Source organism: Brenneria sp. g21c3 (assembly GCF_040240345.1).
Taxonomy (GTDB): Bacteria; Pseudomonadota; Gammaproteobacteria; order Enterobacterales; family Enterobacteriaceae; genus Brenneria.
Genome location: NZ_JBEIAB010000015.1, coordinates 56974 through 107385 on the forward strand (window position 1 = coordinate 56974; position 50412 = coordinate 107385).

45 protein-coding genes, 1 tRNA gene and 2 rRNA genes (1 of these 48 only partly in view) are annotated in these 50412 nt (G+C 54.9%); 23 read left to right on the forward strand and 25 right to left on the reverse strand.

The window, feature by feature from the left end; all coding sequences use genetic code 11:
• From ABRZ28_RS18695 to pepD, 3 genes are all read left to right on the forward strand, one after another.
• Positions 1-484, forward strand: partial view of an ABC transporter permease gene (locus ABRZ28_RS18695; protein ID WP_009111678.1) — the 3' portion only. The gene continues 350 nt to the left of window position 1, outside the view; 484 of the gene's 834 nt are visible here — the last part of the coding sequence; its start codon lies beyond the left edge, outside the window; its stop codon occupies positions 482-484.
• A complete protein-coding gene (locus ABRZ28_RS18700) occupies positions 481-2097 on the forward strand; it encodes an ABC transporter ATP-binding protein (RefSeq protein ID WP_330521118.1) in 1617 nt (538 codons plus the stop codon). The genes ABRZ28_RS18695 and ABRZ28_RS18700 overlap by 4 nt, the downstream gene beginning before the upstream one ends.
• A 152-nt stretch (positions 2098-2249) precedes the next feature.
• Positions 2250-3710, forward strand: a complete 1461-nt coding sequence (gene pepD / locus ABRZ28_RS18705; protein WP_330521119.1) for a beta-Ala-His dipeptidase — start codon at positions 2250-2252, stop codon at positions 3708-3710.
• A gap of 524 nt (positions 3711-4234) precedes the next feature.
• Here the strand turns inward: pepD and dinB are convergent.
• Entirely contained in the window at positions 4235-5293 is a 1059-nt protein-coding gene (gene dinB / locus ABRZ28_RS18710) for a DNA polymerase IV (RefSeq protein WP_319605511.1), read from the reverse strand.
• A 201-nt stretch (positions 5294-5494) separates the two neighbouring features.
• On the opposite strand from dinB, the gene ABRZ28_RS18715 reads away from it, so the two are divergent.
• Positions 5495-6265 (forward strand): class I SAM-dependent methyltransferase, encoded by a 771-nt coding sequence (locus tag ABRZ28_RS18715; protein WP_330521120.1) that lies wholly within the window; start codon positions 5495-5497, stop codon positions 6263-6265.
• 278 nt (positions 6266-6543) lie between these two features.
• Positions 6544-7266 carry a peptidoglycan meso-diaminopimelic acid protein amidase gene (gene dpaA / locus ABRZ28_RS18720; protein ID WP_319605509.1) on the forward strand — a complete coding sequence of 241 codons (723 nt, stop codon included), beginning with the start codon at positions 6544-6546 and terminating at the stop codon, positions 7264-7266.
• On the opposite strand, the gene ABRZ28_RS18725 is transcribed toward dpaA, so the two are convergent.
• Both ABRZ28_RS18725 and lpcA read right to left on the reverse strand, forming a co-directional pair.
• Positions 7237-8004 (reverse strand): class II glutamine amidotransferase, encoded by a 768-nt coding sequence (locus ABRZ28_RS18725; RefSeq protein ID WP_319605508.1) that lies wholly within the window; start codon positions 8002-8004, stop codon positions 7237-7239. The genes dpaA and ABRZ28_RS18725 overlap by 30 nt on opposite strands.
• A gap of 32 nt (positions 8005-8036) precedes the next feature.
• Positions 8037-8621 (reverse strand): D-sedoheptulose 7-phosphate isomerase, encoded by a 585-nt coding sequence (gene lpcA / locus ABRZ28_RS18730; RefSeq protein ID WP_319605507.1) that lies wholly within the window; start codon positions 8619-8621, stop codon positions 8037-8039.
• Between the two features lie 291 nt (positions 8622-8912).
• On the opposite strand from lpcA, the gene yajD reads away from it, so the two are divergent.
• Positions 8913-9263 carry an HNH nuclease YajD gene (gene yajD, locus ABRZ28_RS18735; RefSeq protein ID WP_319605506.1) on the forward strand — a complete coding sequence of 117 codons (351 nt, stop codon included), beginning with the start codon at positions 8913-8915 and terminating at the stop codon, positions 9261-9263.
• A gap of 45 nt (positions 9264-9308) precedes the next feature.
• Here the strand turns inward: yajD and mtnK are convergent, their stop codons facing one another.
• Positions 9309-10511: an S-methyl-5-thioribose kinase gene (mtnK, locus tag ABRZ28_RS18740; protein WP_330521121.1), complete on the reverse strand. Its 1203-nt coding sequence runs from the start codon at positions 10509-10511 to the stop codon at positions 9309-9311.
• A gap of 139 nt (positions 10512-10650) precedes the next feature.
• Here mtnK and mtnA point away from each other — a divergent pair, with 139 nt between their 5' ends.
• Entirely contained in the window at positions 10651-11679 is a 1029-nt protein-coding gene (gene mtnA, locus ABRZ28_RS18745; protein WP_330521122.1) for an S-methyl-5-thioribose-1-phosphate isomerase, read from the forward strand.
• A 47-nt stretch (positions 11680-11726) separates the two neighbouring features.
• Here the strand turns inward: mtnA and ABRZ28_RS18750 are convergent, their stop codons facing one another.
• Genes ABRZ28_RS18750 through ABRZ28_RS18760 form a run of 3 tightly spaced genes read right to left on the reverse strand, consistent with a single transcriptional unit; the run spans position 11727 to position 13584 of the window.
• A complete protein-coding gene (locus ABRZ28_RS18750; RefSeq protein WP_319605503.1) occupies positions 11727-12272 on the reverse strand; it encodes a 1,2-dihydroxy-3-keto-5-methylthiopentene dioxygenase in 546 nt (181 codons plus the stop codon).
• The gene (mtnC, locus tag ABRZ28_RS18755) at positions 12269-12958 is read right to left on the reverse strand and encodes an acireductone synthase (protein WP_330521139.1); all 690 of its coding nucleotides are present in this window, start codon (positions 12956-12958) and stop codon (positions 12269-12271) included. Before mtnC ends, ABRZ28_RS18750 begins: the two co-directional genes overlap by 4 nt.
• An 11-nt stretch (positions 12959-12969) precedes the next feature.
• Positions 12970-13584 carry a methylthioribulose 1-phosphate dehydratase gene (locus ABRZ28_RS18760; RefSeq protein WP_319605502.1) on the reverse strand — a complete coding sequence of 205 codons (615 nt, stop codon included), beginning with the start codon at positions 13582-13584 and terminating at the stop codon, positions 12970-12972.
• 212 nt (positions 13585-13796) lie between these two features.
• Here ABRZ28_RS18760 and ABRZ28_RS18765 point away from each other — a divergent pair, with 212 nt between their 5' ends.
• Positions 13797-14954 (forward strand): pyridoxal phosphate-dependent aminotransferase, encoded by a 1158-nt coding sequence (locus ABRZ28_RS18765; RefSeq protein ID WP_319605501.1) that lies wholly within the window; start codon positions 13797-13799, stop codon positions 14952-14954.
• The gene (locus ABRZ28_RS18770) at positions 14942-15709 is read left to right on the forward strand and encodes an amidohydrolase (RefSeq protein WP_319605500.1); all 768 of its coding nucleotides are present in this window, start codon (positions 14942-14944) and stop codon (positions 15707-15709) included. Before ABRZ28_RS18765 ends, ABRZ28_RS18770 begins: the two co-directional genes overlap by 13 nt.
• A 16-nt stretch (positions 15710-15725) precedes the next feature.
• Here ABRZ28_RS18770 and fadK read toward each other — a convergent pair whose 3' ends face one another.
• The 5 genes from fadK to ABRZ28_RS18795 all read right to left on the reverse strand — a co-directional run bounded on the left by fadK (position 15726) and on the right by ABRZ28_RS18795 (position 20888).
• Positions 15726-17408 (reverse strand): medium-chain fatty-acid--CoA ligase, encoded by a 1683-nt coding sequence (gene fadK, locus ABRZ28_RS18775; protein WP_319605499.1) that lies wholly within the window; start codon positions 17406-17408, stop codon positions 15726-15728.
• A gap of 111 nt (positions 17409-17519) precedes the next feature.
• A complete protein-coding gene (locus tag ABRZ28_RS18780; RefSeq protein ID WP_319605498.1) occupies positions 17520-17813 on the reverse strand; it encodes a ferredoxin family protein in 294 nt (97 codons plus the stop codon).
• Complete coding sequence (locus ABRZ28_RS18785) at positions 17810-19099, reverse strand: FAD-dependent oxidoreductase (RefSeq protein ID WP_330521123.1); 1290 nt, start codon at positions 19097-19099, stop codon at positions 17810-17812. The genes ABRZ28_RS18780 and ABRZ28_RS18785 overlap by 4 nt, the downstream gene beginning before the upstream one ends.
• Before the next feature lie 49 nt (positions 19100-19148).
• Positions 19149-20102, reverse strand: coding sequence for an electron transfer flavoprotein subunit alpha (locus tag ABRZ28_RS18790; protein WP_330521124.1), 954 nt, complete (start codon positions 20100-20102; stop codon positions 19149-19151).
• Positions 20103-20123: 21 nt separating this feature from the next.
• Entirely contained in the window at positions 20124-20888 is a 765-nt protein-coding gene (locus ABRZ28_RS18795) for an electron transfer flavoprotein (RefSeq protein WP_330521126.1), read from the reverse strand.
• A gap of 620 nt (positions 20889-21508) precedes the next feature.
• Between ABRZ28_RS18795 and ABRZ28_RS18800 the strand changes: the two genes are divergently transcribed.
• Positions 21509-22420: an AraC family transcriptional regulator gene (locus ABRZ28_RS18800; protein WP_319605494.1), complete on the forward strand. Its 912-nt coding sequence runs from the start codon at positions 21509-21511 to the stop codon at positions 22418-22420.
• A 253-nt stretch (positions 22421-22673) separates the two neighbouring features.
• On the opposite strand, the gene ABRZ28_RS18805 is transcribed toward ABRZ28_RS18800, so the two are convergent.
• The 5 genes from ABRZ28_RS18805 to ABRZ28_RS18825 form a co-directional block, all read right to left on the reverse strand.
• On the reverse strand, positions 22674-23825 hold the full coding sequence (locus ABRZ28_RS18805) for an acyl-CoA dehydrogenase (RefSeq protein WP_136167601.1): 1152 nt from the start codon (positions 23823-23825) through the stop codon (positions 22674-22676).
• 18 nt (positions 23826-23843) lie between these two features.
• Complete coding sequence (locus ABRZ28_RS18810; RefSeq protein WP_330521127.1) at positions 23844-25436, reverse strand: acyl CoA:acetate/3-ketoacid CoA transferase; 1593 nt, start codon at positions 25434-25436, stop codon at positions 23844-23846.
• Positions 25437-25581: 145 nt separating this feature from the next.
• The gene (aroD, locus tag ABRZ28_RS18815) at positions 25582-26340 is read right to left on the reverse strand and encodes a type I 3-dehydroquinate dehydratase (protein ID WP_330521129.1); all 759 of its coding nucleotides are present in this window, start codon (positions 26338-26340) and stop codon (positions 25582-25584) included.
• A gap of 108 nt (positions 26341-26448) precedes the next feature.
• Complete coding sequence (gene ydiB, locus ABRZ28_RS18820; protein ID WP_319605491.1) at positions 26449-27315, reverse strand: quinate/shikimate dehydrogenase; 867 nt, start codon at positions 27313-27315, stop codon at positions 26449-26451.
• 104 nt (positions 27316-27419) lie between these two features.
• Positions 27420-28655, reverse strand: a complete 1236-nt coding sequence (locus ABRZ28_RS18825) for an MFS transporter (protein ID WP_330521131.1) — start codon at positions 28653-28655, stop codon at positions 27420-27422.
• A 648-nt stretch (positions 28656-29303) separates the two neighbouring features.
• Here ABRZ28_RS18825 and ABRZ28_RS18830 point away from each other — a divergent pair.
• The gene (locus ABRZ28_RS18830) at positions 29304-30206 is read left to right on the forward strand and encodes a LysR family transcriptional regulator (protein ID WP_330521132.1); all 903 of its coding nucleotides are present in this window, start codon (positions 29304-29306) and stop codon (positions 30204-30206) included.
• Between the two features lie 15 nt (positions 30207-30221).
• Here the strand turns inward: ABRZ28_RS18830 and ABRZ28_RS18835 are convergent, their stop codons facing one another.
• From ABRZ28_RS18835 to ABRZ28_RS18845, 3 genes are all read right to left on the reverse strand, one after another.
• Positions 30222-31442 (reverse strand): MFS transporter, encoded by a 1221-nt coding sequence (locus tag ABRZ28_RS18835; RefSeq protein WP_330521133.1) that lies wholly within the window; start codon positions 31440-31442, stop codon positions 30222-30224.
• 471 nt (positions 31443-31913) lie between these two features.
• Positions 31914-32474 (reverse strand): shikimate kinase AroL, encoded by a 561-nt coding sequence (aroL, locus tag ABRZ28_RS18840; RefSeq protein ID WP_330521134.1) that lies wholly within the window; start codon positions 32472-32474, stop codon positions 31914-31916.
• Positions 32475-32486: 12 nt separating this feature from the next.
• Positions 32487-32843 (reverse strand): YdiL family protein, encoded by a 357-nt coding sequence (locus ABRZ28_RS18845; protein WP_319605486.1) that lies wholly within the window; start codon positions 32841-32843, stop codon positions 32487-32489.
• A gap of 656 nt (positions 32844-33499) precedes the next feature.
• Between ABRZ28_RS18845 and ABRZ28_RS18850 the strand changes: the two genes are divergently transcribed.
• The 8 genes from ABRZ28_RS18850 to emrB all read left to right on the forward strand — a co-directional run bounded on the left by ABRZ28_RS18850 (position 33500) and on the right by emrB (position 42178).
• A complete protein-coding gene (locus tag ABRZ28_RS18850) occupies positions 33500-33790 on the forward strand; it encodes a hypothetical protein (RefSeq protein ID WP_319605485.1) in 291 nt (96 codons plus the stop codon).
• On the forward strand, positions 33769-34971 hold the full coding sequence (gene proV, locus ABRZ28_RS18855; RefSeq protein ID WP_319605484.1) for a glycine betaine/L-proline ABC transporter ATP-binding protein ProV: 1203 nt from the start codon (positions 33769-33771) through the stop codon (positions 34969-34971). Before ABRZ28_RS18850 ends, proV begins: the two co-directional genes overlap by 22 nt.
• Positions 34964-36166 (forward strand): glycine betaine/L-proline ABC transporter permease ProW, encoded by a 1203-nt coding sequence (gene proW / locus ABRZ28_RS18860; protein WP_319605483.1) that lies wholly within the window; start codon positions 34964-34966, stop codon positions 36164-36166. The genes proV and proW overlap by 8 nt, the downstream gene beginning before the upstream one ends.
• A gap of 102 nt (positions 36167-36268) precedes the next feature.
• Entirely contained in the window at positions 36269-37273 is a 1005-nt protein-coding gene (proX, locus tag ABRZ28_RS18865; RefSeq protein WP_319605482.1) for a glycine betaine/L-proline ABC transporter substrate-binding protein ProX, read from the forward strand.
• A 131-nt stretch (positions 37274-37404) separates the two neighbouring features.
• On the forward strand, positions 37405-38409 hold the full coding sequence (proX, locus tag ABRZ28_RS18870; RefSeq protein ID WP_330521135.1) for a glycine betaine/L-proline ABC transporter substrate-binding protein ProX: 1005 nt from the start codon (positions 37405-37407) through the stop codon (positions 38407-38409).
• 273 nt (positions 38410-38682) lie between these two features.
• A complete protein-coding gene (gene mprA, locus ABRZ28_RS18875; RefSeq protein WP_319605480.1) occupies positions 38683-39198 on the forward strand; it encodes a transcriptional repressor MprA in 516 nt (171 codons plus the stop codon).
• A gap of 251 nt (positions 39199-39449) precedes the next feature.
• On the forward strand, positions 39450-40625 hold the full coding sequence (gene emrA, locus ABRZ28_RS18880) for a multidrug efflux MFS transporter periplasmic adaptor subunit EmrA (protein WP_330521136.1): 1176 nt from the start codon (positions 39450-39452) through the stop codon (positions 40623-40625).
• 17 nt (positions 40626-40642) lie between these two features.
• On the forward strand, positions 40643-42178 hold the full coding sequence (gene emrB / locus ABRZ28_RS18885) for a multidrug efflux MFS transporter permease subunit EmrB (RefSeq protein ID WP_330521137.1): 1536 nt from the start codon (positions 40643-40645) through the stop codon (positions 42176-42178).
• 84 nt (positions 42179-42262) lie between these two features.
• Here emrB and ABRZ28_RS18890 read toward each other — a convergent pair whose 3' ends face one another.
• Together ABRZ28_RS18890 and ABRZ28_RS18895 are read right to left on the reverse strand one after the other, a co-directional pair.
• The gene (locus tag ABRZ28_RS18890) at positions 42263-42694 is read right to left on the reverse strand and encodes a DUF3574 domain-containing protein (RefSeq protein WP_319605477.1); all 432 of its coding nucleotides are present in this window, start codon (positions 42692-42694) and stop codon (positions 42263-42265) included.
• 114 nt (positions 42695-42808) lie between these two features.
• Positions 42809-43951: a tRNA/rRNA methyltransferase gene (locus ABRZ28_RS18895; protein WP_319605476.1), complete on the reverse strand. Its 1143-nt coding sequence runs from the start codon at positions 43949-43951 to the stop codon at positions 42809-42811.
• A gap of 269 nt (positions 43952-44220) precedes the next feature.
• Between ABRZ28_RS18895 and trxC the strand changes: the two genes are divergently transcribed.
• From trxC to pssA, 4 genes are all read left to right on the forward strand, one after another.
• Positions 44221-44640: a thioredoxin TrxC gene (gene trxC / locus ABRZ28_RS18900; RefSeq protein WP_319605475.1), complete on the forward strand. Its 420-nt coding sequence runs from the start codon at positions 44221-44223 to the stop codon at positions 44638-44640.
• A 183-nt stretch (positions 44641-44823) separates the two neighbouring features.
• Positions 44824-45522, forward strand: a complete 699-nt coding sequence (locus tag ABRZ28_RS18905) for a tRNA-uridine aminocarboxypropyltransferase (RefSeq protein WP_330521138.1) — start codon at positions 44824-44826, stop codon at positions 45520-45522.
• A 49-nt stretch (positions 45523-45571) separates the two neighbouring features.
• Positions 45572-48220, forward strand: a complete 2649-nt coding sequence (locus ABRZ28_RS18910; protein ID WP_319605473.1) for a bifunctional acetate--CoA ligase family protein/GNAT family N-acetyltransferase — start codon at positions 45572-45574, stop codon at positions 48218-48220.
• A gap of 166 nt (positions 48221-48386) precedes the next feature.
• A complete protein-coding gene (gene pssA / locus ABRZ28_RS18915; protein ID WP_319605472.1) occupies positions 48387-49742 on the forward strand; it encodes a CDP-diacylglycerol--serine O-phosphatidyltransferase in 1356 nt (451 codons plus the stop codon).
• Between the two features lie 157 nt (positions 49743-49899).
• Here the strand turns inward: pssA and rrf (ABRZ28_RS18920) are convergent.
• The 3 genes from rrf (ABRZ28_RS18920) to rrf (ABRZ28_RS18930) form a co-directional block, all read right to left on the reverse strand.
• Positions 49900-50015, reverse strand: a 5S ribosomal RNA gene (gene rrf / locus ABRZ28_RS18920).
• Positions 50016-50052: 37 nt separating this feature from the next.
• A tRNA-Thr gene (locus ABRZ28_RS18925) sits at positions 50053-50128 on the reverse strand.
• 174 nt (positions 50129-50302) lie between these two features.
• Positions 50303-50412: ribosomal RNA gene (rrf, locus tag ABRZ28_RS18930) — 5S ribosomal RNA — on the reverse strand; the annotation flags it as partial.

The window sequence follows — 50412 nt, forward strand, 5'->3', positions numbered from 1 at the left end:
CTTTCAGATCCTGCCCAATTTCCTGCTGCTGCTGTTGCTGGTGGCGGTCTTCGGCTCAACCATGCAGACCGTGATTCTGGCTATCGGCATCGTCTCCTGGCCCCCGGCGGCGCGCTTAACGCGGGCCGAGTTCATGTCGCTGCGCAACCGGGAATTCATTCAGGCCGTCCGCTCGCTGGGAATGCGCGATCTGCCGATTATCTTTCGCGAAATTCTGCCCAATGCGCTGCCGCCCATCGTGGTTTACGCCAGCGTTATCATGGCGATCGCCATTCTGCTCGAAAGCGCGCTGGCCTTCCTTAATCTGTCCGACCCCAACGTTCCCTCCTGGGGAAACCTGATCGGCGGCGGTCGCAGCGTACTGCGGGAACAGTGGTATGTTTCCGCCATTCCCGGCATCGCCATTCTGCTTACCGTGCTGGCGGTCTCGCTGGTCGGCCAGGGGATCAATGACGCCCTCAATCCAAGGCTTAAAAACCGATGAATACACTGCTGTCGATAACCGATCTCAGCGTCAGACTGCCGGCCAATGCCGACCGGCCTTATGCCTTGCGTCAGGTGTCGCTCGATCTGCGCGAAAATGAAATCCTGTGCGTGGTGGGGGAAAGCGGCTCCGGTAAATCGATGACGGCCAGCGCCATTATGGGGCTGCTGCCGGAACAGACGCGCATCGAATCGGGAAGCATTTTGCTGGAAGACCGCGACCTGCTATCGCTGCCGGAGAGCGCGCTGCGTAAAATACGCGGCGCCCGGATCGGCATGATTTTTCAGGAGCCGATGACGGCGCTCAACCCACTGCATACCGTGGCCGACCAGATTGGCGAAATGTTCCGTACCCATCGACCGACCCTTTCCCGCAAGGCGATTGCGGAAAAAGTGCAACGGCTGTTAATCGACGTTCAGATCCCCGACCCGCTGTCCGCCGCGCACGCCTATCCGCACCAGCTCTCCGGCGGGCAGCGCCAGCGCGTGATGATCGCCATGGCGCTGGCGCTGGAGCCGCGGGTGCTGATTGCCGACGAGCCGACCACCGCGCTGGACGTCACCACTCAGGCGCAAATCCTGCGGTTGATACGCGAATTGCAGCAGCGTCAGGGTACCTCGGTGCTGTTTATCACCCATGACTTTGGCGTGGTCGCCGACATCGCCGATCGCGTCGCGGTCATGCAGCACGGCGAAGTGGTAGAACAGGGGCCGGCGGAGCAAATCCTCAACGCCCCGCGGCATCCTTATACTCAGGCGCTGATCGCCGCCGTGCCGTCCTTTCGCCCCGGCGCATCGCGCCCGGCGGTCGCCAGTCAGGACATCCTGACATTAGAGCACGTCAGCAAAACATTCCGCCAGGGAGGCTGGCTGCCGCGCAATCGGCGGGTATCGCACGCGCTGCGGGACGTCAGCCTGACGCTGCCGCAGGGCAGCACGCTCGGCATCGTCGGCGAAAGCGGTTCCGGCAAATCGACGCTGGCCCGCTGTATTGTCCGGCTCTATCAGCCGGACAGCGGCGAGATTACGCTGGCGGACCAGCGCCATGACGGCAGCAATCGAACGCGTCAACGCCGGCAGAGTCGTACCGTGCAGATGGTGTTCCAGGATCCTTTCGCCTCGTTAAATCCGCGTCAGACGGTGGGGGAAATCGTCGGCAAGGGACTGGAAATCCACGGCGCATCGCGCAAGCAGGCGCAGCAAAAAGCCAGGGAGTTATTTTCACTGGTCGGGCTGGATCCCGAATCGATCCATCGCTATCCCCATGAGTTTTCCGGCGGACAGCGGCAGAGGATCGGTCTGGCCAGAGCGCTGGCGCTGGAGCCGCGCATTCTGGTGGCGGATGAGCCGGTTTCCGCGCTGGACGTTTCCGTCCAGGCGCAGGTGTTGCGTCTGCTGGCGGAACTGCGCCAGCGCCTCGGCCTGTCGCTGATTTTTATCACCCATGACCTGCGGGTGGCGGCGCAAATCTGCGATCGGGTGATCGTGATGAAGGCGGGAGAAATCGTCGAACAAGGGCCGACGCATCAGGTATTCCAGTCCCCCCGGCATGAATATACCCAACTGCTGCTCAACGCGATTCCCGGTAAAGGATGGAACCTCCAGACGCCATGAAATAACTCTTTCGCAACATGCCCCAGAACCGGCGGAAAATGATATTCTGTTTTCACACGCCATGCCGGATTATCCGACAGTCATTCACCTGCAATTTGCAGCGCCCGCGCGCCAGCCGCGCCGACCGGCCTGCCGAAAAGGAGATGTTAATAGTGTCTGAATTGTCTCAGCTTACCCCGCAGCCGCTGTGGGACATTTTTGCCAAAATTTGCTCTATTCCACATCCGTCTTACCATGAAGAAGCGCTTGCCGCGCATATCCTTGCCTGGGCGCAAGAGAAAGGCATTCATGCCGAGCGCGATCAAGTCGGTAATATTCTGCTGCGTAAAGCGGCGACGCCGGGAATGGAAAATCGCAAGCCGGTGGTGTTGCAGGCGCATCTGGATATGGTGCCGCAGAAGAACAACGATACCGCGCACGACTTCACCAAAGACCCCATCCAGCCGTACATTGACGGCGAGTGGGTGAAAGCGCGCGGCACCACGCTGGGCGCGGATAACGGCATCGGCATGGCGTCGGCGCTGGCCGTGCTGTCCGACAGCGGCGTGAAGCACGGTCCGCTGGAAGTGTTGCTGACCATGACCGAGGAGTCCGGCATGGACGGCGCGTTCGGTCTGCAACCCAACTGGTTGCAGGGCGAAATTCTGATCAATACCGACTCGGAACAAGAAGGCGAAGTTTACATGGGCTGCGCCGGCGGCATCGACTTCATCACCCGGCTGCCGTTGGAGCGCGAAGCGCTGCCTGCCGGTTACCAGACGCTGACCCTGACGCTCAAGGGGCTGAAAGGCGGCCATTCCGGCTGCGATATTCATTTGGGGTTGGGCAATGCCAATAAATTGCTGGCGCGCTTCCTGTTCGAACAGGCCGACAAACTGGATATCCGCATTCTAGAACTGAACGGCGGCACGCTGCGCAACGCCATTCCGCGCGAAGCCTTCGCCACGCTGGCGTTGCCCGCGGCCAACGTCGGGCAATTCAAGGCGCTAAGTGAGGAATACCTGTCGCTGCTGAAAAACGAGCTGTCCGTAGTGGAGAAAAATCTCACCCTGCTGGTCGAGGAATCAGACAGTACCGCGCAGGCGCTGACCAAAGACGTCGGCGCGCGGCTATTGGCCTTGCTGAACGCCATGCCGAATGGCGTCATCCGCATGAGCGACGTGGTAAAAGGCGTGGTGGAAACCTCGCTGAACATCGGCGTGGTTACCACGGACGAAAAACAGGCCGAAATTAACTGCCTGATCCGCTCTCTGATTGACAGCGGCAAAGACGCCGTGGTCGGCACGCTGACGGCGCTGGGCCAACTGGCCGGCGCCGAAACCACGCCCAAAGGCGGCTATCCCGGCTGGCAGCCGGATGCGAACTCTCAGGTTATGCAGCTGGTGCGGGAAACCTATCAGAAGCTGTTTAACAAAACCCCGAACATCATGGTTATTCATGCCGGTCTGGAGTGCGGACTGTTCAAAGAACCCTATCCCGATATGGATATGGTTTCCATCGGGCCGACCATCACCGGGCCGCACTCGCCGGACGAACAGGTGCATATCGCCAGCGTCGGCCAATACTGGCAGTTGCTGACCGCCCTGCTGAGAGCCATTCCCGAACGCGCCTGATCCGATCAGGTACGGGAGTTTGTCATTAACAACCCCCACCCGGCCTCCCCCTTGTCAGGGGGAGGAGTTGGCTCCCTCCCCTGCGACTGTCTCTTATACACAAATCCAAGGAATCTTTAGATGCTATGTGCATTCTGGTCTTGGGCTCATTCCTGATTCTTTTTTTGTTTTTGAGCGGCGTAAGAAATTACGCTGAGGTGGACGACCCCGCGAATGCGCCGCAGGGAAGCGGCGCAAGCCAGTGCCGCGTCGGGAACGCGTCACTGGCGGTTCGGAAAAGGGGGGCGACCGCCGAAGGCACCGCGTCAGCGGCGTGATTTCAGCCACAAGCCCGGGTCCGGAGGGTGGTGGCGTTTGAACCACCCTGCGTCGGGCGCGTGCTACGACGTGGCATAAAAATACCTTTCTTTTCGCGCACGAAATAACACCGAGCTTACATATACCGTTATCAGTAAATATGCGACTAAGAGACTGCCGGGAGGGAACTGTTAATGGCAAATACCGTACTTTATACGGCTACGCCTTCACTCCCAATTCAACACCAACTGACGCTCAATTAGCGGATCGAGCAGCGTAACATGCAATCCCACCAGTCGAACGCCACGCTCATCGCGACGTTCCTCCCAGGTTTGCTGCGCCAGCGTGAGCAAATCCTGCTTATTCAACACCGGCCACACATGTTCCTGCGTGGTCTGGCGAAAATCATCAAACTTCAGTTTTACCCCCTGCCGCGCGATATGCAGATCGGGTTTTACGCGTTTTAAACGTAATTCAAGCTCCTGATAAAGCTGCTCGATTAAACCTTCGCACTGATGCCAGTGGTGAATATCCTGCGCCAGCGTTTTCTCAACCCCGACCGACTTCCGCAACCGGTCTGGCGAGACAGGCCGTTCATCAATTCCGTGGCAACGCTCCCACAAAACCCGGCCAAATTTGCCAAAACTTTTTAATAACTCAGCCAGTTCGTGATTGCGCACGTCGGCGCAGGTCAGCATGCCCTTCTCTTCCAGCCGCTTCGCCGTGACTTTGCCGACGCCGGGGATCTTCGCCAGCGGCAACTGCAATAAAAACGCGTCCACCTTATCCGGGGGGATAACATACTGGCCGTCAGGTTTATTCAGCTCGGAAGCGACCTTGGCGAGAAATTTGATGGGCGCGACGCCGGCGGAGGCCGTCAGATTCAGCTCAGCGGCAATAGCCTGACGGATCTCCTCCGCCATCAGCGTCGCGGAACCGTTGCAATAAGGGCTGTCGGTGACATCCAGATAGGCTTCATCCAGAGAAAGCGGTTCAATCAATGAGGTATAACGGGCGAAGATATCGCGGATCTGGCGGGAGGCGGCTTTATACACCTCCATCCGCCCGGAAAGTAACGTCAGGTGCGGACACAGACGCAAGGCCGTCGCCGTCGCCATCGCGCTGTGAACCCCATAGCGCCGGGCCGGGTAATTGGCGGTGCTGATCACGCCGCGACGATCGGCGCTGCCGCCAATCGCCAGCGGGATGTCGCGCAGGCGCGGATTATCACGCATCTCAATTGCCGCGTAGAAGCAATCCATATCGACATGAATAATTTTGCGCATACGTCCCCTCCGCCAAGACTGTATAAATATACAGCCTGAAATTGCTATAAACAAGTTGGCGAACAGTCGTCCGTTGTCTTCGCGCTTAACCCTCGGCCTATTGACGAAAAAACGCATTATTTCTGTTTGTCCTCCGCTTGATATTATTACCGTGTTAACCTTTTGGCGCAGGATAACCCACTCAGAGAACAGAGAGCCGCGATGGAGAATCAGCAGAGTCACAGCAACAGCGTCGAACGCCAGTTTGGTTCGCAAGCACAAAATTATCTGACCAGTACGGTACATGCCCAGGGTAAGGATTTAGAGCGACTGTCGGCTTTATTGGCCGCCTCCCCTGATGCCGCCGTCATCGATCTGGGATGCGGCGCCGGACATGCCAGTTTCACCGCCGCCCAGGTGGTGAAAGAGGTCGTGGCTTATGATCTGTCCTCACAAATGCTGGAGGTCGTCGCTCAGGCCGCCAAACAGAAAGGTCTGACGAATATCCGCACGCAGCAGGGCGTCGCCGAAGCGCTGCCGTTTGCCGACGCCAGCGCCGATATCGTAATCAGCCGCTATTCCGCCCACCATTGGCATGATGTCGGGCAGGCGCTGCGTGAAATCCGCCGCGTGCTGAAACCGGGCGGTCTGGTCATCATGATGGATGTGGTCTCACCGGGTCATCCGCTGTTGGATGTCTATTTGCAAACGGTGGAAAAATTGCGTGATCCCTCTCACGTGCGCGATTACGCGCCCGGCGAATGGCTGAGCATGTTTACCGAAGCAGGATTTATCGTGCGTAACGTCGCCAGCGATCGCCTGAAACTGGAGTTCAGCAGTTGGATCGCGCGCATGAGAACGCCCGACTTTTTCGCCGTCGCGATCCGCGAACTGCAAAAAACCCTGGCCGCGGAAGTCGTCCGGCATTTTGAACTACAGGATGACGGTTCTTTTGTAACCGATATCATGATGTTTGAAGCGACAAAATTGTAATCGCTGATTACCTGCCTGACGCACTCAGGCGGAATAAACAATGGACAGCGTAAAGGTATCGCCTTAAATTTATTGTCCATTAAATATGTCTTTTTATTACCGACAAGGTCGATTAATCGGCCGCTACACTCCTTGCGCCGCAAAATTAACTTTTTTATCGGTTTTCACTCTTGATTAAAATTAAGGCAATGATAATGTGAAACCGCCAACAGGCAAAGGAGTACGGGAGGATCATCGCCCCGTCGATATAGCACAGCTTTTATTCACCAGGATCAACAATGCAAAAAATCGCGCTGTCTTTTGCGATGCTGTTTTTTTTGCCGTCCCTTGCCGTTACCTGCGCAGCCAGTGAACCCGCGCCGATAGCAAAAGACCTGAAGCAACAGTTATTGGGCTCTCCGATCTATATTCAAATATTTAAGGAAGAGAGAGTATTAGAACTTTACGCCAAAGTCGGAAATGAATATCGCTTATTGGAAAATTATCCGATTTGTAAATATTCGGGCGGACTTGGGCCGAAACGCATTGAGGGCGATTTAAAAAGCCCCGAGGGGTTCTATCAGGTCGATCTCCGCCAGCTCAAACCGGACAGCCATTATTATCGCGCGATAAACATTGGTTTTCCTAATGAATATGACAAATCACAGGGATATTCCGGCCGCTACCTGATGATCCACGGCGAATGCGTTTCCGTGGGTTGCTATGCCATGACCAATAATTATATTGAAGAGATCTATCGTTATGCGGAACAGGCGCTGCTTAACGGACAGACGAAAATACAGCTGGCGATTTATCCGTTCCGCATGACGGAAAAAAATATGCAACGCCACCGTAATTCCGCCTATTCCGCTTTCTGGCGTCAGTTACAACCGGGTTATGCCTATTTCAATCAGCATTATCAGCCGCCGGCCATCTCGGTATTAAACGGGCAGTACGTCGTCAGTCCACCGTTGATGACCAGCAAGCCGGTATCAAATTATGCGTTCACCGAAACGAAATAAGACAAACTCGCCTGGCATGATCTTATGCCAGGTTTCATTGCCGGTCAGCGGCTGCGTCGCCAGCACCGTAACCACATCGTTGGGCGTAGTCTGCTGCTGAAAATCAATTTCCACATCCTGATCCAGCAATGTCGCTTTCCCAAAGGGCGCGCGCCGGGTGATCCAATAAAGATGGGTTGAACAATATCCCATCACAAACTGCCCGTCAGACAACAGCATGTTAAACACGCCTTTCTTGCGCAGAACATCCGCCTGTTGCGCAATATAGCGGAACACCGCGGGCCAGTTGCCCGGCGTGCGCGGATAGCGCTGCGACAATTGGTACAACAGCCAGCAGAACGCAAATTCGCTATCCGTCTGGCCGACCGGCCGGAATGTGCCGGTTTTTAACGAACGATACCCTTTTAATTGCCCGTTATGTGCAAACGTCCAGTTTCTCCCCCACAGTTCGCGGGTAAAAGGATGGGTATTTTCCAACGCGACCGATCCCCGATTCGCCTGGCGAATATGCGATACCACGGCGCAAGATTTGATGGGATAATCCTGCACCAGCTTGGCTATCGGCGAGCAGTAGCTTGGCTGCGGGTCTTTGAAGGTCCGGCAGCCATGTCCTTCATAAAACGTAATTCCCCAACCATCCCGGTGCGGCCCGGTCAGGCCGCCACGCTGTACCAGTCCGGTAAAACTGAAACAAATGTCCGTCGGTACATTAGCGCTCATCCCAAGCAGTTCACACATGGTAAATCTCTTAACCTCTCAAGCGCCTTCCGTTATCCTTTAGCAACCATCTCTTTTTCAATGAGTTGGATAAGGATATGTATCGCCTTAATATGAATTTCCTGAATACGGTCGGCATAGCCGAAATGCGGCACGCGGATTTCCACATCCGCGGTACCGGCCATTTTGCCGCCGTCTTTACCCGTCAGCGTAATGACCTTCATCCCTTTCGTTTTCGCCGCGGCGATCGCTTTAATAATATTGCCGGAATTACCCGACGTGGAAATCCCCAGCAGCACATCGCCTTCGCGCCCAAGGGACTCGATATAGCGAGAGAAAACAAAATCATAACCAAAATCGTTGCTGACGCAGGAGAGATGGCTTGGGTCAGAGATAGCGATCGCCGGGTAGCCAGGGCGGTTTTCCCGGTAACGGCCGGTCAGCTCTTCGGCAAAATGCATCGCATCGCAGTGCGAACCGCCATTGCCGCAGGAAATCACTTTCCCGCCTGATTTAAACGCGTCGGCCAGTAATACCGCAGCATTTTGAATAGACTGAATATTCGCATCGTCACTCAAAAAAGCATCCAGCGTAGCCGCCGCTTCTTTCAGCTCACTACGGATTAAGTCTTGGTACATGGAATCCTCTCAAATTTGTCCGGTGACATCATCATATTCTGTTATGCAGTGTAGCGGATTGCCGAAACAGCGAGAAGCGCGCAATGTCACGATCGCCAGGATCGCGGAAAACAATCAGAAAATGGTGCATAACCCGCCGGATTGCGGATCAAATTGTAATTACGATGTAAACAAATCGATAAAAACAGGCGGGTAAAGGACAACACGTCGGATTTGCAGGTCGGAGCCGTTGTCGGTCGCTGCTCAAGCGCGGTAAAATAACGGTTTCCTCCCTAATAAAGACACCACGCCATGGCATATATTCCGAAGAACTACGCGAAGCTCGAAAGCGGCTATCGTGAAAAAGCGCTGAAACTCTTCCCTTGGGTATGCGGCCGCTGCTCGCGCGAGTTCGTCTATTCCAACCTGCGTGAGCTCACCGTTCACCATATCGATCACGACCACAGCAATAACCCGGAAGACGGCAGCAACTGGGAAATGCTGTGCCTGTACTGTCACGACCATGAGCATTCAAAATATACCGATGCGGATATCTACGGTTCGACCGTGGTCGCCGGCGAGGATGCCCAGAAAGATGTCGGCGTCGCGACGCATAACCCCTTTGCCGATCTGAAGGCGCTGATGGAGAAAGGGAAAAAATAAGCGCCATGGGGCGACAGCTCGCCCCCGTATTGAGAAGTTTGCTTTTTATGCCCCGCTTTGACGTACGCGAGCCAGTAATTCATCCACATTGGCAATGTGCGGCGCGGCAAGAATCAACGTTCGTCCCAGACGCAACGCGTGACGCTGACTCTCCGCCCGGGCATCATCATCCTGAATGCCGTCAAGATCGGCGACGTGCGCCAGTCCAATCGTGCGGCGAATCAGTTCCGTGCCGCAATAGCCGATCGCATCCTGCCATACCTGTTGCAAAAAGATCCCGGCATAGCCCGATTCAGCCAAAGACGGCTCACGGCTATGATGCTGACTCAGCGCCAAAAAACGCGCCGCAAAGGTATTCCACAGCGTGCGGACGTCGGTAAGACGCTGCGCTCTTCCCGCATCCGCTTCACGCGGCGCCAGCAGCCCCGGCAAACCGCAATAGTTAAGCAACAGATTACCCAACGCCGTTCCCACATCGAACCCTATCGGGCCATAGAAACCGAATTCGGCGTCAATCGCCTTTAAACGTCCTTCCGCGACAAAGATAGAACCGCTATGGATATCGCCATGCAGCAGCGCTTCGGCCTTGCTCAGGAAACGGTGCTTTAATCCCGCCACCGCCAGCTTCAACGCCCGGTCGTCGCGCAGCGTCTGAACATCGTCCGCCAGCGCCGCGTCGAACTGATTTCGTTCGTGGTCGATATAGGGGTCGGTAAAGAACAAATCTTCGGTGATCTGGCATAGCTCAGGGTTGGTGAACTGAATGACGGCCGCTTTTTTGTCATGAGGCCCCTGATAAAAATCCGACGTATGGAACAGCGTCTGCGCCAGATACTCGCCCAACTGTTCGGCCGCCTGAGGATAGTGAACCCCCTTCGTCAACTCGCTGCGCCAGATGCGATGATCGGAAAGATCTTCCTGCACCATCACCGCCAGTTCGGCATCATGGTGCAAGACGGTAACCGTGTGCTGAGGGCAAAACCGCGCGTGGACCAGCAGCGTTTCGGCTTCAATGCGCGCGCGATCCAGCGTCAGCGGCCAGGATTCGCCGACGCAGCGCACATAGGGCAGCGCCTGTTTGACTATCACCCGGCTTATTCCCTGGACATCAAGGATTTTAAACACCAGATTCAGATTACCGTCGCCAATTTCTTCTGCGGCGACCAGCGCTTGCGGATCGCTCGCCCCGCCGTACCGGCGGGCATATTCCACAGCATCGTCTGCCGTAAAGGTGCGGTAAAGTGACATTGCCAACCCCTTCTTTATTCTTCTATTGACCGTTTTCAGCGCCATCAGACATAAAAGCGTCTGGACATCTATACATCTGTCAAGCATATTGGCAGAATAAGAAAATTGATGCAATAGCACAACATGGATTTAACCTACAATGCAGAAACTTAACACAACCAGTCTGAAAATCGTTGACGATCGGCTCTGGATCCTCGATCAGCAGGCGCTGCCGCAGAAAGAACGCTGGTGTCCCTGCCCGGACGTCGCGACGCTGGTTGAACATATTCAAACGCTGCGCGTACGCGGCGCGCCGCTGATCGGCCTATCCGCCAGCCTGTTGCTCGCCCTGCTGGCGCAACAAGGGCTTTCCAGGCCGCAGTTGGCCGACGCGCTGGAAACGCTGCGCGCCGCGCGTCCGACCGCCGTCAATCTGATGAATAACCTGGATCGGATGAAGCTCGCGCTGGCGCAGCCGCAATTCGTCGACGCCATGGAGCAGGAAGCGTTGCGTCTGGTCGAGGAAGACCGCCGGCTGTGTGAGAACATTGCCGATTACGGCGCCACGCTGGTTGCGCCGAACAGCCGTCTACTGACCCACTGCAACACCGGCGGGCTGGCGACGGCCGGCATCGGCACCGCCATCGGCGTGCTGCTGCGATCGCATCAACAGGGGAAAATTAGCCAGGTCTGGGTGGATGAAACCCGGCCATTGCTCCAGGGAGGACGCCTTACCGCCTGGGAGTTGGGCGAATTGGGCATTCCTTATCAGCTGATTTGCGACTCGATGGCCGCCAGTCTGATGGCGCAAGGAAAAGTTGACGCGGTATGGGTCGGCGCGGACCGTATCGCCGCCAACGGCGATGTGGCCAATAAAATCGGCACCTACAGTCTGGCCGTGTTGGCGCATTATCACCGGATCCCATTCTATGTGGCCGCGCCGCATACCACGCACGACCCCGACTGCCCGGACGGCAAGGCTATCCCGATTGAACAACGCGCCGCGGCGGAAGTCACCGGCGTAGCCGGCAGTTTCGGCCGCTGCCGGTGGGCGCCGCAAAATGCGCCGGTCTACAATCCGGCCTTCGACGTCACGCCGGCGGCGCTGATCAGCGGTTGGGTGCTGGATACCGGCATCGTGACGCCGCAGGCGGCGCAAGACGGGATATTTCGCTCAGCGTTGAAATAAAAAAAGCGCCAGCCCGGCTGGCGCCTCTCTGTTACATCACCTCAAATTCAACTCGCCAGCTTCGGATACGCATCCGCAATCTTGTCGCCGGTGAAATGCGCGATCCAGCCTTCCGGGTTATCGAACAGACGAATGGCGGTAAAGTGAGGTTCCGGCCCCATATCAAACCAGTGCGCGGTACCCGCAGGAACGGATAACAGATCGTTTTTCTCGCACAGGATCTGGAAGATCTTGCCTTGCAGATGCAGGCAGAACAGTCCGGCGCCCTCCACGAAGAAACGCACCTCATCTTCATTATGGGTATGTTCGGACAGGAATTTGGCGCGCAGCTCGGCGCGCTGCGGATTGTCCGCCCGAATGCTGATGACGTCCACCGACTGATAGCCTTTTTCCGCCACCAGCCGATCGATATCCTGCCGATAGGCCGCCAGCACTTCGTCGGCATCGGGGCTGGCGCTTAACGGCTGGTTCGCCTGCCAGCGTTCAAATCTCACGCCGATATCGGCCAGTTGCCGACGGATGGCTTCTGCATCCTGACTTTGCCAAATCGGCTGGCTTGCATCGCTATCGCTAAAGATGGTCAGTGCGCTCATTGGGAATACTCCTGTAAATCGATTTGGTCAAAACTCGCCACCTGACGGTGGCCGCTCAAGTCATCAGCATCGGTACGAATGAGCTGACAGGTATGCCATCCGGCCTGCTGCGCGGCGTCCAGTTCCTGACGAATGTCCGACAGAAACAGCAACTGTCCGGCAGGCAGGCCGATGGATTGCTCGATGGCGCGATAAGACGCCGTTTCGCGCTTGGCGCCGACGCGAGTATCAAAATAATCGCTGAACAGCGGGCGCAGATCCCCGGCCTCGCTGTAGCCAAACAGCAGTTGCTGCGCTTCAACCGAACCGGAAGAGTAGACGTACAGCCGAATGCCCTGCTGTCGCCAGTCCGCCAACCGCGCCGCGACTTCCGGGTACACATGACCGCGAAAATCGCCGTTGAGATAGCCGCTGCGCCAGATAATGCCTTGTAACAACTTCAACGCGGGAGATTTACGATCTTCATCCATGAAACGGTTTAATGCCGTAATCAGCGTGGCCTGGTCCGCATCCGGCAGTCCCAATTCCAGACGCAGCGCCGCCAACGCGCGAGCGATCTCCTCATTCTGTTCCTGCCGTCGCACCGTCTCCGTCAAACGGTCGCGGGCATAGGGAAACAGCACATTATGCACGAAACGAATATCGCTGGTGGTACCCTCAATATCCGTAACAATCGCTTTAATCACCCCGACCTGACTCATTTGGCCTCCAGCAGGCGACGTTGCAGCTCGCACTGAAACAGGAATTCCAGCCCTTCAAGATGACGGCGCGCCTCTTTTACGCTATCGCCCCAGCAATAGAGGCCATGACCGCGAACCAGAAAGCCGTAACGCAACGCGTCGATCTCCGCACGAGCGGCAACCTTCTGCGCCAGCGCCGCAATATCCTGATCGTTATCGAAAATCGGGATCGCAACCCGATCCAGATGGCTTTTCTGTCCCGCCAGCGACTTCTGCATTTCATAACCTTGCAGCACCAGTTCCGGGCCGGTTTCCACTCTGGAGAGGACGGTCGCGTTGACCGAATGGGTATGCAGCACCGCGCCGGTGCGCGGATACGTGCGATACAGTAAGGTATGCAGCCCGGTTTCCGCGGAAGGGGTACGTCCGCTAGGCACATGATTGGTGGCGATATCCACGCGCAGAAAATCATCAGCCTCTAAGCTGCCTTTATCCTTGCCTGATTCGGTAATCAGACACTGATGTTCATCAAGGCGCACAGACATATTGCCGCCGGTCGCCGGACACCAGCCCTTCTGGCCTATCCAATGACAGGCGGCGAGGAGTGCCGTAATTTGCAGGTTTTCCGTCATGATACTTCCTATTTATGAGTACTTATTCCCCCTCGGCTTTCCCTTTGCAACCTGGCGGCCGCATCCTGAAATCTATCGGGTATAGTACTTTTAGTTATGACTTAGCATTTAAAGGAATTTAGCCGTTTAAACGTCCAAGCGTCTTGATTGCCAAATACTAACATCGTGTTATATTGGCTAGCAATACAGGCCTGTAGGAGTCCTTATCAGTCATGAGCGCCGCACTTATTCCCGACAGCAAACTGCCCTCGCTTGGCACCACCATTTTTACGCAGATGAGCGCACTCGCGCAGCAGCATCAAGCCATCAATCTCTCGCAGGGTTTTCCCGACTTTGACGGCCCGGACTACCTGAAGCAGCGCCTGGCTTACCACGTCAGTCAGGGCGCGAATCAGTATGCGCCGATGACCGGCGTCGCCCCGCTGCGTGCCGCCATTGCCGAGAAAACCGCTGAAATATATGGTTGGCGGCCTGATGTCGATACGGAAATCACCGTCACCGCAGGCGCGACGGAAGCCCTGTTCGCCGCCATTACCGCGCTGGTGCGTCCCGGCGACGAAGTGATCTGTTTCGATCCCAGCTACGACAGCTACGCCCCGGCGGTGGAACTGGCGGGCGGCGTACTGAAACGCGTTGCGCTGCAACCGCCCGCGTTTCACGTCGACTGGGCGGAATTCTCCGGCCTGCTGAGCGATCGCACCCGTCTGGTGATCCTGAACACGCCGCACAATCCTTCCGCCACCGTATGGCGGAAAGAAGATTTCCAACAGCTCTGGCAGGCCATCGCCGCGCATGAGATCTACGTGCTGAGCGATGAAGTGTACGAGCATATTTGTTTTGCCGAAGAAGGTCACGCCGGCGTGCTGGCGCATCCGTCGCTGCGCCAGCGCGCCATCGCCGTCTCCTCGTTCGGTAAAACATTCCATATGACCGGTTGGAAAGTGGGCTACTGCATCGCGCCGGCCGCGTTGAGCGCCGAAGTCCGTAAAATCCACCAATACCTGACGTTCGCGGTCAACACCCCCGCGCAATTGGCCATTGCGGATATATTGCGGGAACAACCCGATCACTGGCGCTCCCTGCCCGATTTTTATCGCGCCCGCCGCGATCGTTTTGTGAATGCGCTGGCCGGCAGCCGCTTTAAAACCCTGCCTTGTAAAGGCACCTACTTTCTGTTGGCGGATTACAGCGCGATTTCCGATCGGGACGATGTCAGCTTCTGCCGCTGGTTAACCGAGCAGGTCGGCGTGGCGGCCATTCCGCTGTCGGTATTCTGCGCCGAGCCGTTCCAGCACACGCTGATTCGGCTATGTTTCGCAAAACAGGAATCTACGCTGGATGCCGCTGCGGAGCGCCTATGTCGACTTTGAAAATCACCTTACTGCAACAGCCGCTGGTCTGGCAGGATGCCGCGGCCAATCTGAACCATTTTGACGCGCTGCTGGCCGGTATCGCCGACCGCGACGTGATCGTGTTGCCTGAAATGTTTACCAGCGGTTTTTCGATGGAAGCCGCGCATAAAGGAATCGAACAGCCGGTAATTGAGAAATGGCTGCACCAGTGGGCGCAGCGCACTAATGCGTTGATCGGCGGCAGCGTCGCGCTGCGAACGCCAAAAGGCGCGGTCAACCGCTTTCTGCTGGTCGATCCGCAGGGCAATGTTTTTCACTATGACAAACGCCATTTATTTCGTATGGCGGATGAGCATCAATATTATCAGGCCGGCGTTGAACGAACGGTTATCGAGTGGCGCGGCTGGCGGATTTGCCCGCTGATCTGTTATGACCTGCGTTTCCCGGTATGGTCGCGCAATCATCGGGATTACGATCTGTTGCTGTATGTCGCTAACTGGCCGGCGCCGCGCGCCCTGCACTGGCGCACATTGCTGGCCGCGCGGGCGATTGAAAATCAGGCGTATGTCGCAGGATGCAACCGGGTAGGCAGCGACGGCAACGGCCATAGCTATCAGGGCGACAGTCTGGTCATTAACGCCCTGGGAGAAACGCTGGCCTCCGCGCCGCCGAACCGGCCGGCCCGGCTGGATGCCGAACTGTCGCTGGAAACATTGCAGAGCTATCGCGAGGCTTTCCCCGCCTGGCGCGATGCGGACAAGTTTTCTCTGTAAAACGCCAACGCCGACGTCAGTTGCAAGGCGGCGATGACGCCGGCGCGTCGAGGCAGGTCTCCTCTTCCTCGGCGCATCGCGCCAGCCGCTGGATGATATCCCGGCGCAACAGATACTTTTTGATTTTTCCCGATGCCGTGCGCGGCAGCGCGTCGACGATAACCACCCGTTCCGGGTATTTGTATTTGGCGACCCGTTTGCGGCTGAAGAAGGCGATCACCTCTGCCAGCGTCAGCGTCCGGTAAGGCGCTTTCAGGACCAGATAGGCGCAGGAACGCTCTCCCAGACGCGCGTCCGGCATGGCGACCACCCCCGCGTCGCGCACGCGCGGATGTTGCAGCAGAATCTCCTCCACTTCCCGGCTGCTGATATTCTCGCCGCCGCGCACGATGATATCCTTTTTCCGGCCGGTGATTTTGATGTAGCCGTCCTCATCCATGCGGCAGAGATCGCCGCTGTAGTACCAGCCATCCTGATCCAGCGCGCGGGCGGTCAGTTCGGGTTCGTCCAGATATCCCATAAACACGTTGGGACCGCGGGACGCCTCTTCCCCCTCTACGCCGCGGGGAACCGTTTGGCGCGCCTTGTCGACGATCTTGATCTCCACGCCTGGGGCGGCGGTGCCGTCGGTATTGATCACCCGGGAGAGCGGATCGTCGAGCTTAACCACCGCATGGGGCGAACTTTCCGTCGCGCCGTAAACGCTCAGTAACTTGATGCCGGCCTGTAAACAGTCGCGGGTGATTTTTTTCGGGATGGTGGTGCCGCCGCACAGGAAGAAACGCAGCGAAGAGAGGTCGTAGTGACGCTGCTGCACGCAACACAGCAGGTCGTAGACGAAAGGCGTGGCCCCCATCACGCAGGTGCATTTTTCCCGCTCCAGAAACGTCAGGCACGCCGACGGATTAAAAATATCCAGCAGCACGCTGCGCGCGCCGATGATAAAGGGCGCGGTGACGCCGTGCAGAAAACCGGTGGCATGGGCCAGCGGCGCGGGCATCAAAATGGTGTCCAGCCAGCTCAGGTTCAGCGTCGCGCAGTAGGCGCGTTCGCTGGCGAGAATATTGTTATGCGTGAGCATAACGCCCTTGGGTACCCCTTCCGTACCGGAGGTGAACAGCACCGCGGCCAGTTCGTCGCCGTGCGTCCTGACGGGATTTTCCAGCGGGGAATAGTCTTGCAGCAGTTGGCTGAGCGCCGGCGTCGAGTCGGCGGACGCCAGCTTATCGACGGCCACCACCCGCTGTAGGTGCGGCAGTTGAGAACGCAGCGGGGCGACCCGCTCCAGCGGACGGTCTTGCTTGAACACCGTCGGGGCGAACAGCACGCGGGCCTGGCTCTTGTTAAGCGTCCAGATAAGCTCCGTCTCGCGGTAAGCGGGCAGCAGCGGAACCGAAACCGCCCCGGTTTTCAGGCAGGCCAGATAGATAATGGTGAATTCGCACCAGCCGGGAAGCTGAAAAGCCACCCGGTCGCCGGGCCGGATGCCCGCCTCCAGCAGGTAAGCGGCCACGCTTCCCGCCGCGCGATCCAGTTGCGCATAGGTGTATGACGCCCCCTGATTGTCGAGGACGGCGATCTTTTGCGGGGCAGCCTTAACCGACTGATGCCAATAGTCGGCGAGCGACGCGTCTCCCCAGTAACCCTGTTGTCGGTAATATTCCCTGCGCGCCGCGTTAAATTTTATCGTGACAGTCATTCGCGTTATCCCGGTTATCAATAACAACCGTGCAGTGCCGTGTCTCGTCAATCGCCGACATATCGCCACCCGAGGTCGCCGTCGGCCGTCAGATTTCCCTGTTCTAAGGGGTTAGCCGAAACGGAACTCGATACCGAAGGTACCCTGCGGGTATTCCCATTTCTCCAGGATGGTATCGCCGCACAGCACCCGGCAGGTGCCGCACTCCAGGCACCCCGCGTAGTCAAAATGGATATTGCCTTCGTCGTCCTGTTTGTACAGGCCGGCGGGACAGGCGTGCAGCAGCAGTCGGAACTGTTCCGCATCCGGGTTATCAACCAGTACGATGTGCGGGTTGCCTTCATCCACCCGGAATTTATCGACCCCCAGTTTCACGTCCACATTTACCGTTTTGTCGTCGTTCATAGCGCGCCCGCCCCTTTAATGCCGTCTTTCAGCAGATTCATCAGCCCCACCTGTCTGGCCCGTTTCACTATTTTTGTCCGCAGGGGTTTAGCGGGACTGCCGTCAATCATGAACATATCGCGCATGATGTCGGCGGCCATGCGCGGGTATTGGTCGAACAGGCGGGGAGTTTCCATCAGCGCCGGCAGCTTGCGGTAGTGATGCATATCGCGCAGCACAAAGCTCTGCTCCAGCTTTTTGCGGTATCCGGCCAGCCCGCCGACGGAAAAATCCTGCTGTTTTTTCGCCTCAATGGCGGTCAACGCGGCCGCTTCCGCCGAGGCGACGGCCAGATCCATACCGCGCACGGTATAGCCCAGATTCAGACACATCCCCGCCGCGTCGCCGACGATCATCACCCCATCGTCCGCCAGCGGCGGCACCATCGCCAGGCCGCCCTCCGGCACCATATGCGCGGAATACTCCAGCAGTTCGCCGCCCGCAATCAACGGGCGGATGGCGGGATGGCGTTTAAAATCCTCCATCATTTGCGGGATGCTTTTGCTGGCGCGCGCCATATCGCCCAGGCCGCAGACCAGCCCCAGCGACAGCGTATCCCGATTGGTGTAGAGGAAACCGCCCCCCATCAGGCCGTTGGACGGCGCGCCGGCGAACAGCCAGGCCGCCCCTTCGCCGGCGGAGAGGTTAAAGCGGTCTTCTATCTGCGACGACGGCAGCGAGATCAGCTCTTTGACGCCCACGGCATAGTGATGGGGCGACGGCGGCGGCACCATGCCGATAGCCCGGCCGAGCAGCGAGTTGACGCCGTCGGCCAGAATAACCACGTTCGCTTCCAGCGCATCGTCGCCGGCCTGTACGCCGGTCACCCTGCCGCCTTCCCGCAGCAGCGCATCCACCCGGACGCCGGGAATAAACTGCGCCCCCGCCGCCTCGGCTTTTTCCATCAGCCAGGGGTCGAACAGGTTGCGCAGCACGGTGTAGGAGGCTTGCGCCGGACTATCCGGCCGCTGGCTATGGAAATCCAGCGTGACGGCGCTGTCGTCGGTGAGAAAGGAGATTTTCTCTCTGGCGACCTTGCGCTCGACCGGCGCCTCCTGCGCAAAGCCCGGCATAATCTTCTCCAGGCTGTGGGCGTAAAGACGCCCCCCGGTCATATTCTTACTGCCCGCGGAATTGCCGCGCTCGATGACCAGCACCTCCAGTCCGGCTTGCGCCATGACATAACCGGCGACGCAGCCCGCCACGCCGGCCCCGACCACGATGGCATCGAATTTTTCTTCCGACATGCTGTTGCTCCCCGGCCCGCGACCTTTTTATCGGGCGGGCCGTTTATTATTATTGAGTTAGCTGTTCAATCAGGGCCGGCACCACCTTGTAGATATCCCCCACCAGGCCGTAGTCGGCGTACTGGAAGATCGGCGCGTTCTTGTCTTTATTGACGGCGACGATGATCTTGGCGCCGTTGCCGCCGACCATATGCTGGATCTGCCCGGAAATGCCCAGCGCCAGATAGAGATCGGATTTCAGCAATACGCCGGACACGCCGATATAGCGCTCGCGCTCCATCCAGTGTTCGCCCTCGGCGATCGGCCGCGAACAGCCCACTTCCGCGCCAAGCGCGCTCGCCAGCGCCTGCACCATGCGCAGGTCGTCCTGCGCCGTCAGACCGCGCCCCACGCCCACTACGCGTTTGGCTTTGCTCAGATCCACGCTGCTCAACGATTTGCTGCGGCGCTCCTTGCACAGGATCGCCTGGCGCGGCGCGACATAATCCGCCTGATGGACAGGGCTGGAGTGAGCGGCATCGGCCGATACCGGCTCGACAGCGCCGGGAGCCAGCGTGACAACGGCGATCGGGGTGTTGATTTTTTCCCGGCCGAAAGCCAGACCGCCGTACATCCGGTGTTCGGCATAGGCGGCGTCATCATCGACGCTGAACGACGTAACGTCGTTGACCACCGCCGCATCAAGCAACACGCCCAGTCTGGCGGCCAGCGCCTTGCCGCGTTTGGTCGCCGCCAGCAGGATAAGCGTGGCGGGCCGCTGCTGAGCCGCGGGTTTATCGATAAGAGCAACCAGGGTTTCCGCATAATTTTCCACCCGTTGCAGGGCCGACTTCTCATCCAGCACGTAGAGCGCATCCGCCCCCAGCGGTTGAACGGACGGCACGGCGTCGGCCGTGGACAGCAGTACGTCGACGCGTTCGCCCCACTGCCGGGCGCCGCTCAACAATTCGGCGTAGCGATCGGGTTTGTCGCTGAACACCCATACGTTGGCTAATTTACTCATGATTTTTTTCTCCGTTGCGGGTTAGTTCAGCGCTTTTTTCAGGTGTTCCGCCAATTCAGCAACCGCTTCCGGCGAGTCACCTTCGATGATGATGTGTTTACGTTCCGCCTGCGGCGGCACGTGGATTTGAGTCAGTTCGGTATAGGGCGCCGCCGGCGACCAGTCGATATCGCCGCCCTGCCAGCGCGTGACCGGTTTTTTGCCCGCGCCGAGGATGGCTTTCATGGAGGGAATTTTCGGCACATTGATATCCGAAGTGACGCAGAGCGCGGCCGGCAGCGCCAATTCCAGCACTTCCACTTCATCTTCCAGGGTGCGTTCAATCAGGAGGCGGTTATCGACCCGTTGGATATTGCTGACCGCATTGACGGTGGGAAGCTGCAACAGCTCGCCCACCAGCAGTCCGACCTGCTGGGCGTACAGATCGCCGGAGCCTTCGCCGAACAGCAGCAGATCGAAGCCGATCTTGCGGGCGGCGGCGGCCAGCGCCCGCGCCGTGTCATAAGGCAGCGCATGCTCCAGCTTTTCGTCCTGAACCAGATAGAGTTCCTGCGGGCCGCGCGACAGTACGTCTTTACGCACCTTGGTGTTGTCCAAAAACTTACCGCCGGCGCTGAGCGCGACGACCCGATCGTCGTCGCCGGCCAACTGTACGGCCGCTTCAATGGCATTCAGATCGAACTGGCTGATTTTGGCATCGGCGCGCTCAAAATTGAGCGTCCGCTGCGCGGTAACCACAATGTCTTGCTCTTCGGGAACCAGCTTGAAGCAGGTTATTATTTTCATGATCTCTCCTATCGGCAATAACGGATATCTGGGATAGTCGTGAAGGCTTCCGAAACAGAATGAAGGTTTCCTTACGACAAACCCCATTTATCTCAGAGGGATATACAAAGTTGATGGTGATATAGTGATACTGCGGCGCGGGAAAAACGACATGATAATATGTTTTAGTTACCAACAATCTTGCAAAAAAAACAGGCTGATGATTAATACCGCTTAATCATTTATTCTTATTTTCCGTGCGAACATTAGGTAGAAAACAGCATTGCGTTAAACATGAAATTAACACTCAAAGCAGTATTAAAATATCAGGATGTGACACACATCATAATTATTCGAAAAAAAATTTTTAGCGAGATCGAAAAAAGAAAAAATCAACTTTCCATTGTGAATTCGATGTGTCTATTTTGTATATCAAGCGTCAGATTATCGCCTGAAATAGAAAAAACAGAGGCCACAGAGGCAGTAACGACCGGGCGTTTTATGCTACTTACAAATTGACGTACTATCTTGCATGGCATACAAACAATCTTGTTTGGCGGCGCTGATTTCGTGTTATATATTTCATCGGTTGCTATCTCTCCCCCCCAATAATTGGCTTATACCTTAATGTGGAGGTAGTCATGTATCAGCGCTGCTTTGACGATAAAACAGACGCCATTTTTGAAAACGGGCGAACCCCGAAACTGTCCAGATTTGTCATTAGCGACGATCCCAACTGGGAATCCGGTCATCATGTGCATGAAGCCGAAACCGAACTGATCTACGTAAAAAAAGGCATGGTCAAACTGACCATCGACTCATCGAACTACGTCGCCAGAGCAGGCGATATCGTGGTCATTGAGCGCGGCAGCCTGCACGCCGTGGCCTCTGACGCCGCCTCGCCCGCCACCACCTATACCTGTGCGGTTTATGGCTTCAAGATTAACGGACTGGAAGAAAATCGCCTCATGCGGCCAAACTCCTGTCCGGTGGTATCGGCGATCAAAAACAGAGAGGTAATAACCAGTATTTTTCAAGAAATCAGCATGACCTTCCCCCAACAAAAGAACGGTATCTCATCATCGGTTTATGATGCTTTTGGCTATGTGCTGACGGTAATGTTTTATGAGAATTTCAAAAGCGCGTATCGCACCGACTCCGGGCAGATAATCAAAGACGTTTTGGTTAAAGATATCCTGGTTTATTTAAATGATAATTACCGGGAAAAAATCACGCTGGATCGCCTGGCGAAAAAATTTCGCGCCAGCGTGAGTTATATCTGTCATGAATTCACCAGGGAATATCATATTTCGCCCATCAACTATGTTATTAAACGTCGCATCACCGAAGCGAAATTTGCATTAACCAATACGGAATTATGCCTGAACGAAATTTCTTTCCGCGTCGGATATGATAATGTCGATCATTTCACAAAATTATTTATCCGCCATGTCGGCTGTTCCCCCTCGGAATACCGGAAACAGTTTAAAAGCGATCTGAACGGGCTGGAATATCGAGCGGAGTTTGATCAGAAGCCGGAAGTATTGATTTAACCATAATGACCCTATAACGAGGTTGATGACAAAGCCTATAATACGCCATTGTCATCCTCCGCTACGCGCAGTTATTCCCGCGGTTGTAGGCGGGAATCTCCTACTAAAACCGTAAACCGCCATTAGCTGATTCCCGCCTTCGCGGGAATGACGGGGTTGGGAAGGTTTGTCAACAGTCTGATATAACGATACTTTGCCGCGATACCGCGCAATCAGTTCACCCCGCCAGGCGTGAACTGATTACCGGCGATAATCACTTATTCTGATAATCCTTCAAAATCTGGCGCCCGGCGATATAGATCATAATCTCATCGGTGCCGCCGCCGATTCTTTCACAACGCACGTCGCGCCAGAATCGGGAAACGCGGGCATCATCGGTATAGCCCAGCCCGCCCATGATTTGGATCGCGTCGTCAATCACTTCAAGGGCGGTGCGGGCGCAATACAATTTGCACAGCGCGGCGCTGGTTCTCAATGACTGCCGCATATCCGCCTGCCAGGCCACTTTCAACACCATATTGCGCATGTTTTCGGTTTTGATGGCCATCAGCGCCAGCTTTTCCTGAATCATCTGATTATGGCCGATGGGCTTGCCGAACTGAATGCGCTGGTTGGCATAGCGGGCGGCGTCTTCAAATGCGCACTCGGCGAAACCGGTGCTGCGGGCGGCGTTAATCAGGCGTTCCATTTCAAAGTTATACATCACGTTGAGGAAGCCCATGCCTTCTTCACCGACCCTGTCGCTCTCCTCCACCTCGACATTGTCCAGATAGACTTCGCAGGTGCTCAGCATATGCCAGCCGATCTTGCGCAGCGGATTGATTTTGATGCCCGGACGATTCGATTCCACCCACCACAGGGTAAACGCTTTTTTCGGATCCTGCGGCGCGGGATCCCGCGCCAGCACCAGCATATAGGGATACTCTTTCGCCCCGGTGATGAAGGTCTTCTGGCCGTTCAAATACACTTTGCCATTCTTGCGCGTGTAGGTGGTGGTGGCGCTGTTGTTGTCCGAACCGGCGCCGGGTTCGGTGAGAGCCAGCGCATAGGCCGGGTCGCCGGTGGCCAGGGTGCTTTCCGCCGTTTTCCGCAGCTGTTCCGGCGAACCGAACCGCAGCATACTGTGAATGCACTGCCCGTTGGTGATCAGGAATGCGGGCGCGCCGCATTTTGATACCTCCATCAGCGCCAGCATTTGCGTCACATAGTCGGCGGGAATGCCGTTATATTCCTCCGGCACGCCCAACAGGGAAATACCGTTGTCGGATAGCGCCTTCATGAATTCTTTGGGATAGGTACCCGTCTGGTCGCAGGTTCTGAAATATTCTTCCGGGAAATCACTGGTAATAAGTTCCCGAATACTGGCAAGCAGCAATTCTTGCTCTTCGGTTAAACCAAAGTTCATATTCTGTACTCCTGTTGATTAGTTACCTTCAGGTAAAACAAATCCCATGACCTGGTCGTAAAACATGCGTTCGTCCATTAACTTCAGGTCAGCGGATATAATCGGCTGGAAGTCCATTTGAGCTAAAATATCTCTGTCCAGATCAACGCCGGGGGCAATTTCAATCAAGTGCAAACCATCCGGTTTTAAGGTAAATACCGCGCGCTCGGTGATATAACGCACATCCAGTCCGCGCTCCAGAGCGATTTTTCCGCTGAAGGTGATTTCCGGTATTTGTTTTATAAATTTCTTGACCCTGCCCTCCTGGACTATTTTCAGCGTCCCTGCGCCGACGTCGGTCTTTAAACTGCCGGCGGTTAAAGTTCCGCAAAAGATAATTTTCTTCGAGGTGGCGCTAATATCGATAAAGCCGCCCGTCCCCATAATTTTGCCGTTGAATTTATGCACGCCGACATTACCCTGGCTGTCCACTTCAGCGAAACTCAAATAGCAGACGTCCAGCCCGCCGCCGTGATAGAAGTCGAACTGCGAGGTCATGTCCAGAATGGCGCGCGTATTGACGTTGGCGCCAAAGGCGACGCCCTGAGTGGTAATGCCGCCGATAGGGCCGGTCTCCACCGTCAGAACGAAGTCGTCGGCGCAGCCCTCTTCTCTGGCGACCAGGCCGATACCGTCCGCGATGCCGACCCCGACGTTACCCACCGCGCCTTTGCGCATCTCAAACAGAGCCCGCCGCGCCACCAGCTTGCGCTGATTGAGCGGAATGGCCATTTGGGCGCTGTCATCCAGCACGAAGTCGCCGGAAATAAAGCGGTTAACCGGCGCCCCGCCGTAAAGCTGCGTTTGCGCCGGATCGACGACGACGATATCCACCAGGTAGCCGGGAATTCTCACCGATTTGGGATGCAGCGTGGCCTTTTTGACCATCTTCTGCACCTGCATCATCACGATGCCGCCGTGATTATGCACCGCCTGGGCGATAACCAGAGCGTCCAGATACATCACCTCATCTTCAAAAGAGGCATAGCCTTCGCTATCGCAGGTCGTGGCGCGGATAAAGGCGACGTTCGGCGCGATGGCCTTATAGAAGAGGTATTCCTGATTATCGATTTCCACCAGTTTGATCAGATCTTCCCTGGTCACTTCATTGAGTTTCCCGCCCTGCTGGCGCGGGTCGACGAAGGTGCCGATGCCGATATTGCTTAAAATACCGGGCTGGTGAGCGGCCGAGGCGCGGATGGCCTGGGTCAAAATGCCTTGCGGATAGTTGTAGGCGCTAATCTTGTTCTGTTCGGCCAGGTCTGAAATACGCGGCGATTGCCCCCAGTGACCGCACAGCGCCCATTTGACCAGTCCTTCCTGAGCCAGCGGGCTAATGCCTCTTTCCGCCCGATCCCCTAATCCCGTCGGGCTGATTAAGGCAAGATTACGCGGCGACCGGCTGGTTTTATAGCGCTCGGCCAAGGCGGTAATTAACGTGGTCGCTTCAAGAATTCCCCCGCCGGCGCCTAATACGCAGAGCGTCGCTTCATCCGGAATATAATTGACCGCCTCTGCGGCAGATAATACCGGGACCCTGCCATTTATTCTTTGCGGTTTTTCCAATTTCATAGCTACTCCTAATCATGACCGAATATACCCAATAATTTTTCAGATGCGGCAAGCCGACACACCTGCCGCTTGAAGATCAACGGGTATGGCTGTTTATTCAGGAACCCGAACGAATTCCTGTTTTAAGATTTAAATAAACGCGGTTTTATGATTGATGTAATATATTTAAAACGGCTCTCAAATCTTTAATTGCTATTTGCCCGGGCGCCGACGCTTTTTTCAATGCGCCAAACGTTGCCGCCGACCCGAATACTTCACCCGCTAAGCGTGAAATAACGCCCGACTGCGCCATAGACATGGTAATAATGGGGCGGTCGGCATATTTCTCATACATTTCCAGCGTGGCGGCCAATAGCGTCAGGACATCGTTTTTGTTTTGCGGCATCAGGGCGATTTTCGGAATATCGGCCCCCAGTTGCTGCATTTTGCGCAAACGGCCGACGATCTCGTCTTTAGGCGGCGTTTTATGGAAATCATGATTGGAGACAACGACTTTCACCCCGCGGGCATGAGCATGGGCGATCGTCGCGCCGACGGCTTGATCGCCGGTAAAAAGCTCCAGATCGATCATATCCACCAGACCGCTATCAATCATCCGTTGGTTCAGGGAAATATACTCATCGGACGATATCTCTTTCTCTCCCCCCTCCCTGGCGCTGCGGAAGGTAAAGAGGATCGGCCGGTGCGGAATGATGCCGCCGAGCTGGCGCGCCGCCTCAATCACGCTGTCGATATTCGTCACATCGGCAAAATGATCGCTGCGCCATTCCAGAATATCGAAGTCGAAATCGCGGTAATATTCCGCTTCCGATTTCACCGCCGACACGTCTTTTCCCATCAATGAGACGATAATTTTGGGCGCGCCCTCGCCTATCACCACATTTTTCACTGTTACGGTTTTCATGCTTTTCCCTTCCATTAATGCCTTACGGCCCTGAATACCCACCGCGTATCCGCCGTTCAGACGCGACGCCTTGGCGATGAGAGCGGCAACATAATCCGTAGCCGATAATTATGCGTTGAACCCCATAACCTTTTTAATGTATTCCAGCGGGAAATCTTTCCCGGTCCACAGCTTGAACTGTTCCGCGCCCTGCCATAACAACATCCCATAGCCATCGACCGTTTTACAGCCGACCTCCGTCGCCATTTGCAATAGCTTGGTGATATGGGGATTGTAGACGCACTCGGAGACCAGCAAATCAGGGCGCAGCATCGATTTGTCGCTGACGACGCATTCATTTTCCAGCGGCTTCATCCCCACTTTGGTGCCGTTGGTCAGGATATCGGCATCGGCAATCGCCTGGGCGAACGCCTTCTGGTCGGCCAGGTCGGTAACCGTTACCGTACAATCCGTATTGTCGTTAACCCGTTTCGCAAAGGCGAGCGCCTCTTCGTAGAACTCATCGCGGCGGTTAAACAGCATGATTTCCCTGATGCCTTCGATAGCCGCCTGCGCGCCGATGGCGGTGGATGCCCCGCCGGCGCCCACCAGCACCATTTTTTTACCGACAATATCAAAACCGGTTTCTTTGATGGCCCGAATATGTCCGGTTCCGTCGGTGTTATATCCTCTGAGGTAATCATTGTCGTTTACAATGGTATTAATGGCGCCGACCAATTTGGCCGCGGGGGTTAATTCATCCACATATTTACAAGCCAGCTGCTTGTTGGGCATGGAAACGCCGGTACCGCGCATTTTTAAGGCCTTAAGCCCCTCAATCGCTTTGCCAAAGGTGGTGTTGTCGACCTCGAAAGCCATATAGGTATAAGGTAAGCCGACTTTTTCCAGCGCTTTATTCTGCATTTCTGGAGACAGACTGTGTCTGATGGGATATGCCATTAATCCAATCAGCTCATATTTTGCAGTAACATCCATTATAAACCCCTCTCTATATTATTTATACTGCCGACCCACGCCCTATATATTTAAAACTAACGGGCATATTTAATTTTCAATAACACTTTCACCTGTTGATAAAATTACTGGAAGAATCGCTCGCCAAAACGCAAATCATTTTCTGGGATTTTGAACACTTTATAATAACGAACAAAGACCACTATCGCGGTGATAAATGCGATGCTGGCGAATACCACGTCCAGTAATATGATGTATTGCAAGCCTATGGTGGATAAATAACCGGTAATCAGCGGGATAATAAAATTGGCCAAGCCGCCCATCATCATATAAACGCCGGTGACTTTGGCTTTGCTTTTTGGGAAAAACTCCGACATAACGGAAACGCCAAGCTGTAATATCCCACCCGCGGCGGAGAACCCGATGATAAACGCCCCCACATTACATACCAGCGGCGATGGGTAGAGATAAATAACGATCCCGGTAATCACGGATAATCCGGCGTTAAAGACATTGGCCCACACCGGGCGAACCATGCTTTTGAGCAGGAAGGCGAAGAAAAATACGCACACCAGCGAGCCCAGACTGTAGTAGGAGATGGTTTTTAACGCCTCGGCTTCCCCCATGCCGCCGAAGGCCATCGCGTATTTCGGCATCCACACCACGATGACGTAAAACGTCGAGAATGCCGCCACGCCGAACACGATGGAGGCCACGCCTTCCAGCCATGCCAGCGGCTTGCTGTTCATCTGCGGCAGATCTTTGGCGATATTGGCGTCCACCAGTTGGCTGGGAAATTTACTCTTCAGCACCAGCAGCGTGACCAGGAGGAACAGCACGCCGGGGATAATCATCGCGTAGCCGTACCATATCTGACTGACCAGCAGGTAGCTGACCAGCATGGGATAAAACATCTGACCGAAAGAGACCATGGCCTTAACCAGAATCACCGCGGAGCCCGACGTTTTGGGGTAGCACTCCATCAACGCCGGATAACCGCCGGTGTCCAATGCCGCATTCGCCGCGCCGACGCAGAAAGCCAGCACAAACGCCACGATCAGATTAGGACTGAGGAGAATGCCGAAGAAGAACAGCACATATAGCACGATCCCCAGGAAAATAACCGAGCGTCGGCCAAACTTATCCGAGATGACGCCGAAGAAGAGGATGCTGATCAGCCTGCCCAGACCGATGCCCGAAATCACGTAAGCAATCCCGGCGTTATCGGTGTTAAACTTTTCCGCCAGAGGCGTCATATTCTGCGCCAGAGTAATAACGCTGACGCCGTGAAGAAAATAGCTCAAATATATGCCGATGACGGCTAATAAAAATGGCGTATTGAAGGCCTTGTTCTGGCTCATGCTTTTCTCCGCTTATCGTTAATGTTTTCATTACATAGATTTTCCGGACGGGATTATGCTGGCCGTCTTACTTTTTTCTTTTTATTCAGGTTGGAATCACCGTTCTTATAAAACACCATTAAATTAACAGCTGTATTTAATGTATATAACGACGACAAGGATTAACACGTAAGATAAGGCTTTTGTTTTCAATTTTATTGCATGGCGCCGGGAAGTATCTCGTCTCCCCTGTTGATAATTTGTTTGCTATTTTACAAAATGAATACATGGCGCGAATGATAAAAAAACCCATGACATCGCGGCACAATTTCTTCATTTTGCGAAGCAGTTAAAATTTATTTAAGCCAAAGAGTGATGGACGACATAAAATATTTTTATCCGCTGCCGGGTAACCCGATCACGATTTATCATCCTCTCCGTTTGGCCTCGTCTTCAATTAACAACTTATTTACCGCGCCATGCCGCCTTAAACGGTAAAAAGGACATGCTATATTGCACGGCGGCATAATAATGTTGCACGCCGCTCGCCGGGGTCCTTGCGCTTCCCTTCCACTCTGTATAATCCTTCGATGTTATTGAATACCCCTCTGCGCCACGGCCGCCGGCCTGAAGTCTATTGAATAGCGCGTTAACGCCACGAGAAACCCTATGAATTTAAAACAATTACACTATTTTAAGCGTCTGGCTGAAAAGCAGCATTATACGGAAGCGGCGTCGAGCCTGTTTATCGCCCAGCCCTCGTTAAGCCATGCGATATCCGAGCTTGAAAAAGAGCTGGGGGTGACGCTATTTGAAAAATGCGGCAGGAACGTGCGCATCACGCAGTGCGGCAAAATATTTTTACCCTATGTGGAAAATGCATTGCGTGAGTTGGAAAACGGGCGTTTTGCGCTACGCCAAATAAGCGGCGCGCAGGAGGACGTTATCGGCCTGGCGTTTATCTATACCATGGGAGAGACGGTCGTTCCGCGGCTGATCGACCGCTTTATCCACCTCCCCGGTAATGAAAATAAACGCTTTCGCTTTTATCAGGGAACCACCGCCTCGATCGTGCAAGACCTGAAAGCGGACAAGTTCGACCTGGCGCTCTGCTCGCTGGCGCCGGAAGAGCCGGAAATCGAGTTTATCCCGTTAATCAGCCAGGAGCTGGTGCTGGTGACCGCCCGCCGCCATCCGTTGGCGCAACGCCGTGAAAGTGAAATCGCCCTGGAGGAGGCCATCCCTTATCCGTTTATCTTTTATACGCAGGAAAGCGGATTACGTCAGTTTATCGACAGGATGTTTATGCAAAAAAAACTGCTCCCTGAAGTCGCCTGTTACGTCGAGGAGGATACCGCGATGGCCGGGCTGGTGAGCATTGATTACGGGATTGCGATTATGCCGCGCACCGATACGCTGTCGCGAGCCAACGTACGCATCATGAGCATCAAAGATCCCGGCCCGACGCGCTATATCCATCTGGCGACCCGTAAAGACCAGGCCCTATCCCCCTCCGCGCTGGCGTTCAAGAAGTTTATCTTCAGCGCCTGCCAACGGATGCAGTTCAATTAACGCGGTTTTGGCGCGTCAAACCTGAAGCTGATTGATCTTTATCGCGCCGCGACGCTCCTTCATATTGCGATAGCCGATAAACAACGCGATCAGGAAACCCAGGGCCGAGAGGCCGACATCGAACCACATAATACTGGCGATGCTGGTTTGCGATAATTTGGCGGTGATCAACGGAATCGTGAAGGTGGCCAGGCTGCCGGCGCTATAAAAAATACCGGTGGCCTTCCCTTTGGCGTGAGGAAAACGCATCGCCATCAGCGTCAGCCCCAGTTGCATTACGCCGCCCGCGGCGGAAAAGCCGATCACGAAGGAGAAAACCATCACGGTCGTCACGGTAGGATGCAAACATACCGTCAACAGCGCGACGAAGGATATAAACGTATACAGCATCAATAGGGTGGTTGAACTGACCGCTTTCTTCACCAGACCGGCGGTGATAAACACACACAGCAGGGAGCCCACGGTATAGATGCTCAGTAGCCTGATCGCGGCGGTATAGGGCATCCCCGCCACAAACTGCCCGTACTGCGCCAACCATTGGCTGACCAGATAGAACGTCGCCATGGAAATGTAGCCATAAAGGGTAAAGCCGGCGAGATCCAGCATCGTACAGCCGCCGCCTTCCGCCACCGGCGGTTCGGCGATATTGCTTTCTTTCTCCGACTCGGGACGGGAGCCGTGAGGCGGGAAAGGGCATCGGAACAGGCACAGTGCGTTAAGCAACATAATGCCGGCGGCAATCAGGAACGACCAGCCGAACCAGAGTTCGAACCAGACCAGCACGCTGATGATCATCGGCAAAATAAACTGACCGCCGGAAACAAACGCTTTGATCAGGATATTGGCGGTGCTGGGGGTATTGGGAAATGCCTCCATCAATGTCGGATAGGTGCCGGAGTCGAGAAAACTGTTCGCCATTCCCGCCAGAAAACCAAAGCAGTAGGCGACGACGATGCTCTGCGTGCTGAGGAGTCCCAGAAAAAATCCCAGATAGCAGGCCATCCCCAGATAGATAAAAGGCCGGCGGCCGAAGCGATCGGAAAGCATGCCCGCCACGAGTAACACGCTTAGCCTGCCAATCCCCAGAGAGGAAATCACTACCGATACCCCGGCCGCATCGGTTTGCCACTGTTGCTGCAAATGGGCCATATTCAAACTGATCAGGATAACGCCCATACCGTGAACCAGATAATTGATATATAACCCGAAAGATGTTGCTATATATTTGTTTTTCATAATAAACCTTTTTTGGAAAGGATGTTTTTATGGCATCGCCGCTATTCCCTTTCCTGTGCTTGCTGCAAAAAACTGTCCGTCAGGCGCGCCCTCGCCCCTTCTCCCGCGGAAGGTTCGGAAAATCAGCTTAAAGAGCGAATAAATAGATGAGTTAGCGCATGATAAATATCATTTCTTAATTCATACCCATGCTAGCAACTCTCCCCATCAATAAATAATTCATTTTTTATTGATAATTCATAGATTGTATCTATAGGCTATATTTATAAAATAAAACAAGCGCACTTCCGACATAAAATATCGCATGCCGGGTTATTTTTTTAAAACCTGTGACAAAGGAAGCATATTATTTATTTTTATGACGCGGGTCATATTTTGCATCCAAAATATAGGACAAATCGTGCAATATTACGGCGGCAGAGAACATTATTCTCTGCCGAAATATCCCTATCTGAAAATGAACTTATTCTGTTAAAGGCGGGGCGGTATCGCCGCGGCATCATTCGCGGCATCGTTCAACAGGGTATGGTAAATGGCGTTAATTTCCTGCGCGACCTGCTCTTTGCCGTTATTGGCGTCAATCACAAAATGAGCGCTTTCCTGATAGAGCGGATCGCGTGTGTTGATAATGCCGCCAATCTCTTCGGTAATCGACAATCCCGTCAGGGAGGGACGCTGGCTCACCGCCGGGTCCGAGCGCAGGCGCCTGACCACCGTCTCGACCGATGTCGCAAGATAAAAAACAATACCTTTGTTTTTCATGTAATTGCGGTTCTCCTGCGCGATCACCATCCCGCCGCCGGTGGCGATGATGCAACCAGATAGCGTCACTTCTTTCAATATCCGGCCTTCGATTGTCCGAAAGTTGTCCCACCCCTGTTCATCGACGATTTGCGCGATGGTCTTGTTGGTTTTTTTCTGCACCACCTCGTCCGTATCAATGAAATTCAGTTTTAAACGGGCCGCCAGCATCTTTCCTACCGTGGTTTTACCTGACGCGCGCGGGCCGACAAGTATGATGGTATTGATCATGAATTTGTCCTGTCAGCACAATCTTTCCAGATTATGGGAATAGAGTTCGGCCGCCACGGATTGGTATATCTTCCACGCTAAATAATCCTCTTCGGTGTAGACCGAACGAAAAGCGTCATAATCGGGGAAAAAACGCATAGTGTTATTCCCGATACGATTATTTATCTTTTCAATGATGGCGCTAATCCTTTCTTTGCGTTTTTTGTTCATCAGCGTCAGGGTTTCGCTAACGGCGGAAGGTATTTCCTGTTCTCCCTTTTCCCATTTTCGCCACATTTCCGTATCGTTATCCCCCGCAATATAGTATGCCGCTTCGTCGATACTCATAAAAAAAAGCTGGCGCAGAGCCTGTAGTTCCAAATGGTTCATAATATGCCGACTCCTGGAATAATTTGGCTGGGTTGCTAACTAAATAGCATTCTATTTTTCCACGGAGAATGATCGTTATCATAATAATGCCGAATGACAAGGCTGTTATAAAAAAGTCATGATGGCCGTCTTAAAATAACATCGCGACGATTGTCCCCGCGCAGACTTCCGCCCACGCCAACCACATTGATCCGCAACGCGGAGGATGCGCCGCTGGTTTTTGCTCTACGCGCCACCGGCGCAATAAGGTTGTCGCCCGCCCTCCTGGACAGGATCCCGATATCGTTATCAGGCTAAAAAACATCGCCGTTTAACCATGTAAAATATCAGGTTATTATTTGCTGATATTCAGCCCCTGATTTGCTGAAAATAATCCCCGGGAAAAGGGTAATAATGTTAACTACATCACACTCGTCATAGGCCCGATATTTACCGGGGCAAGCGCTGCGTCAGACGGCAAATTCCGCCTGAAAATCAGTGCGCCTGCTTTTGCTAAAAATAAGGCTACGATCACGATTCGCGTGAATTATCCTGCGCGAAAATCGGGCTATTATTCGGCTTGACGCGCAGAAGATAGATTTTATATCCCAGCTTTTTTCATTGATAAAACAAACAATAATCAGCAAGTTATCGCCAGCGAAAAAGGCTTATTTGCCATGAAAAACAAACATGCCGAAAATCACCAACAACCCTTTGTTTTAAAAGAACAAAAAAGGCGTGAAATAGCAACACGCATTGATCCCGGCCTATCCAAACACATGAAAATAATAGGGTTAAATCGGCCCGATTTGCGCAGCGTCGCTAAAATCGATTCAGCCGACAAGGGGTTGTCTCAGAATCTGATTATGGTAGGGTATGGGGCGTTTAATCATTACCAGGACAAACGTTATAGAATTATAAATGACCATAGGAAAACAACCATTTCATGGCAATTAAACTTGAAGTAAAAAACCTTTATAAAATATTTGGCGAGCATCCGAACCGAGCATTCAAGCTGATCGATAAAGGCTTAACCAAAGATCAGATTTTTGAAAAAACGGGCCTTACCCTCGGTGTAAAAGACGCCAATCTGGCCATTGAAGAAGGCGAGATATTTGTCATCATGGGATTATCCGGTTCCGGCAAATCAACCATGGTACGCCTTCTCAATCGTCTGATAGAACCTACTCGCGGTCAGGTTCTGATTGATGGCGAAGATATTGCCCAAATATCCGACGCAGCGCTGCGCGACGTGCGGCGTAAGAAAATCAGTATGGTGTTTCAGTCGTTTGCGCTGATGCCGCATCTGAATATCCTCAACAACACCGCATTTGGCATGGAGTTGGCGGGGATAGCGAAAGAAGAACGCGAGCAGAAAGCGCTGAGCGCTCTGCAACAGGTCGGTCTGGAGGCTTACGCCTCGTCCTACCCGGATGAACTGTCCGGCGGGATGCGGCAGCGCGTCGGGCTGGCGCGGGCGTTGGCGAACAACCCCGACATCCTGCTGATGGACGAAGCCTTCTCCGCGCTCGACCCGCTGATCCGCACCGAAATGCAGGATGAACTGGTCAAGCTGCAATCGCGCAACCAGCGCACCATCGTCTTTATTTCTCACGACCTGGATGAAGCCATGCGCATCGGCGACCGTATCGCCATTATGCATGGCGGCGAAGTGATTCAGGTCGGCACCCCGGACGAAATACTGAATAATCCGGCCAATGACTACGTGCGCACCTTCTTCCGCGGCGTGGACATCAGCCACGTATTCAGCGCCAAGGATATCGCCCGCCGCCGTCCGGTGACGCTTATCCGTAAAACGCCCGGCGTCGGACCGCGCTCGGCGCTGAAAATTCTTCAGGATGAAGATCGCGATTACGGTTATGTGCTGGAACGCGGCCAAAAATTTATTGGCGTCGTCTCTATCGATTCACTCAAACAGGCCTTGAAAGAACAACAGCCGCTGGAACACGCGCTGTTATCCGATCCGGTTCCCGTGCCGGCCGATATGTCGCTCAACGATCTGATTTCTCAGGTAGCGCAAGCACCTTGCGCCGTTCCTGTGGTCGGTGAAAACAATGAGTACATCGGCATCATTTCCAAAGGAATGCTGCTACAGGCGCTGGATAAGGAAGGAGTGAGCAATGAGTAAATCAACACCTAATGCGTGGGAAAATGATAACGCGCCGCAGCAAAGCGCCGATCAGCAGGGAAATATGCCGCAAAACGATCCCTGGGCGGCGACGCAACAGCAAGCCGCGCCGGCGGATAACGCCCCGGCGCCGGATGCCGGCGCGCAGAGCGATCCCTGGTCCACGACTCAGGATGCGCCCGCCAACGGCGCGGACGCCTGGAACACGGCCCCGACCGATGCCGCCCCGGCCGGCAGCGACTGGCTAAGCAGCGCCCCGCCGGCCGAGCCTGAACATTTCAGCTTGCTCGATCCGTTCAAAGATACGCTGATTCCGCTCGATCGCTGGGTAACCAACGGCATTGACTGGGTCGTCGGAAATTTCAGGCCGCTGTTTCAAGGCATTCGCGTCCCGGTCGATTTCATCCTGAGCGGTTTTCAACAGTTTCTGCTCGGTATGCCGGCGCCGGTCGCCATTGTGCTGTTCTCGCTGATCGCCTGGCAGATGTCCAGTCTCGGCATGGGCGTCGCCACATTGATCTCACTGATTGCCATCGGCGCCATTGGCGCATGGTCGCAGGCGATGGTCACCCTGGCGTTGGTGCTGACCGCCTTGTTCTTCTGCATCTTGATCGGGCTGCCGATAGGGATCTGGCTGGCGCGCAGCGAACGGGCGGCCAAGGTCATTCGGCCGTTGCTGGATGCGATGCAGACCACCCCCGCGTTCGTCTATCTGGTGCCGATCGTCATGTTGTTCGGTATCGGCAACGTGCCGGGCGTGGTGGTGACCATCATCTTTGCGCTGCCGCCGATTATTCGTCTGACCATTCTGGGGATCCGCCAGGTGCCGGAAGATCTGATCGAGGCCGCCGAATCCTTTGGCGCCAGCCCCCGCCAGATGCTGTTTAAGGTTCAGTTGCCGCTGGCGATGCCGACCATCATGGCCGGCGTGAACCAGACGCTCATGCTGGCGCTGTCGATGGTGGTCATCGCCTCGATGATCGCCGTGGGCGGGTTAGGTCAAATGGTGCTGCGCGGCATCGGTCGTCTGGATATGGGTCTGGCGGCGGTCGGCGGCGTGGGTATCGTTATTCTGGCCATCATCCTTGACCGCCTGACCCAATCGCTGGGCCGCGACAAACGCAGCAAAGGCAACAAGCGCTGGTATGCCACCGGCCCCATCGGCCTGGCGACCCGCCCTTTCATCAAAAAATAACCGCAAGGCGCCCGTTGCCGGCTCTGGCCCGGCGACGGGGAACCATCGACGAAATCAATACGATAAAACCTGCGCGACTGAAACAGGAACGAGGGAATAACTATGTGCAAGACTAAAATTTGGGCCGCGACCCTGACCACCGCGCTGTTGAGCACGCCGCTTTTCGCCGCCGATACCGACCTGCCGGGCAAAGGCGTGACGGTCACGCCGTTGCAGAGCACCATCGCCGAAGAGGCCTTCCAGACGGTGCTGGTCAACAAAGCGCTGGAGAAACTGGGCTACGACGTACAGCCTATCCGCGAAGTGGATTATAACGTGGCTTACGCCTCTATTGCGGGCGGCGACGCCACCTACCTCGCCGTCAATTGGGATCCGCTGCAAGCAGACCAATATCAGGCCGCCGGCGGCGACGCCAAATTCTACCGTCAGGGCGTCTATGTCGCCGGCGCGGCGCAGGGTTACCTGATCGATAAAAAAACCGCTCAGCAGTACAAAATCACCAACGTCTCGCAGTTGAAAGATCCCAACATCGCCAAGCTGTTCGACACCAACAGCGACGGCAAGGCCGATCTGACCGGCTGTAATCCCGGCTGGGGCTGCGAGGCGGTAATTAACCACCATGTGCAAGCCTATGACCTGAGCAAAACGGTTACCCATAATCAGGGCAATTACGCCGCCATGCTCGCCGATACCATCACGCGTTACAGAGAGGGCAAACCCATTCTGTATTACACCTGGACGCCGTATTGGATCAACGACGTGCTGGTTCCCGGCCGTGACGTAGTATGGCTACAGGTTCCCTTCTCTTCCCTGCCGGGCGAGCAGCAAGGCACCAGCACCAAGTTGCCCAACGGGGCCGACTACGGCTTCCCGGTCAATAACGTGAGAATCGCCGCCAATAAAGCCTGGGCGGAGAAGAATCCCGCCGCGGCCAAGCTGTTCTCCATCATGAGACTGCCGCTGGCCGACGTGAATGCGCAAAACCTGCGTATGCATAACGGCGAAAATTCCGAACGCGATATCGAGCGCCACGCCAACGGCTGGATCAAGGCTCACCAGCAGGTGTTTGACGGCTGGGTGAAAACCGCGGCCGAAGCGGCCAAGTAAGCGCTGACGCCGAACGTCTACCACTCTCGAAAAGGCGGTGGAAACCGCCTTTTACCCTCCCTGACCGAAAACGTCTTTCCTGTTCAACAAAGTAAATCTACGCGACCAGAGTAAGAAAAGAGGGAATAACTATGTGCAAAACCAAAATTTGGGCCACGGCCCTGACCACCGCGCTGCTGAGCGCGCCGCTTTTCGCCGCCGATACCGAACTGCCGGGTAAAGGCGTGACGGTCACGCCGTTGCAGAGCACCATCTCCGAAGAAGTCTTCCAGACCGTGCTGGTCAACAAAGCGCTGGAGAAACTGGGCTACGACGTAAAACCTATCAGCGAAGTGGATTATAATGTGGCTTTCGCCTCTGTCGCGAGCGGCGATGCGACCTTTATGGCCTCTAACTGGGATCCGCTGCACGCCGACCAATATCAGGCCGCCGGCGGCGACGCCAAATTCTACCGTCAGGGCGTCTATATTGCCGGCGCGGCGCAGGGTTACCTGATTGATAAAAAGACCGCCGAACAGTATAAGATCACCAACCTCGGCCAGTTGAAAGACCCTCAGATAGCCAAACTGTTTGACGCTAACGGCGACGGCAAGGCCGATCTGACCGGCTGTAACCCCGGCTGGGGCTGCGAGGCGGTGATTAACCACCAGGTGCAAACCTATGACCTGAGCAAAACGGTTACCCATAATCAGGGCAATTACTCCGCCATGATCGCCGATACCATCACGCGTTATAAACAGGGCAAACCCATTCTGTATTACACCTGGACGCCGTATTGGGTCAGCGACGTGCTGGTTCCCGGCCGTGACGTGGTATGGCTACAGGTTCCCTTCTCTTCCCTGCCGGGCTCTCAGCAAGGCATCAGCACCAAGTTGCCCAACGGCGCCGACTACGGCTTTCCGGTCAATAACGTGAGAATCGCCGCCAATAAAGTCTGGGCGGAGAAGAATCCCGCCGCGGCCAAGCTGTTCTCCATCATGAAACTGCCGCTGGCCGATGTGAATGCGCAAAACCAGCGTATGCATAACGGCGAAAATTCCGAACAGGATATCGAGCGTCACGCCAACGGCTGGATCAAGGCTCACCAGCAGCTGTTTGACGGCTGGGTGAAAACCGCGGCTGAAGCGGCAAAATAAGTCATTACTCGTGAACCTCAAGGCGGCTTTTGCCGCCTTTTTGCCTTTTATGACGACTTAATAATCAACTGATTCCGATTTCCTTCACTCCGTTATTCTCTAATGCCGCGCATGAACTACCCTATTAATGAATAGCGGTACTTCCTTCGATGTTCGACGTCCCTATCGCTTACTTTCTGTCACAGAATAATTAAATTTGTCTGACTGATACCGTTTACCCAATTAGTAACTTTCGTTACTATACATACCGTGATTAATGAGGTTATATAAAAAATGGATAGTTCGTTTACTCCAATAGAGAAAATGCTGAGCCTGCGTGTTTCACGTAAACCCGATTTCCCCTATCAGGAAGTTTTGTTGTTGCGTTTATGTATGCACATGCAAAGTAAAATTCTTGAGCACAGAAATAAGATATTGAAAGAACAAGGCATTAATGAAACCTTATTTATGGCGCTTATCACGCTGGAATCACAGGAGTCTCACAGCATTCAGCCTTCGGAACTCAGCGCCGCGTTGGGATCGTCACGGACCAACGCCACGCGTATTGCCGATGAGCTGGAAAAAAGAGGCTGGATTGAAAGACGCGAAAGCAGCAGCGATCGACGCTGTCTGCACCTGCATATGACGGAAGAAGGCAAGACTTTCCTTAACCAGTTGCTTCCCCCGCAGCATAAAAGCCTTCATTTTCTCTGGTCCACGCTCAGCGGCGATGAGCAAAAGCAGCTTGAAACGCTGATGAGAAAGCTGTTGGCCCGACTCGATGAGATGGAACAAGCCGAATTTTTTTAATTGCTTGATGCTAATAATAAATACAATCCTCATTGTACCTGACGTTTTCCTGTGCCCTCGTCATCGGAACACAAATGTTTACTGCGAACAATGTCGGTTTACTTTTCAGTAACCTGTCATTTTCTCGCTTAATAATAAGACCAGACTGACTCTATTTGCCTGTCACCTGCGGATCGACGCGAAGCGTAGATTTGTTACAGCGTGCTCAAATGATGTGATAGCGGGCAAAAAGAGGATAAAGAGAGAACACCATGAGTGAAAATGTGGAAACGCAGGCGCCGCAGCCAGTAAAACGAAACAAGAAGAAACAGCGTAAACGCGTGCTGACGCTGTTAACGCTGGTCTTTATCGTGCTCGGCTGCATTTGGTTTGTTTATTGGTTCCTGGTTCTCAGACACCACCAGAGCACCGATGATGCCTACGTCGCCGGTAATCAGATTCAGGTGATGGCGCAAGTGACGGGGAGCGTCACGCGCGTGAATGTCGACAACACCGATTTCGTTAAACAGGGCGATATTCTGGTTGAGCTGGATCCGACCGACGCCCAGCAGTCTTTTGAGCGCACCCAGACCGCGCTGGCCAATAGCGTACGTCAGACGCATCAGTTAATGATTAACAGCAAACAGTACCAGGCCAATATCGAGCTGCTTCAAATCCAACTGAGCCAGGCGCAGAGTGATTTGAACCGCCGCGAAACCCTGGGGCAGGCCAATGCCATCGGTCGTGAAGAAGTCCAGCACGCGCGCGATGCGGTAGCCAGCGCCAAGGCCTCGCTGGAAGTGGCCAGGCAACAATATCAGGCTAATCAGGCCATGATTCTGGACACGCCATTGGAACAACAGCCGACGATCCAACAGGCGGCGGCGGCAATGCGCGATGCCTGGCTGGCGTTGCAGCGGACAAAAATCGTGAGTCCGGTCAATGGTTATGTATCGCGCCGCAGCGTGCAGGTCGGCGCCAGGATATCGACGACGTCCGCGCTCATGGCCGTCGTACCCGCCGATCATCTGTGGGTTGACGCCAACTTCAAAGAAACTCAGTTGGCCAATATGCGCATCGGCCAGCCCGCCACTGTCGTCGCGGACATCTACGGCGATGACGTCGTTTATCAAGGCAAGGTCGTGGGGCTGGATATGGGTACCGGTAGCGCGTTCTCGCTGCTTCCGGCGCAGAACGCCACCGGCAACTGGATAAAAGTCGTGCAACGCTTGCCCGTGCGCGTTGAACTGGATCCGCAACAGATTGCCGAACATCCGCTGCGTATCGGCCTGTCCGCGCTGGTCAACGTCGACACCGCCGACGCCAAGGGTAAAGCGTTATCGGAAACGCCTCGCGGCGCCCCGGCTTATGCAAGCGATGCGCTGACGCTGGATCTCGCACCGGTCAACCAAATGATTAGCGACATCATTCGAGCTAACGCCAGCTAATCGGTCAGGAGAGAAGCGTGCAGAGAAAACCGCTCAAAGGCGCCAGTCTGGCCTGGATGACCGTCGCCCTGTCGTTGGCGACGTTTATGCAGGTGCTGGACTCGACCATCGCCAACGTGGCGATTCCGACCATTGCCGGTAATCTGGGGGCGTCCAACTCGCAGGGAACGTGGGTGATCACCTCTTTCGGGGTCGCCAACGCCATTTCGATTCCCATCACGGGCTGGTTGGCCAAACGTTTTGGCGAAGTTCGCCTTTTTCTATTGTCCACCGCCCTGTTTGCCTTCACCTCCTGGATGTGCGGGATGTCCACCAGCCTGGAAATGCTGATCTTTTCCCGTGTTCTACAGGGGATTGTCGCCGGGCCGCTGATCCCGCTGTCGCAGAGTTTGCTGTTAAACAACTATCCTCCCGCCAGACGAAGCATTGCGCTGGCGCTGTGGTCGATGACCGTGGTGGTCGCGCCGATTTGCGGGCCGATTCTCGGAGGCTGGATTAGCGACAATTACCACTGGGGCTGGATCTTCTTTATCAACGTCCCGCTGGGCGTGGCGGTGGTGGTCATCACCTTGCAGACACTGCGGGGGCGGGAAACCAAAACCGAAATCAAGCCCATCGATACCGTGGGGCTGGCTTTACTGATCGTCGGTATCGGTTGCCTCCAGATGATGCTGGATCGGGGTAAGGAGCTGGATTGGTTTAACTCCAACGAGATCATTATCCTCACCGTTGTTGCCGTCATCACGCTGACGTTTTTAATCGTCTGGGAGTTGACCGACGACCATCCGGTGGTGGATTTATCACTGTTTAAATCGCGCAATTTCACCATCGGCTGTTTATGCCTCAGCCTGGCCTATATGTTTTATTTCGGCGCTATCGTCCTGCTGCCGCAATTATTACAGGAGGTCTATGGCTACACCGCCACCTGGGCCGGGCTGGCGTCCGCGCCGGTCGGCTTAATGCCCGTGGTGCTGTCGCCGATTATCGGCCGCTTCGCCCCGCGTCTGGATATGCGGCAGTTGGTGACATTCAGCTTCATTATGTACGCCGTCTGCTTTTACTGGCGCGCCTATACCTTTGAACCGGGCATGGACTTCGGCGCTTCGGCCTGGCCGCAGTTCGTACAGGGTTTCGCCGTCGCCTGCTTCTTTATGCCGCTGACCACCATTACGCTGTCGGGACTGCCGCCGGAGCGGATGGCCGCGGCATCCAGCCTGTCCAACTTCACCCGGACGCTGGCCGGCTCTATCGGCACCTCCATTACCACAACGCTGTGGGCGCAGCGCGAGTCATTGCACCACGCGCATCTGACAGAATCGGTAACGCCCTATAATCCGCTGGCTCAGGAAACCTATCAGCAGCTACAGCAGACGCTGGGAATGAGCCAGTCGCAGGCCTCTTCTTATATTGCGAGCGAAATTACCGCGCAGGGACTGATTATTTCCGCCAATGAGATTTTCTGGGCGGCGGCCGGGGTATTTCTGCTGCTGTTGGTGCTGGTATGGTTTGCCCGTCCGCCCTTTACTTCCGGAAGCGGCGGCGGCGCGCACTGAACCGTGTTCCCGCCGACGCGTCGGCGGGAACGCGAATCCGGCTTATCGTTATCGGTCCCGTGCCGGGAAGAACGGGCGGGACGCTTAGAAGGCGACGCACGCCGGAGCGTCAACCCGCATCACGGATTCCTGCGCAAAGCGCGCTTTATATTCCGCGCGCAGCGCTTCGATATCGCTTTCCTGTTCTGCCCCGTGAATAAGCAGCAATGCCTTGCTGTTTTCCCGCACCACCGCGCCATTGTCGCCCAGCCACTGTCCCTGGGCATCAAAGACCGTCAGCCCGGCTTTAAAACGCGGCGTGACGACGCTATCGACAAAGGCTTGCCACTCGGCAGCGGAAACCGGCGGACCGGCCGGACGGCTCAGACCGAAATAAAGGGTGGTTTGCACCGACTCATCGCCGAGATGGCAACGGTAGGACGCATCGGTCGTCTGCAACGAGGGCGCGCAACCGCTCGTAAAGAATGCTCCCAGCAACAGCGACGCCACGAAGTAAATGGAGGGTTTCCGCGTCATTCAGTATTTCTCCCTTTTGAATTTTAACGACATATCGGCTGTCAAAAACGAAACATCAGCGCAGGGAGCCTGCGCTGATGTTTTATTAAAACCTAAGACTAACGCTGGATGATATTAGACTTTATTCTGCCGCCACCATTCAGACAACAAAATGCCCGTCGCAACGGAAATATTCAGACTTTCAACCTGACCGGTCCCGTCAATCGAGATATTGGTATCCCCCTGTAGCCAGGCGCTATCCGACAGACCGTCGCCTTCCTGCCCCAGAACAATCACGCTTTTGGCCGGAAAGGTGGTTTTCGACAACGCCGTGCCTTTGTGACTGGACGTCGTCACAATGGTATACCCGGCCTTGCGGAATGCATCAAATACCGCAACCGGATCGTCGGCATTAATCGCGTTAACATGCTCGGCGCCGCCTTCAGCCGTACGCACCGCGGCGCCGGACTCCAACATCGTCGCATCCTGCACCAACAGGCCGTTTACGCCAAAGTGCGCGCAGCTTCGCATAATGCCGCCAAGGTTGTGCGGATTGCCGGCATCTTGCAGTGCCAGTACGCAATCGCGCTCGCCAGCCGTTTTCAGATACTCATGAACATCCATCCCCTGACGCTTTTTGATCAGGAAACAAACGCCGCCATGATGCTCTGTGCCGGAGGCTTTGCTCAGCTCATCATCATCGACGACATGATAGGCTTTGCGGTTAGCGGCCATCCAGCGCAGCGCTTCACGAAAACGCGGCGTCACTTCCTGTAAAAACCAGGCGCGGACAATGGAATCCGGGCGGCTCTTAAACAATGCGTGACAGGCATTTTCGCCATAAACCCGCGTTTCTTCCTGACGCTGACGACGCAATTGCGCCGGATCGATCTGGCTTTTACCGCTGATCCCGCCATGATCGAACTCAGTCTCTTCACCCGGCGCGCGGGAAACGGTTTTCCACGGCGAGTCGTTATTATCGCGGCCTTCCGCGCGCGGACGGCGCGGACGCTCTGCGCGTTCGCCATCGCGATTTTTGCCCCACGGGCTTTTCTCGCCATCGCGAGAAGGATTTTCCCGGGCATAACGCGGATTGGTATCGCGCGGATGCTGAGGTTTATCACGAGAACCCGCATCGTCACGCCGGCCGCGACCACCTTCACTACGACGCTCTTTACCAGCCGGACGCTTGTTTTTGTTCTCTTTATCGCCCTCGTCATCGCTACGGACGTACATCACGCGGACTTTGCCGCTCTTACTATTGAATGAATCGCTCATCGTTATCTCCACCTACGCGCTGGGCGCGAAGATTACCTTATGTACAGCCGCTTAGCTACCCGCTTGTGGCAAAAGCCAAAAACTATCGTAGCTATTGAGTAAACCACGTTGTTGACGGCAGGTCTGCTCGCCATACTTAACCAACCAATTAGTAACATATTGTTTAATATATGCGCTGATTATTTAACATGTTGCCGACGCGCACCGCCTGCCCGCAACAGTTCTTATCGACAGCGCACGTTTAAGTCCCCTTGACCTGAGGCCTCGTTATGAACACGGTATGCGCATCTTGCCACACTACAAACCGTCTGCCTGAAGAACGAATTGACGACCACCCGAATTGCGGCAATTGCGGAGATCCCCTGTTCACGGGCGAGGTGATCAATGCTACCGAACAGACGCTGGATAAACTGCTACAGGATGATCTGCCGGTTGTCGTCGACTTCTGGGCTCCCTGGTGCGGTCCCTGCGTCAGCTTCGCCCCCGTATTCGCCAGTGTCGCACAGGAACGCGGCGAAAAAATACGCTTTGTTAAGGTTAATACCGAATCAGAGCCCGCGCTCAGCACACGCTATCGTATCCGCACCATCCCGACGATCATGCTGTTTAAACAGGGAAAACTGGTCGATATGCTCAATGGCGCGCTGCCGAAAACGCCTTTCGAAGGCTGGCTGGATGAATCATTGTAACCCCTGGGGTTTGCGTTGCGGGAAACTCGCCTGCAACCGGCGCGATCCCGGCGTATTATGACGCCGGGCCTTTTGCTCTGACCACATGTCGATTAGAATGGCGCCTTTCAGAATCTGCCTGTGCCGAACGCCTTAGCTGCGCAGCCTACACAGACTCTTGGCCGAATGCGATGATCTCATTTCATGATTAACAACGCCGTTCTTCGTCTGCGTCAGCAACGTCTTGAGCAGTCTACCAAGCCTTTCCGCGCCCGCGGCTGCCGCGTTGCGCGCTGTCAGCGTTGTCTGCTGCCGGCGACAAACTGCCTGTGTCACACCATTCAGCCGCACGATGCTCGTAGCCGTTTTTGTTTAGTGATGTTTGACACCGAACCGTTGAAGCCAAGCAACACCGGGCGGCTGATCGCCGATATCCTGCCGGATACCCAGGCCTTTCTCTGGTCGCGCACATCGCCGGATCCCCAACTGCTGGCCGCCCTCCGCCACCCGGATTATCAACCCTATCTGGTTTTTCTGGCCGATGATCGCGAAGCAGGACGTCAGATCTTCCGGCAATTACCCCCGCAAGGAAAGCCCCCTTTATTCATCTTGCTGGACGGCACCTGGCCGGAAGCGCGGAAAATGTTCCGCAAGAGTCCTTATCTGGATGGACTGCCGATACTGTCGCTGACCGTCGACGCGCTTTCCCGTTACCAACTGCGGGAAGCCGGCGACGCCAGCCGGCATTGCACGGCGGAGATTGCCATTGCCTTACTCGGGCAAGCCGGCGATAAGGCCGCCGCGGAGGCGTTATCAAGCCATTTCGATCGCTTTCGCCGGCATTATCTGGCCGGCAAGTCGCATCATACCTTGCGGGAAATGCCACCAGCCATCACAGCATAATCGGTGAAAAGCGCTTAATATCAAATAGTCTTTCCTAACAAGGTGACTTATGAGCCAGCGCGGGTTGGAAGCACTATTGCGTCCGAGGTCGATAGCGGTTTTAGGCGCGTCGGAAAAGCCGGGACGAGCGGGATTTCTGTTGATGCGCAATTTGCTGGACGGCAGCTTCAACGGGCCGATCCTGCCCGTTACGCCCAAATATCGCGCCGTCTGCGGCATTCTGGCCTATCCGAACGTGGCCAGCTTACCGCTCACGCCCGATCTGACCATCCTTTGCACCAACGCCAGCCGCAATCTGGCGTTGCTGGAAGAGATAGGGCAATCCGGTTGTAAAACCGTGATTATTCTCTCTGCTCCGCCTTCTCAATTCAGCGAGTTAAAAGCCTGCGCGCTTCGCCATAACATACGATTTCTGGGTCCGAACAGCCTCGGCGTGCTCGCGCCCTGGCAAGGATTCAACGCCAGCTTCTCCCCGATTCCCATCATGAAGGGCAAGCTGGCGTTTATTTCTCAATCCGCCGCCGTATCCAATACCATCCTGGACTGGGCTCAACAACGGGGAATCGGCTTCTCTTATTTTATTGCGCTGGGCGATAACCTAGATATTGATGTTGACGACCTGCTGGACTTCCTCGCCCGTGACGGCAAGACCCAGGCCATTCTGTTGCACCTTGAACATATCAGCGACGCCCGCCGTTTTCTCTCCTCCGCCCGCAGCGCCGCAAGGAACAAACCCATCCTGGTGATCAAAAGCGGACGCAGCCCACAGGCGCAACAATTGCTTAGCGAGCGACGGCAGGGGCTGGATGCGGCCTACGACGCCGCCATTCAACGCGCTGGCCTGCTGCGGGTACGCGATACCCATGAGCTGTTCTCGGCGGTGGAAACGCTCAGCCATTTGCGCCCATTGCGCGGGGAGCGTTTACTGCTAATCAGTAATGGCGCCTCGCCGGCGGCACAGGCTCTCGATCGGCTGTTGAGCAGACAAGGGAAACTGACGGTACTCGGCGAAACCACGCGACAGGCGCTGCGAACGACCTTGCCGGAGCACGTCACGATCGGCAATCCACTTAATCTGCGCGACGAGGCGACGGTTGAACATTATCTGGCGGCGGTTGCCGTTTTACTGGATAGCGATGACGTTGACGCGCTTCTTATCCTCTATTCGCCCAGCGCCGCGGCGCCAGGCACCGAAAACGCCGCGCAATTGATCAACCTTTTTCAGCAACATCCGCGCGGCAAACGCATGACGCTGCTGACCAACTGGTCCGGCGAATTTTCCTCGCAGGAAGCCCGCCGCCTCTTTAACCGCGCCGGCATCCCCACCTACCGCACGCCTGAAGGCGCCGTGACGGCATTTATGCACATGGTCGAGTATCGGCGTAACCAGAGGCAGTTGATGGAAACACCCGTGCTGTCAGCGGATTTATCGGGCAATACCGCTCAGGCGCATGAGCTTATTCAACAAGCGCTGGCCGACGGCAATACCCAGTTAGATACCCACGAAGTGCGCCCCATCCTTCAGGCTTACGCTTTAAACACGCTGCCGACCTGGATTGCCAATGACAGCGCCGAAGCGGTTCACATCGCCGAACAGATCGGTTATCCGGTCGCCATTAAGCTGCGATCGCCGGATATTGCGCATAAATCTGACGTTCAGGGCGTCATGCTCTATCTGCGTAGCGCCACAGAAGTTCAGCAGGCGGCGGAGGCAATCCTCGATCGCGTCAGGCAAACCTATCCGCAGGCGCGTATTCACGGCTTGCTGGTGCAGCGCATGGCAAACCGGGCCGGCGCTCAGGAGCTGCGGGTGGCCGTCGAACAAGATCCGGTATTCGGACCATTGATTATGTTAGGGGACGGCGGCGTTGAGTGGCATAAGAGCCAGGCTGCCGTCGCGCTGCCGCCGTTAAATATGACGCTGGCCCGTTATCTGGTGCGACAGGCGCTGAAAGAAGGGAAAATTCATGACCGCGGTGCGCTGCATCCTTTAGATATTTCGGCGCTTAGCCAATTGCTGGTGCAGGTTTCCAATCTGATCCTCGACTGTCCGGAAATATCCCGGCTGGACATTCACCCTCTGCTGGCCGCCGGCGATGAATTCACCCTGCTCGACGTTACGCTCGGTCTCGCGCCGTTTAGCGGCGACCCACAGTCAAGACTGGCTATCCGGCCTTATCCGCAGGATCTGGAAGAAACCGTTATGCTGAAAGATAACGCCGCCTGCCTGTTCCGCCCCATCCTGCCCGAAGACGAACCGCTACTGAGCGAATTCATCGGCAAAGTCACGAAAGAAGATCTGTATTATCGTTATTTCAGCGAAATTAGTGAATTTAATCACGAAGATTTCGCCTATATGACGCAGATTGATTACGATAGGGAGATGGCGTTCGTCGCCGTACGCCAGACGGAAAACGGCGACGAAATTATTGGCGTGACCAGAGCCATCTCCGATGCGGATAATATTCATGCGGAGTTCGCCGTTCTGGTGCGTTCCGATTTAAAAGGACTGGGACTGGGCAGACGCCTGCTGGAAAAACTGATCCGCTACGCAAGATCGCATGGGCTGGGGCAATTGAATGGGATCACCATGCCGAATAATCAGGGGATGATTACGCTGGCGAAGAGACTGGGCTTTAATGTCGATGTTCAATTAGAAGAGGGCATCGTCACGCTCGAATTGCCGCTGAAAGTTTAATCGCCATACGTGATATAGTTCCCGCATCAAGAGACGTTCTGGCCATCAAAGTCAAAACTTGCTCACAACGGCGGGAAGTAATGGTATTATCGCCCGATTCGGCTATTCCTTAATTTTTGATGATGACCAGCCGGTCATACACTGATGAGAGAAGAAACGCACTGTGATGTTGTCAAAACTTAAACGCAATAAATACCAACAACACCTTGCAGAACTACCCAAAATCCCTCAGACAGCTGATGACGTTCAGACACTCCACACCCCTGAACTCTTCCGTACTACGCTGGTGAATGCCATTCTGAATGCCAGAAAGCGTATTTATCTGGTGGCGTTATATCTGGAACATGACGATGGCGGTATGGGGATTTTATCTGCGGTATATGAAGCCAAACGGCAATGCCCCGAACTGGATGTTCGCATATTGGTTGACTGGCATCGCGCGCAGCGCGGAAGAATTGGCGCCGCGGCGGAAAATACCAATGCCGATTGGTATTGCGATATGGCGGAAAAATACGCCGATACGCAATTTCCCATCTATGGCGTCCCCGTTAATACGCGCGAGGCGCTGGGCGTCCTGCATCTGAAAGGCTTTATTATTGACGACGCCGTCATATACAGCGGCGCAAGCCTGAACGACGTCTATCTGCATCAACATGATAAATACCGCTATGACCGTTATCAGGTCATTCGTAATGCAATACTGGCCGATACCATGGCTCAGTATATTCAAAATATCCTGTCAGCAGCGGCGATACATCGCTTGGATCGAAGCGATCGTCCTAAAAGCCTGGAAATCAAAAACGAAACCCGGCAATTTCGGCAATCACTGCGTACGGCGACCTACCATACGCCTGACTGTGGTGAGGTGAACGATCGGTTGACCGTTACGCCGTTAGTGGGGCTAGGCAAGAAAAGTCCGCTGAATAAAACCATTCATCACTTGATGTACTGCACGGATGATCATCTGGTGATGTGTACGCCGTATTTTAATCTGCCAGCCCTGCTGGTCAGAAATATCATCCGGCTGTTGCGGGAAGGGAAAAAAGTCGAAATCATTATTGGCGATAAAACCGCAAATGATTTTTATATTCCGCAAGATCAGCCATTTAAGATCATTGGCGCCCTGCCTTACCTTTATGAAATCAACCTGCGCCGCTTCCTGAGCCGCTTGCAGCGTTATATTGATAATCAACAGCTTGTCGTTCGCTTATGGAAGGATGGCGATAACAGCTTTCACCTGAAAGGTATGTGGGTCGATGATGAGTGGCAATTACTGACAGGTAACAATCTCAATCCGCGCGCCTGGCGTCTGGATCTGGAAAACGCCATTCTCATCCACGATCCTGACAAAGCGTTGCTGGCGCAACGTTTACAGGAATTGGAACACATCAAACAACACACGCAGGTAGTGGCTAGTTACATGGAGCTGGAAAGTATCGCGCAATATCCGGTAAAAGTACGCAAGCTCATCCGCCGCTTACGCCGCATCCGCATAGATCGACTTATCAGCCGTATCCTTTAATTTCCCCGCGACTGCAAACCTATCCCTCAGGTATTTCCCCTGCGTTCGAGTTAGCACTGGGAATACTTCGGGGGAGCGCCTGAGGCATACTTCACCGACGAAGACCAAATAAAGCAAAAGGCCCAGTCGCAAGACTGGGCCTTTTGCTTTATTGGATACCTGGCAGTTCCCTACTCTCACATGGGGAGACCCCACACTACCATCGGCGCTACGGCGTTTCACTGCTGAGTTCGGCATGGGGTCAGGTGGGACCACCGCGCTATCGCCGCCAGGTAAATTCTTTTTAAACCGAAACTTTAACCCATAAATCTGGTGCTGATACCCAGAGTCGAACTGGGGACCTCACCCTTACCAAGGGTGCGCTCTACCAACTGAGCCATATCAGCGCACCGAGTTATTTGATGCATACTACATAAATTGATGCTTGGCAGTTTATGAATCATTTCATGATTCACCCTACGGGCCGTTGCTGCGCAACGTTTAAAAGCCTTCGGCTTTTTTCCTACTCTCTATCGAGTAGCGAACTGCCCGTTGGATTTCACCGCTACTTCTAATTTGATGCCTGGCAGTTCCCTACTCTCACATGGGGAGACCCCACACTACCATCGGCGCTACGGCGTTTCACTGCTGAGTTCGGCATGGGGTCAGGTGGGACCACCGCGCTATCGCC

Coding starts and splice junctions, on each gene's coding strand:
- ABRZ28_RS18700 (WP_330521118.1), top strand. CDS start 481: ATGAATACACTGCTGTCGATAACCGATCTCAGCGTCAGACTGCCGGCC.
- dinB (WP_319605511.1), bottom strand. CDS start 5,293: ATGCGCAAAATTATTCATGTCGATATGGATTGCTTCTACGCGGCAATT.
- ABRZ28_RS18715 (WP_330521120.1), top strand. CDS start 5,495: ATGGAGAATCAGCAGAGTCACAGCAACAGCGTCGAACGCCAGTTTGGT.
- dpaA (WP_319605509.1), top strand. CDS start 6,544: ATGCAAAAAATCGCGCTGTCTTTTGCGATGCTGTTTTTTTTGCCGTCC.
- ABRZ28_RS18725 (WP_319605508.1), bottom strand. CDS start 8,004: ATGTGTGAACTGCTTGGGATGAGCGCTAATGTACCGACGGACATTTGT.
- lpcA (WP_319605507.1), bottom strand. CDS start 8,621: ATGTACCAAGACTTAATCCGTAGTGAGCTGAAAGAAGCGGCGGCTACG.
- yajD (WP_319605506.1), top strand. CDS start 8,913: ATGGCATATATTCCGAAGAACTACGCGAAGCTCGAAAGCGGCTATCGT.
- mtnK (WP_330521121.1), bottom strand. CDS start 10,511: ATGTCACTTTACCGCACCTTTACGGCAGACGATGCTGTGGAATATGCC.
- mtnA (WP_330521122.1), top strand. CDS start 10,651: ATGCAGAAACTTAACACAACCAGTCTGAAAATCGTTGACGATCGGCTC.
- ABRZ28_RS18750 (WP_319605503.1), bottom strand. CDS start 12,272: ATGAGCGCACTGACCATCTTTAGCGATAGCGATGCAAGCCAGCCGATT.
- ABRZ28_RS18760 (WP_319605502.1), bottom strand. CDS start 13,584: ATGACGGAAAACCTGCAAATTACGGCACTCCTCGCCGCCTGTCATTGG.
- ABRZ28_RS18765 (WP_319605501.1), top strand. CDS start 13,797: ATGAGCGCCGCACTTATTCCCGACAGCAAACTGCCCTCGCTTGGCACC.
- ABRZ28_RS18770 (WP_319605500.1), top strand. CDS start 14,942: ATGTCGACTTTGAAAATCACCTTACTGCAACAGCCGCTGGTCTGGCAG.
- fadK (WP_319605499.1), bottom strand. CDS start 17,408: ATGACTGTCACGATAAAATTTAACGCGGCGCGCAGGGAATATTACCGA.
- ABRZ28_RS18780 (WP_319605498.1), bottom strand. CDS start 17,813: ATGAACGACGACAAAACGGTAAATGTGGACGTGAAACTGGGGGTCGAT.
- ABRZ28_RS18785 (WP_330521123.1), bottom strand. CDS start 19,099: ATGTCGGAAGAAAAATTCGATGCCATCGTGGTCGGGGCCGGCGTGGCG.
- ABRZ28_RS18790 (WP_330521124.1), bottom strand. CDS start 20,102: ATGAGTAAATTAGCCAACGTATGGGTGTTCAGCGACAAACCCGATCGC.
- ABRZ28_RS18795 (WP_330521126.1), bottom strand. CDS start 20,888: ATGAAAATAATAACCTGCTTCAAGCTGGTTCCCGAAGAGCAAGACATT.
- ABRZ28_RS18800 (WP_319605494.1), top strand. CDS start 21,509: ATGTATCAGCGCTGCTTTGACGATAAAACAGACGCCATTTTTGAAAAC.
- ABRZ28_RS18805 (WP_136167601.1), bottom strand. CDS start 23,825: ATGAACTTTGGTTTAACCGAAGAGCAAGAATTGCTGCTTGCCAGTATT.
- ABRZ28_RS18810 (WP_330521127.1), bottom strand. CDS start 25,436: ATGAAATTGGAAAAACCGCAAAGAATAAATGGCAGGGTCCCGGTATTA.
- aroD (WP_330521129.1), bottom strand. CDS start 26,340: ATGAAAACCGTAACAGTGAAAAATGTGGTGATAGGCGAGGGCGCGCCC.
- ydiB (WP_319605491.1), bottom strand. CDS start 27,315: ATGGATGTTACTGCAAAATATGAGCTGATTGGATTAATGGCATATCCC.
- ABRZ28_RS18825 (WP_330521131.1), bottom strand. CDS start 28,655: ATGAGCCAGAACAAGGCCTTCAATACGCCATTTTTATTAGCCGTCATC.
- ABRZ28_RS18830 (WP_330521132.1), top strand. CDS start 29,304: ATGAATTTAAAACAATTACACTATTTTAAGCGTCTGGCTGAAAAGCAG.
- ABRZ28_RS18835 (WP_330521133.1), bottom strand. CDS start 31,442: ATGAAAAACAAATATATAGCAACATCTTTCGGGTTATATATCAATTAT.
- aroL (WP_330521134.1), bottom strand. CDS start 32,474: ATGATCAATACCATCATACTTGTCGGCCCGCGCGCGTCAGGTAAAACC.
- ABRZ28_RS18845 (WP_319605486.1), bottom strand. CDS start 32,843: ATGAACCATTTGGAACTACAGGCTCTGCGCCAGCTTTTTTTTATGAGT.
- ABRZ28_RS18850 (WP_319605485.1), top strand. CDS start 33,500: ATGAAAAACAAACATGCCGAAAATCACCAACAACCCTTTGTTTTAAAA.
- proV (WP_319605484.1), top strand. CDS start 33,769: ATGGCAATTAAACTTGAAGTAAAAAACCTTTATAAAATATTTGGCGAG.
- proW (WP_319605483.1), top strand. CDS start 34,964: ATGAGTAAATCAACACCTAATGCGTGGGAAAATGATAACGCGCCGCAG.
- proX (WP_319605482.1), top strand. CDS start 36,269: ATGTGCAAGACTAAAATTTGGGCCGCGACCCTGACCACCGCGCTGTTG.
- proX (WP_330521135.1), top strand. CDS start 37,405: ATGTGCAAAACCAAAATTTGGGCCACGGCCCTGACCACCGCGCTGCTG.
- mprA (WP_319605480.1), top strand. CDS start 38,683: ATGGATAGTTCGTTTACTCCAATAGAGAAAATGCTGAGCCTGCGTGTT.
- emrA (WP_330521136.1), top strand. CDS start 39,450: ATGAGTGAAAATGTGGAAACGCAGGCGCCGCAGCCAGTAAAACGAAAC.
- ABRZ28_RS18890 (WP_319605477.1), bottom strand. CDS start 42,694: ATGACGCGGAAACCCTCCATTTACTTCGTGGCGTCGCTGTTGCTGGGA.
- ABRZ28_RS18895 (WP_319605476.1), bottom strand. CDS start 43,951: ATGAGCGATTCATTCAATAGTAAGAGCGGCAAAGTCCGCGTGATGTAC.
- trxC (WP_319605475.1), top strand. CDS start 44,221: ATGAACACGGTATGCGCATCTTGCCACACTACAAACCGTCTGCCTGAA.
- ABRZ28_RS18905 (WP_330521138.1), top strand. CDS start 44,824: ATGATTAACAACGCCGTTCTTCGTCTGCGTCAGCAACGTCTTGAGCAG.
- ABRZ28_RS18910 (WP_319605473.1), top strand. CDS start 45,572: ATGAGCCAGCGCGGGTTGGAAGCACTATTGCGTCCGAGGTCGATAGCG.
- pssA (WP_319605472.1), top strand. CDS start 48,387: ATGTTGTCAAAACTTAAACGCAATAAATACCAACAACACCTTGCAGAA.